This is a genomic window from Microcoleus sp. Pol14D4 (assembly GCF_036701245.1).
In the GTDB taxonomy this organism is placed as follows: domain Bacteria; phylum Cyanobacteriota; class Cyanobacteriia; order Cyanobacteriales; family Microcoleaceae; genus Microcoleus.
On sequence record NZ_JAUBQM010000024.1, the window covers coordinates 1 to 57671 of the forward strand.

Below are 57671 nucleotides of genomic sequence, written 5' to 3' on the forward strand. Positions count from 1 at the left end.
GGCTTAACTGCTTATCAAGCTATTCAAAAAGCCCTCTCTCTTCATGGCTCCCTTTTTTCCCCTAGTTGAGCAATTACTAACAACTAACTTCCTTTAATACCGAATTCGCGGGTCAACGTAAGCGTTCAAAATATCAATTACAATGCTGGCAATTACGACAATTGCCGCAAAAAACACCACAATACCTTGAACAGTTGGATAATCCCGCAAGCTAATCGCTTCGTAAAGGCGATTTGCCAGCCCCGGCCAAGAAAAAGTAACCTCTGTTAAAATAGCACCGCCCAACAGTGCAGCAAAAGTCAATCCTAAGACAGTAATCACCGGAATTAGTGCATTTTTCAGAGCGTGAGCCCATAAAATCTGGAATTCGGGAATGCCTCTAGCTCTAGCTGCTTCGACATAATCTGCTTGCAAAGTTTGCTTGAGATTCACCCTGACAATGCGCTCGAAAATGCCGCTCAAAAGAATCCCCAACGTCAAACTTGGAAGTGCCAAATAATGCAAAGATGTGAGAAACTGACCAGGGTTAGCACTGAGAAGACTGTCAATCGTGTATAGTCCTGTGTACCCTTCGGGGGCGGGGAATGTGACGGGAAAGCGAGTTCCCAAGGGAAACCATCCCAACTGCACTGCGAAAATTAATTGCAAAACCATGCCGGCCCAAAAAGCGGGCAGCGAGTAAGTGATAATGCCAAACAAACGGCCTGCAGCATCGAAAATAGTGTTGGGGCGGGATGCTGCCAGAGAACCGATACTGATGCCGACAATTAAAGCTATGGCCATGCTACAAACTGCTAATTCCACTGTAGCGGGGAAATAATCTCCGATAATTTGCCACACGGTTTGTCCGCGAGTGGTGATTGAGGTTCCCAAGTCGAAGCTCAACAAGTCTTTCATGTATTTGAAATATTGCTGCCACAGGGGTGCGTCGAGGCCGAGTTGGGTTCGCATGGCTTCTTTGGCGGCTGCGGGAGCTCGTGAGCCGAGAATGGCATCTATAGGGTCGCCCGGAGTGGCCCGCAACAATAAAAATACTGCTGTGGTGATTGTCCACAACATTAGCGGTGCGAGGAGCAAGCGGAGAAAAATATAAGATTGCAGGGCTTTGGAACGAGACATAATATTTGGGAATTGCCAATTGCGAAGTCATTAGTCATTAATCAGATGTTGAAGGCATCAGGCAGATGGAAGGCAGAAGATGGAAGAAACAGATATTTTATATCTGCGACTTCCGTGCCGCGAATCAGGGAAATTGAGCATTGCTAATAGACAGTTGAGTTGATTTTTGCGAAAAAGTCGATCGACTTTTTCGCAATTGGTGATTTTCCTATTCGCCCAGCAGCGATTCAAATGCAGCTTGCAAAGACTTGATATCGCCTACTCTGGCTACTAACAAGTTTTCGCTGCCGGCATCCTCCAGCCTGTGCCTCCAATACTGGATGCTATCGGAGTTGTTCATCCAGAAACTAATCACGGTGTCTACAACTCGATCGACATCCCAGCCCCGGTAAGGAGAAACTGTCTCCACGGATGCCACAAACGCATCGAGAGTACACTTCCAGTTTCCCAAGTATTCTACACCCGACGGCTGCTGTTGTTTCAGCAATTCCTGCTGCTGGTTAAAAAATGTTAAAGTTGGAGATACGCCCAGGATTTCAAATGTATAGTTCATGTCATCCTCCAGAAGTATTATTTTGCCCAAAGATTGAGCATCCAAAAAAGCCAAAAACGCTTTAATTTGCTGCTTTTGATGGAATGCAGATGCTTCAATTATCCTTTTGGTACTCGATGGCTTACGCCCCGCTACGCCCCGCTACGCTCCGCTACGCTAAGGGATTTTGGCGGCTTATCTTATTAATAGCAAATTTTTTAACAGCCGATTGTCACAGAATTTACATTTGTCCTGGCACGGTAGAAAAAAATAAAATCAATTTTTTATTAACTAGGCGTAAGGAAGACAATCCCTACCCGGAGAAAGTGAGACCTTTTAGATTTAAAAGTTTAGATTAAAAAATTGAATAATTGGCAAAGACTGATGACAGCCAGAGTGTGGAGCACAGGCCTAAAGTAGCTTTTTTTTATGGTGTGTGACTTTTTGACCGGGAGTCCCTAGAGCGATCGCCACATTCAGGCAAGTAGTGCCATGATTAATGTTACAAGTTTTTACACTAGCGGTGGAAACCTCAGCCCCGTTTTGAGTTGCCGATCACTGCACTTCACTATTTGTGTACAACACTGTAACTTATATCGAGGATCTCTTTTAAGCGACAAACGATACGCAAACCTGGTAGGTGTCAGAATATTGATGTTATTGAAAAGTCTGAGCAGTTGTGTGATGAAAAGCTCGCCCAAGATGTCACTAAGCCTAGTTTTGTTGATACCGCTGGTGGTGCAAATCTCCGTAGCAGTCGGCGTGACTGGATGGCTTTCGTTTCGCAACGGCCAGAAAGCTGTCAATGACCTTGCTACGAGGTTAAGCTTGGAAGTTGCAGCGAGGACGAAAGAAAATTTCCGCAGTTTTGGGGATGTGTCTCACCTGTTCCTACAAATGAATACTGCTGCGATCGCCTCTGGAAACTTAGACCCGGAAGACCTCCCCAACTTAGAGCGCTATTTGTGGAACCAGACCAAGCTGAGCGATCGAAATACAACCATCTACTACGGCGACGAACAGGGCAGATTCGTCTTGCTCAAGCGAGAAGCAGAACACTTAGTATACATCAGAGACGAATCAACCGCTCCAAACCGCCAAATTTATCGCCTGGATAGCCAAGGAAATCGCACTGAGCTAATCAAAACCGTCCCCTATGACCCCCGTACTAGACCGTGGTACAAAGCTGCCAAACAGTCAGGCAAAGCCACTTGGTCTCCTATCTACACCTTCGCAGCACCGCCCGTGCTGGGGATTACGCCGGTGATGCCCATCTACAACCAAACGGGTAGCCTGCAGGGGGTACTGGCAATTGACCTGACTCTTTCTCAAATCAGCGATTTTCTCAAAAGCATCAAAATTAGCCCGTCGGGACAAGTCTTTGCGATCGAACGCAGCGGGGAAATAGTCGCCAGTTCCACAGACGAATTGCCCTTTGTCACCGACAAAGACGGACAAAAACGGCTGTTGGCGACACAGAGCAAAAATTTGCTAATTCGATCGACCTCCACATACTTGCAAAAACGATTTGGTAGTTTTGAACAAATTGACAACCCAGGACAGTTTACCTTCGAGATAGACGGCAAACGTCAATTCATTACCGTTGCTCCCCTGCAAGACGGCCGTGGCCTCGATTGGCTGATTGTAGTCGCAATCCCGGAAGCAGACTTTATGGAGCAAATTAATGCCAACACTCGCACAACTATCTTATTATGCTTTTTTGCCTTCGTACTGGCGATCGCACTCGGAATTTTCACCTCTCGCTGGGTTGTCAAACCGATTACCCGATTGTTGCAGGCTTCCAAAGCTTTAACAAAAATGTCCGAATCCTCCGACTTCACCTCCGCAGAATTAGACGGCGAAGTCGAAGTTCAAGGAGTCAAAGAACTCGGTCTCCTAGCTCAGTCTTTCAATCAAATGGCGCGACAATTGCGAGCGTCTTTTTTTACCCTAGAACAAACCAACTCTAGTTTAGAACAGCGAGTAGCAGAGCGGACGGCCGAACTCGAAGCCGCCGAAGCAGAATTGCGGGCTTTGTTTGCAGCCATGAACGAATTAATTATAGTTGTGGACTCCACTGGTCGCTACTTAAAAATCGCGCCTACAAATATTTCTCTGCTCTACAAACCAGCCGAAGAATTAGTTGGCAAAACACTCAAAGATGTGTTTCCGCAAGCTACAGCCGACAATTTTATCAACCACATCCGAGCAGCTTTAGATACTCAGCAAACTGTCAGCATCGAGTACGATTTAACCATTGACAACCGCGAAGTTTGTTTTGCCGCCAGCATTTCACCGCTTTCAGAAGAATCCGTAATTTGGGTGGCCCGCGACATTACCGAACAGAAGCGAGCCGAATCGGCGCGACGCCAAAGGCAAAAACAATTGCTCAAACAAAATACGGTTTTGGTAGAACTGGCAAGAAATAAAGCGCTGTATCGAGGCGATTTGCAAGTAGCTTTGAGGCAAATCACCGAAGCTGCCGCTCATACCCTAGATGTAGAACGAGCCGGTGCTTGGTTGTACGATGAAAGCCGATCGAAACTGCAATGTATCGACCAATTTCACCGCAGCAACCCGCAGCATTCCCAAGGTAATGAAGTCGCAGCAGCAGACTATCCAGGTTATTTTCAAGCTTTGGAAGAACACCGGACGATCGCAGCCGAGGACGCTCTCTCAGATATTAGAACCAGAGAATTTGCCGAATCTTACTTTGCACAAATGGGTACTACATCAACCTTAGATGCGCCGGTGCGGCTGGGAGGACAAACAGTGGGAGTCATCTGTATCGAACAAGTGGGAACTACTCGCAACTGGACATTAGAAGAACAAAATTTTGCTGCTTCCCTGGCAGATTTGGTATCATTGGCGATCGAAGCTAGCGAGCGCGATCGTACACAAATCGCTTTGCGTCAAGCAGAACAAAAATATCGCAGCATCTTTGAAAATGCCGTCGAAGGCATTTTTCAAAGAACCCCCGAAGGCCAATTCTTGAGCGTAAATCCAGCTTTAGCGCGCATCTACGGCTACGCCACTCCCGAAGAATTGACATCAAATCTCACAAACATCAGGCAGCAAGCTTACGTCAATCCTCAGCAGGGCGATAAGTTTATGCGGGTGATGGAAGAATTCGGAGAAGTTTCGGGGTTTGAGTCAGAAGTTTACCGCGTTGACGGCAGTGTAATTTGGATTTCCGAAAGCGCGCGTGCAGTGTGCGACGCCGACGGCAAGGTACTCTACTATGAAGGCAGCGTCGAGGATATTAGCGATCGCAAAGTCTTTGAATCCGCCTTGCAACTCGCCCTAGAAGCAGCCGAAGCCGCTTCCACCGCAAAAAGCGCCTTTTTAGCCAACATGAGCCACGAACTGCGAACACCTCTGAATGCCATCATCGGCTACAGCGAAATGCTCCAAGAAGAAACCGCAGAATTGGGTTACGATGAACTCACCCCAGATTTAGACAAAATCCGCTCTTCCGGCAGACACTTGCTATCGCTAATTAACGACATTCTCGACATTTCTAAAATCGAAGCAGGCCGCATGGATCTTTACTTAGAAACCTTCGACATCGCCGCCTTGATTGAAGATGTCGCATCTACCGCCGAGCCGCTAATTGAGAAAAACGGCAACACTCTAAACTTGCACCAAATTAGCAATATCGGCACTATGCACGGTGACATTACGAAATTGCAGCAGATTTTATTAAATTTGCTGAGCAATGCCGCCAAATTCACTCAAAACGGTACAATTACCCTCACCGCTAGCCGAGAACAGATTGGGGGCGACAGCAGCGAAGCAAAACAAGAAAACACTTATGAAACTGTAGCAAGCTCTCAATCTTCAAAGGCTAGTAAAGAATTTTTAGTTGTAAATTGTATAGATACAGGAATTGGGATGACTCCCGACCAGTTGCAGCACATTTTCCAACCCTTTACCCAAGCAGACGCTTCCACCACCCGCAAGTACGGCGGCACCGGTTTGGGACTAGCAATCAGCCAGCGTTTTTGCCTAATGATGGGTGGCAATATTTCCGTAAAAAGTCAGGAGGGTGTTGGTTCTACTTTTACCATTCGCTTGCCTGTTCATCTGCAAAATTAGGGATCGTAACTGTTACACCGGAGCGGCATGGAAAGTAAAAATTACTAACTCCCAATTACCGTTGAATGCTTCTCGGATCGAGAGCATCCCGCAGACCATCCCCCAATAAATTAAACGCCAACACAGTCAAAATAATCAGTATGGCCGGAGGCCAAACCAACCAAGGCTGCAACACTAAAATTGAAGCATTAGTAGACAGGGATAATAAATTTCCCCAAGAAGGATCGGGCTGTTGAATTCCCAAGCCAATTAAACTCAAAACCGACTCCGCCACAATAAAACCCGGAACCGACAAAGTAGCAGAAATAATTACATAAGTAGCAGTTTGTGGCAAAACGTGGCGGACAATAATATAAATTGGATTGGCACCCATTGCCCGCGCCGCTTGCACGAATTCTAGCTGTTTAATTGACAGTACCTGACCGCGAATCACCCGGGCTAAACTCGCCCAACTGATAAATGAAGTAATCAGCACAATCAATATAAATCGTTGAGCACTTGTCAATCCCGGTGGCAATACTGCTGCTAGCGCTACTAATAAATAAAGACCGGGAATCGTCATCAATACTTCGGCGAAACGCATTAAAATACTATCAATCCAACTGCCGAAATAACCAGATATGCCTCCGATTAACAATCCCAAGGGAAAAGAAATTGCTATTCCTACTAAACCGATGCTGAGGCTAATTCTGCTGCCGTGTACTAAGCGGCTGAATTGATCGCGAGCTTGTTCGTCCGTGCCTAAAAGATTAATTTGGCCTTCTCCGGTAGTGCCAAAAAGATGCCTGTCAAAAGGCAAAATTCCTAAAAACTTATAGGGAGAAGCTTTGACAAATAAACCGACAGCAGAGGGTTTTTGCCAGTCTACAATTACCTCGCGAGCGCCGGTATTCGCATCCACCGGGCCCTGAGTAGTCGGATAAACGTGGGGCCCGATAAATCGCCCGTCTTGGGTAGTTAAATGAATCTGAGTCGGTGGCAGCAATGAACCGTTTAATTGAGAGTCGTAGGGGTCGTAAGGTGCCACAAATTCGGCGAAAAGTGCGACTGTATAAAAAATTAACAGTAGCATGGCTCCCAACCGAGCTAGAGGATTGTTTCTAAGATTTTGCCACCAGTTCATAAGTTTTTAGGTTGAAGATTTTAAGTGGGTTAGTAATAAAGACTAAAGTTCTTAAAGTTCTTTGTATAGACTTTAGTCTTTTCTTAATGGACTCAGCAGCAAAAAGTTAATTCCTGACTTATAAAAGTTTTCATAATTGAATTGCTTACTACAAAAATTAGACTACTTGTGTTCATCTCCGACCATAATTATTCTAGTTTCATCTTCTGCTATTTTTCCCAATTGCTCCCCGCTAAAAGGATTGTAGAAAAACGAGCCTGTTTGGGGTGGCAATTTGGGATTGAGTACAATTTCTACTATACTTTTTACAACCCCAGTGAGCGGGATTGCTAAGATAACTCCCAACAATCCTCCGACTCTTCCTCCTAAGAGCAAAGCTGTGAAAATAATTACCGGACTTAATCCGGTGAGATTGCCCATAATTCGGGGAGCTACTAAATTATCCTTGATTTGCTGGAGACCGATCGCCACTACCAACACTTGCAGCGCCAGCCACCAATCAATAAAGGCTACAATTATACTAACAGTCCCAATTCCCAAAGTTGCTCCAATAAACGGAATTATTTCCGTCAACCCTATAAACACGGCAAACAACAGAAAAAACGGCACTTGCAGCCACCAAAAAGCCAGAGTCAACGAGATGGCCATAAATAGTCCCAGCAATAACTGTCCCGATACAAATCGCTGGAGGTTTCTCTCCAAAGTCTCTGTTAAAACATAGCGAATGTCTGGGGAAAAAATGCTGGTCAAACCCTGCCACACTCTTTTCCCGTCTAGGAGCATATAAAAGGAAATTACCAAAATAAAAATTAAGTCCAAAAACCAGTTAACAGTACCTACAACTAAGCCTAAACCCGTACCGGCGATCGCCTGGACTTGTCCCTGGACTCTAGCTGACAGTTGCTGCTCGAATATTTGCACGTCAAACGGTAAATTGCGCTCGGCACTCCACGCTTGAAATTCACCTAGCTGCAGCCGCCCCGACTCCAGCAATTCCGGCAACCTCACCCCCAACTGGCTCGCTTGGCTGAATACGGGCGGCACAATAGTTAAACCGATTACTACTACTATCACACCTGCAGTTAAATAAACCAGCCCCGCAGCTACTCCCCGCGGCAAAAATACTTGCAGTCTTTTTACTGCATAATTTAATAAAAATGCAATGAGTCCCGCTGTTACTAAAATGCTCACCAGTTCCCCAACATAACTGACAGCAGTTAGGGTAAACCATCCCGTCACTAGCACTAGCAGCCAAGTAATTAGAAACTGTTGGAGGGGAGAAAAGAGACTATTCATTTTGATTTTTTTTAAATAAATTGGCACAAGTTTTTTAGCAGATGTGCCGTATTATACAATAAACACAGGAGAGTATAGATTAGGAATAATCAGTTCAAGATTAGACTGACTTTTCTGTGGATTGATAGATAGGTGACGGCTCAGCCAGTTGGGGAGACACAAATGCCAGCCCGATCGACCCCACGATCCGAAATCACTCTAATATTCAGTATGCCCCACAGACCGATCAAATTAAATGTCGATCGTACAAACTCGGATCAATTCGCCATTGTAATGTGAAAGGGCACCACACTCACCCAAAAGGGGGACGCGGGACTGCTGAGGCCATCCGCTAAAATGAATCAAATATAAAAACCGCAATCTTTCTTTACAATCAAAAAATCACAGGCTAATAACGGCGAGAGGAACTACCGTGACCAATCAAATTTTTTCAGAAGCGGAAGAAAAGCAACCCCTTCCCCCCGTGCAGAGCGGACGCGACAAGAACTCAGCAGTGGATGTACCTGAAAGTGGGGTCTCAGAACACTCTCGCTGGTCGTTATCCGGTGAGGAAGATGAACGAGAAGTTGCCCTAGAAGCTCCAGAAATGGAGGGGGAACAATCAGAAGAGTGGGAACCAGAAGCAACTGAAGTTGGGCCCCGTAAAGAAATCAGGTGGCCGGCCTTGTTGGCGGGCGCGGGGGTTGGGGTGGCTGCAACGCTGCTAGCAGTAAACTTGACTGGGGGCAAGCAGAGTTCACCTCCGGCAGCTCCAATTCCATCGGCAACTCAGCAGGCGACGGCTGCGACGGTGACAGTGGCGCCTGTGGAATCTGCCCAGGTGGGTGAAACTTTGGAAGCGACAGGCACGGTGGCAGCCTATGACTTGCTGCCGGTACTGCCACAAGCCAACGGTTTGCAAATCAAGCAGGTGTTGGTGAATGAAGGGGATGTGGTAGAAAAAGGTCAGACGATGGCGGTTTTGGACGATTCGGTGTTACGATCGCAAATTGCCGAAGCGCTTGCGGGAGTACAATCGGCCAATTCTACCGTAGAACAAGCCGAAGCTCAGGTAGAGCAAGCTCAGTCAGCCCAACAAGAAGCCCGAGCCGGGGTCGCTCAAGCCCAAGCTGGCGTAGAAAAAGCCATCGCTGACGCAGCGCAAGCCAGAACAGGCGTCGGGCAGGCAAGGGCAGGTGTGGAACAAGCTAAAGCCGGTGTCACTCAAGCTAAAGCAGGTATTGCCTCGGCTCAGGCTAAATTAGATCAAGCTCAAAGAGAAGTAAATCGCACCCAAGATTTGGCGACCCAGGGAGTAATTAGTAAGCAAGATTTAGAAAGACGCAAGACAGAACGGCAGACTGCTGTTCAAGACTTGAACAAAGCTAAAGCTGACTTGAATACAGCTTTGGAAGAACAGAATAAAGCAGCGGAAGAAGTGCAATCTTCTCTCGCTAAAGTAGCTACTGCTGAAGCTAATATCAGTACGGCTAGAGCCGCTCTCGCCAGCGCTCGTGCAAAAGTGAATACGGCCGGAGCGAGTGTCAGCAGTGCCAGAGCAAATGTCGGAAATAACGCAGCAAGTGTCCGCAGCAATGATGCCCAAGTCAAACAGTTACAAACTCAACTAGAACAAACAATTGTTCGAGCGCCGGATAGTGGCACTGTGGCTGAAAGAATTGGTCGAGTTGGCGATGTTTCTTCGGGCAGTCAAAAACTTTTTTCGATTATTCGCGGCAACAAGCTGGAACTGCAATTAAAAGTACCGGAAACTCAGGTTTCGCAAGTCCGACCTGGAACAGCAGTCCAAATTACTTCTGACTCTGACAAGCGCATTAAGTTGTCAGGAACTGTGCGAGAGATTTCGCCGCTAGTTGACCCGCAAAATCGACAAGCTACGGTGAAGATTGATTTGCCGGCAAGCGAGTTTTTGCGATCGGGAATGTTTTTGCGCGCATCTATTTCGACGGCAACGGCTCAAGGTTTAAAAGTGCCGGCTAAAGCTATTGTGCCGCAAGCTGACGGCAGTTCTATTGTTTATAAACTTGTGGGCGAGGACAAGGTACAGGCTCAAACGGTGGAAATTGGGGAAATTTCCGGGGGTGCTGTGGGCGATTTGACTGCTGCTAAGGTGGTGGTTAAAAAAGGTTTGAAGGCGGGCGATCGGGTAGTTGTTACTGGGGCTGGTTTTCTTAAGGATGGCGCTGAGGTTAAGGTTGCTAAATAGTTATTGGTTAGGGCTATTTGGAGTTATGGTTATTTAGAGATTATTGCTTTTTTTTGCCGCAGATGCAGGCGGATCGACGCCGATGAACGCAGATAACCACTGCCAACATTTCGATGGCGCACGTCTACGGAAATTGCAGAATTAAAGCACAGTTAACATTCAACAATCACGGACGGTACAACCAGAATTGATATCAATTCTGTCTTTGGTAAATATTAGTGTTTAACTTTCTCGGATATCTGTTCGTAGCGGCAACCTCACGGTAAAGGTTGCCCCTTGTCCCTCACCCGGACTTTCTGCACTAACAGTACCGCCGTGGAGTTCTACTAAATGACGGACGATCGAGAGTCCTAGCCCCAATCCAGCTTCTCTGCGAGAGCAACTACTATCGGCCTGACGGAAGCGATCGAACACATAGGGGATAAAATCAGGCTGAATGCCTTGACCAGTATCGCTAACTTGGATTTGAGCCATGCCATCAATGTAGTCTAATGCGACTTCAATTCTTCCTCCGGCTGGGGTGAATTTAATCGCGTTTGAAAGTAGATTCCACACTACCTGTTGTAAACGGTTTGGATCGCCCAATACGTTTAGTGTTAAAGGAGTTAGCCTGGATTCAATTTGAAGATTTTTGGCTTCTGCTGCCAAACGAACCACCTCCATCGCATTTGCAACCAGTGGATTCAGCTCAATTTCAGAAGCAGTGAGCCGAAATTGGCCTGTGGTAATCCGCGAAACGTCTAAGATGTCATCGATGAGCTGGTTTTGTGCTTTGGCGGCGCGCTCGATCGTTTTTAGCGCCTCCTCTGTTTTAGCCTCGTCAAATTTTTTCAGGCGCAGCAACTGTGCCCAGCCAATCATCGCATTGAGCGGCGTCCGCAGTTCGTGAGAGAGGACGGACAAAAACTCATCTTTGATGCGGTTGGCATCCTCAGCAGCGGCACGAGCCGATTGTTCTTGAATCCGAAGGCTGCGTTCTGTCTCCAACTGTTTTTGTTCGGTGATGTCCTCGATCGCCAACAGAACCATCTGTGTATCGCCTATCGGAGGCATTTTGCGGCCATTGAGCAGCATTATTTTATGCCCGATCTGCTCAAAGTCATGCTCTACTTCAAAATCTTGAAACTCGGGGTTGCCTGCCAGAATTTCTTCTAGGAGCGATCGCAACTCGGGAATATTCCACTGTCCATTACCCATATCGAACAGTGAGCGCTGCTCAGTTTGGCTCGGCATCACCTGAAACGTCTCGTAGAAAGAACGGTTGGCGGTGATCGCCCGCAGTTCGAGATCTAGCACTAGCAATGGTTCCCGCACGGTTTCCACGATCGTTTCGGCGTAATTTTTCGCTTCCATCAACTGCTGGGCGCTCACTTTTAGCTCGTTGATATCCACCAACATCAGCACAGCGCCATCAATCTTGTTGTCGATCGTCCGGTAGGGTCGAATGTGAAAATCGTACCAACGACCGTCTCGATCTTGAATCTCCTGAACTTTCAAATTGAGCGTGCGGATCACCTCTAAAATCCATTGCTCTAAGTCGGGTACTATCAACTTGTGAGTAATGTCGCTCAAAGACCGCCCGACATCGGTAGAAATTAAGTTGAAGATACCTTCGATTGCGGGAGTAAACCGGCGGATTCGCAGGTCGCTTCCCAGCATCAGGATCGGGATATTGATGCTGGCCAGCAGATTCTCTAAATCGTTGCTCACCTGAGTCGATTCAACATTGCGCCGCTGCAATTCGTCATTAATCGTGTTGAGTTCTTCATTGGTTGCCTGAATCTCTTCTTTCGCCGTTTCGAGTTCCTCATTCATGCTTTGCAACTCTTCGTTGCTCGACAAAATCTCTTCGTTGGCGGCTCTCAAATCTTGATTAGCGGCTTGATGTTCTTGGACGATCGCTCCGAGATGTTCTTTAGTGGTTTTCAGTTCCTCTAGCAGCCTTGCAATCTCCTGACTTTCAGCCTGTAAAGGATCGGAATTGACTTTAGCATCGTCAGCAGCAGGCTTTGCAGAGATCGTCGGGGACTCCTCTTGAAACAACACTAAAAAATAGTCTTTTGCCACAGCGTCGGCTTGGAATGGAATCACATTAATTCCGACCTGCCGGACGATCTCGCCCTCTTTAACTTGCAAGCCTGCCCGTGCGATCGGTTGCTTCTGCCGTGAGGCTTCTTGAATTGCAGTTCCCAGTTCCACGCGCAATCCTTCTTTTGCCATTCTCAGCAAGTTAAAGCTCGCCCTACCGGGAGCGACTTCTAGGTAGGGATTCGTCTGTCCTCGAAATTGCAGAATCTCGCTGGCTGAGTTAATCACGACCCCGACAGGGGCATAGTGATTCAAAACAATGCGATCGGCTTCTTTCTCCATTTCGATTTCCTCCCATCTTTCGGTCTGCTGCGGTGGATGGTTGGAGGCTGTCAGAGGATAATTGCTAGCATTTAAATCCATGCTGAGCCAATGCGATCGCTGTTTTTTAGTATAAATTTTATTCTTTTTGTCGAATACTGCAAAGAATTCTGAAAACTCACCAACCGTTTCCGAAGTGCCTAACAGCAAAAAGCCCGCGGGCCGGAGCCCGTAGTGGAACAGCGGCAGCAGTTTTTTCTGCAACTCTGGTCCCAGATAGATCAGCACGTTCCGACAGGCAATCAAATCCATCCGGGAAAATGGCGGATCGGCGATCAGGTTTTGTCTGGCAAAGACGCAGAGTTCCCGCACGGGCTTAGCGATTTGGTATCCGCCCTCGACTTCGACAAAGAACCGATGCAGGCGTTCGGCTGAAACATTCGCGACTTGGGCCCGGGTATAAAAGCCAGTGCGGGCGCTCACGATCGCATTTTCGCTGATGTCTGTGGCATAAATCTGAATCGACAGGTTAGTAGATCGAGCTGCTAAAAACTCTAGCAAGCAGATGGCCATCGAGTAAGCTTCTTCGCCGGTTGAACAGCCGGCAATCCAAATTCGGATCGGTGTTTTCGGCGATTTATCTTTGACGATTGCGGGAAAAACATTGCTGCTTAAGGCTTCAAAGCTTTCGGGGTCGCGAAAAAAGCTGGTGACATGAATTAAGACATCGTGATACAGCGCCGTTACTTCTGTCGGGGCGTTTTGGAGATATTCGGCATAATCTTCGATCCGTTCCAGCTTGTAGAGCAACATCCGCCGATTTATCCGCCGCTTCAAGGTGGTTTGCTTGTAGTTAGTAAAGTCAACTCCTGTAGCAGCCCGCAGCAAACTGTAGATAATGGCGATCGCATCTTTATTTGCGATCGTCTCTTCGCTGGTTGTCGATTCTGTCGCAGGTTGAGCGGCAATGTAGGGATGACGGCCGATCTCTGCTATTTTCTGGGCAATTTTTTCCGGTGTCAAGATAAAGTCTACCTGACCCGTAGCCACCGCAGTATTCGGCATACAGCTAACTTGTGCCGAATTTTCACATTGGGCAAAAGTAATACCGCCGGCAGCCTTAATCGCTTTTAACCCTTGGGCACCATCGCCGTCGCCCCCGGACAAAATGACGCCAATGGATTTGTTCCCCCGTTCTTCGGCGAGGGATAACAGAAAAGTATCGACGGACATAAATACCCCGGTTCGTCTGCCGCGAGGCTTTAGCTTCAGCAGTGAGCCCTCAATGGTCATGCTGAAATTCGCGGGGATAACGTACACCTGATTCGGTGCTATGAGCATCCCATCTGTCACCTCATGCACGCGCATCTGGGTCGATCGAGCCAGAATCACACTCAACACACTTCCCTGACTCGGCAACATATGCTGAATTATTACAAACGCCATGCCGGTATCGATCGGCAAATGGCTCAGTAATTTCATAAAGGCTTCCAATCCACCTGCAGAAGCTCCTATTCCGACTACAGGAAATAAGTCGTTTTGATTGTTTTGTTGCTTGCGATGGACTTGGATACCAACTTTACGTTGAGATTTCTTGGAATTATTTTTTCTAGTCATTTTTTATACCCTGTTTATTCTTTTTTTGACTCAGTATTATTTTAGAGTTTATATTTATTATAATGGTTGATAATCCTAAAATAAATGATTAACCATCTACCTGCAGATATATTGAGGGGCAGTCTGCGCGTGCGTTTGAGCGATTTTCAAATTATTATTATTATTATTATTATTGTTGATATTATAGAGAGCCATACTGCCTGCATCAAGGGGGACAATCGTGAGGGTTGAGATTTATCAAAAATTCTACTAATTGTACTCTTGAAAGTTGATAAGGAGTAAATTTTTCACCTTCTGCGATCGTAGCAATTCTATGAATGTTTGCCAGAGAGTCGAGTTCCCCTCAGTTCCCCTACTTATCGAGGAACTTCCAACCGGAATCTTGTCCACTCTTCTCAAGCAGTGGGGCTAGGGATAATAGGCGGCGAAAGAAAACAGTACAATTAAGTAGATAAACCTAAAAAAACAGAAGACCATACAGAACCGTAATTAATCTTGTTTTTAGGCAGCTTGTGGCGCTCCCAAATTCGCTAGCGCCGCGTCGATATAAACTATCTCTGGATTATGTTGTTAACTGCTTCATCACTTTTGGCTGGGGCATTTTTACCTTTTGAGTCATTTCCAGAGTATCGTCGATTAGCGGTTGCCAATATCGATCGAATTCACCAATTACTTTCTGAACTTCTTCTCGTGTTTAAGTTTGAGGCTGTTAATTTGCCGGCACAATCTAATAACTGAGTTGATTACTTTCCCACAATCAGGCACTTTTTGCTAATATCTTAAATAAAAGTAACAAAAATATATTTTAATGGGGCGAGGGAAATTAGGGAAATCCAAGCAGCGCTGCAAAATTCGGATTCTCAAGACAGGCTGCCGGGGGTAACTGCTGTGAGAAAGGGCGCTTCTGCGGTGGCGCTACCGATGTTGGTGAGGAAAGTGAACGATGGGGAGTTTACTGTGCGGTTCGTGGTGATGGGATGGCGGCAGACTCAAACTGCGGAAGCTTTGGCGGCGCTGTTAAAAATGATGCAGTTCGATCGCGATCCGAACGTGCGCGCAGAAGCCGCTAACTCTTTGTCAATTTTCGGGGCAGCTTTTCGTGGCGATGACAATTTGCTCGTCCGCGGCAGTTGATGGCTCCAGTGTACGATCGCTGCCACCCCAAATTGATTGTCAAAATGCTATACTCAAAATCAGAAAATAGTTGTACAATGTTTTTCTAGTGGTTTTTTAGCGCTGGGCCTCCAAAGTGAAAGAAGGTGAACGCAAGTAAAAAACACTAAGCGCGGGCGTAATTCAGTGGTAGAATGTCAGCTTCCCATGCTGAACGTCGTGGGTTCGAGTCCCACCGTCCGCTTGGGGGAACAGTCTTTAAAACTCTTGAGGAATCAAGGGTTTTGGCGTTTCTAGGGCTTGATATCTGTGGTTGCACAGGATGTTTTTGGAGATAAACATCGGGTTTTGGATAGCTACTTGGAGACAATTTGGAGACAATTTTGACTGTCTCCAAATACAGATCGGGTCGATCGCCTAGCTATGCGAGTACGTCGAGCACCGCCACTATATAGCAGTCCTAAATCAGTCGCAAAATTAATCGAGATCGGAATCCTTGTAGTGCAAGCATCTTGCTCGCGTATGGCGCAAGCAAATCATTTAGGATTGCTAAATCCGCCAATTCCGCCCTCGACTTTTTATGCTTGAGCGCAACAGGTTCAACCTTTGATAAACTTTTTCGGCTGGTGGCTTAGGTGTCGGGCCTTTGTCTGGGTCTTTGTCCGCCTTCGAGCTACTAGCTAAATCTTCCTCAAATGACCCTAGAATCAACCTATTAACAGCATCAAAGCGGGCGTAAATGCTCCAAAATCTTGCCATCCAAATACACAGAATTAATCACTTTCTCCGACGTATCACACCACTTAGCCACAACTGCACTCGGTACGCCTTTACCAACTTGTTCGCTAATAAAAGTATCCCGACAAGAATAAGGGGTGGTGGTTTTGCGGTCTTCTTCAAACTCGCGAGTTTTCTGAGTAATTGGGTCAACCAACTTATGCCACGTTCGTATAGTGAAATTGCTGTAATTAATCGCCCCGCCTTTCTTAGGTGAGGGAAAAACCAGACTGTTTTTGTCCGCCAAATTTTCCGGCTCAAGGTTTCTTAAAAACTCGCTTAATTCCTGATTGCAAGGGAACCTACGGCGCTTGTTGTTTTTACTACCATCAACCCTAGTCTCTATCCCGCCCGGATGCTGCACACTGCCGTTGAACACAATGTGAGAAAAGTCGGAGGCAATATCGCGCCACCTCAAGCCAACAGCCTCGGAGGGACGGCATCCAGTCATGAACCAAAACTGCACCAAAGGGTAGTAGTAACAAAGCTTCTGCCCTCCATAACCCCGGCCATTCCAATTCCCCTTGTGGTTTTTGAAAGCTTCTAATACCAAGGCCTTTTCTTCTGGACTAAAAGCGTTAGGTTCGGGGTCGCTTTGCCAGTTGTGTTTTGGCAAGTCGGCTGCCATTCCGTTAAAAGGGGAAGCAGACAACCTGGTGATAATTTTAAATTTAATCCCCCATTCAACCGCTGCATTCACGTAAGTCAAAACTCGCTTAGTCATGCTGTTAGTAGTATCGCCTAGCAGCCACGCGCGTATTTGCAAAGCATCATCCTCGGACAAACTTTGGTAGGGACAGCGGTTAATATAAGCCTGAATGCTCGTTACTAAATAGTGAAAAGTTGTGGGCTTGACAGCAGGTTTTTTGAACTCTAAATATCTCTCAAACAATTTAGTTAGAGTCAGTTCGGGCTTGGACTTGATAGTCTCAACGACGGTCAAGTGAGTTTGCGACTTGTACTTTTTGAGGGTGGGGTCAAAACGCTCAAACCTGATGTCCGATTCAATCAGTTGGGCTTTAGCTTGTGCCAGTTCCCAGTTTTCAGGGGTGTCAGACAGGTTCAGGTACAGGTATTTGCGATCGCCCCCGTAAATCTGCCTGGGCAACTGCAAGCGCAACCTGCCACTGCGAGTCTGGACAACTACCGATCCTTTCTTGGCTCTACTAGACGTATCGGTCATGGTAAAATGCAAAAAGCAACAGGACAAGGCTAGCACTTTGGAGACAATTTGGAGACAAAATTCAGCTTTGAGCCTACAATCCTCTGCCAGCAGGCGGTTGCCTGACCGATACTTACTGCTAAAGCTGAACGTCCTGGGTTCGAGTCCCACCGTCCGGTTTAAATTAATTTTCAAAATTCTAATTAGTCTTATCCAGTCGATATATGGCTTCTTTCTTAACCGCTGCTTTATATAAGTTCGTTGAACTACCTGATTTTGCTGAGCTGAAAGCACCGCTAATCGATTGTTGCAACAACAACAACGTTAAAGGCACTATCTTGCTGGCCGAAGAAGGCATCAATGGCACGATTGCCGGCTCGTCCGAGGGCGTACACGCAGTGCTGGCATTCTTGCGTAGTGACCCGCGTTTTGCGGATCTGGTACACAAGGAATCTTTCTCGGAAAAAGCACCTTTTTATCGCCTGAAAATACGCTTGAAGCGCGAAATCGTCACGATGGGGGTACCGGACATTAATCCCCGCCTCATGGCTGGCAAATATGTTAAGCCTGATGAGTGGAATAAGCTGCTTGACGATCCCGATGTTGTCGTGGTTGATGTGCGTAACGACTTCGAGGTATCTATGGGTACTTTTGAAGGCGCTATTAATCCAAAAACAAAAAGCTTTTCTGAGTTACCGGAATGGGTGCTGCGGGAAACTGCTTTACGCAATAAACCTAAAGTGGCAATGTTTTGTACGGGTGGTATTCGCTGCGAAAAATCTACTGCTTTTTTGCGTACTCAAGGTTTTGAGGAAGTGTATCATCTCGAAGGCGGAATTTTAAAATATTTGGAAACGGTGCCGGAAGCAGAAAGTCGTTGGGAAGGTGAATGTTTTGTCTTTGATGAACGGGTTTCTGTTGGTCAGGGGTTAAAGCCGGGTAACTATGAACTTTGTCGCGGCTGTCGTCACCCGATTAGTCAGGAAGATAAGGCTTCTGAATTATTTGTACTTGGTGTGAGTTGTCCTCATTGTCATGACTCCAAAACTGAAACCAAAAAACAAGCTTTATCTGAACGTCAACGTCAGATTGAGCTTGCTAAGCGTCGCAACCAAGTACATATAGGCGCGCGCTACGATGCGAAGGAAAAAGTAGATGACGCCTCCTGCGACCAATAGTATTAAAACTAAGCTCAAAGAAACCCGGTTTCTCCGAAAAATCTTGTTTGGTGGCGATAAATCTACTAAGAAACCGGGTTTCTGATCCGAAAAACCCGATCGCGCGATCGACTAATTATATCCTTTCCTGTTGCATCGAAATAATAAAATTGAGTCAACAGTTAACACTCAACCATTCAGTTTTTCGACCCCCAGTCAACAGTCAACAGTCAACAGTCAACAATAATTCGGGTGCAACCGGAATTGATATAATATGTCAGCAACATACCCGATTTTGTATTCCTTCCGCCGCTGTCCCTATGCTATGCGGGCGCGCTTGGCCTTGATGGTTAGCAATCGGGTGTGTGAGTTGCGGGAAGTTGTTTTGCGAGACAAACCACAAGAGATGTTGGAAGTATCTCCCAAAGGTACAGTACCAATATTGATTGATGTTGACGGGCGTGTACTCGATCAAAGTATAGATATCATGTTGTGGGCATTAAGACAACACGATCCTGAAAAATGGTTGATGCCCCAGCAAGGTTCTGTTACAGAAATGCTGGAACTAATCGCTCTATTTGATGATAGGTTTAAATATCATCTTGACCGTTATAAGTACCCAGATCGTTATCCCGGTGTTGATGCCCAAGTAGATCGTTATGAAGGTTCTTTATTCCTGGAAAAACTCAACTCACAGTTAAGCACCACTAAATATTTATTTGGTAACAATGTAGCATTGGCTGATATGGCGATCGCACCTTTTGTTCGTCAATTCGCTCATACGGATCGAGCTTGGTTCAACGAACAGCCTTGGCCACAACTACAAGCTTGGTTAGCAGGGTTTACAGACTCGGAAATTTATAGCAGTGTTATGCAGAAATATCCGAAATGGGAATCCGGTAATCCAGGGGTTATTTTTCCTCCCTCGTAATTACTTATTCTTATTCGCTGCCCGCATATTTATTAACTTCCCAAAATGTTATTTACCATGCTAAACTTATTGTTTTGAGAATACTAGATTTACTGTCATTTGACTAGAAAAGTGACGCAGGCAAAAATCGCCTTTTGCTAATTTTATTAACGTGAAAGGATTTGCTGTATTCTAGTAAATGTTATCAGGCTAAAACTATGATTGATGTTGGTTCGTTAGTTCGATCGCCCAGAAACGATTTGGGAGTCGGAAAAGTTGTTGAGGTATCGCGTACTGATGCCGTAGTTGAATATTTTTGCTCAGTTAAAAACCGCATCCGCAAAACTGTGCCATTAAGTCTACTGCAAGAAGCTAGACTTCAGCGCCAAACCCGCTGCTACCTCTGGAGTACCACTCAGGAAAGATGGATAATTGGGCGAGTTTATGACTGGGATGAAGATAAATTAGAGTACGAAATTGATCTGCCCGACAGCCAAAGTTTGCAAGCAGTCGAAAGCGAACTTTACGTTCGCTGCAATATCCCGATCGCCGATCCGATCGACATTTTAGCAGTCAAAGGCCAAGAAACGCCGTATTTTCACGATCGCCGATTGGCATTTGTTCAATCTGCGATCGAACAGCGGGCAGTCAGCCGCGGCATGACCGGTTTAATTTCTGCTAACATAGACCTCTATCCGCACCAAGTTGAAGTCGTCCGGCGCGTCCTAGAAGACCCAATCGTGCGCTATTTATTGGCAGACGAACCAGGATTGGGAAAAACAGTAGAAGCAGGGACAATTCTCCGCCAATTCCTGCTAGATGAACCCAACGGACGCGCTGTGGTACTGGTCCCGAAATATTTGCTCGAACAGTGGCGGCAGGAGTTAGAAAATAAATTCTATTTGTCTCATTTTGCTGACCGAGTGCAGCTTGTGGCTGTTAGCGACATCAATCAAATTAGCCGCAACGCTAACCTAGATTTTCTGATTGTGGATGAAGCGCATGATGTGGCGGCAATGGCAAATTCGAGCGATCGCGCTCAGCAGCAGTCCTTTGAACTCTGTCAAAAACTAGCTCAGAAAAGCAAAAATGTATTGTTATTATCTGCAACGCCAGTTCTAGGCCGCGAGCAAGATTTTCTAACGATGCTGCACTTGCTAGATCCCACAACTTACCGTCTTGATGACCTGGAAAGCTTCAAAGAACAGGTGCAAAACCGTCAGGAAATCGGCCGCGCTTTGCTAGATTTCCGAGAAAATGCCAAGCCTGCTGTTTTGCAAACAAAACTCGCTCAACTTCGCACTATTTTTGCCAAAGATGATTATTTAATCGGATTAGCAACAGAGTTAGAAAGTTGTTTGAAAACTAAAGAAACAGCAGAACAGGCTCGCCTTGTCCGAACTATTCGCACTCACGTTAGCGATACCTACCGTTTGCACCGCCGCATCCTTCGCAACCGCCGGGATGCGGTTGAAGATGTGATTTTCGATCGAGATGCTGTCCCCAAAACCGAGTACGATCTGAATGACGAACAGTGGGCGGAAATTCAAACCGTACTCGATAAATGGCGCACAGTCGCTCCCAAGTCTAGCGAATATCAGAGAATTTTTCTGCTATTTTTCCGCGCTTCCGGTACTTGGCTGAGTGTTTTAGAACGGGTTGTCAAAGCTCGCTTGCAGAAAAAATCGACTCCAGAACTCGATCGCGAATTTGGACAAAATGACACGGCAATTTTGACCAAAACTGCGTTGTTTCCCGAAGAAAGGGAAATGCTGGAAACCTTGCTCAACACCCTGGAAAAGCCCCAGGAAGGACTCGATCGACTGAGTTTGTTACGAATCGCGATTCTCCGATTTCTGGCAGTGGCTTTGAAGGTTCCGCGCGAGTATCACAGCAAACCTCGCGATTTGTTGTCGCGAATTCAACAGCAAATAAAACGCCCGATTCCGGGCGAGCGTTTCCCGAAAATTGTGATTTTTACCAGTTTTACGGCAACTTGTAAAGAGATTGCGGAAAATTTAGCGAAAATCTTTGGTAAAAATGCGATCGCCAGCCATGACACGACCAAATCGGCTGATGATGTGGAGGCTAGTCTCAAGCGGTTTAAGACTGAACCGCATTGTTTTATCTTAGTGTGCGATCGATCCGCGGAAGTAGGGGTAAATCTACAAGTGACAGATTGGTTAGTTCACTTCGATTTGCCGTGGTTTCCCAACCAGTTAGAACAAAGACTCGGCAGAGTCGATCGCATCGGCAGCAAAATGGGAGTGCAATTTTGTTTGTTTGCAGGCCCGGATTTGCCAGAGAGTCCCCACGAAGCTTGGTTTCAAGTTTTAAAAGATGGGTTTGATATTTTCAACAAATCTATTGCCAGCCTTCAGTTTTATGCTGAAGAAAAACTTCTCAAACTTGAAGAAAAGTTGTTTGCTGAGGGAGGCAAGGGCTTATCAAGCGAAATTGAAGCGATTAAAACTGAAATCGAACAAGAGAAAATCAACATAGACGAACAATACGTTCTCGATGAAATTGATACTCTTGATGACAGCGCATCTCAGTATTTTGAATCTCTCGATAACTGCGATGCTAAGCATAAAGAAATGCAGCGGGCCACTGAAGGCTGGTTGTGTCAAGCTCTTCACTTCAAACAAATCGAACATCCGAGTGTATCCGGGCTGTTGCGCTATCAACCTACTCAAAAAACGTTGATTCCCTCCAACGATTTGAGAACCAGATTGATTCCTTATTGCCAGCAATATGGCAGTTACAATCGCCGCATTGCTCATCAGAATGCGGATGTCGCTCTTTACCGAATTGGTGAGGGATTGATCGATGCACTTGGCTCTTATATTCGCTGGGACGATCGCGGTCAAGCTTTTGCCATGTGGCGGCATGATGAAAGTTGGGATGCGGAGCCTGGGAAGGAGTGGTTTGGCTTTCAGTTTAATTATTCAATCCAGACTGATGTGCAGCCGGCCGAGCAAGTTTTGCAAGCACAAAATATCGAAAATTACAACTTGAAAGCTTTGCAGCGCCGCGCTGATGCTCTGTTTCTGCCAATTTTTGAAACTGTGTTTGTAGATGCTCGCAGCGAAGAAATGTCTCTGGTGGAAGATGCGGAACTTCTAGCGATTTTGCAGCGGCCTTATAAGGGGAAAGGCGGGCCGAATCGGGATTACAATTTGTCTAAAAATCGCACGTCGCTGATTGACAGTTTTGTCGATCCGCTAGAATGGGATGATTTTTGCCAAAAGGGACGGGTGGTATCGGAGGAATTGCTGCGCGGGCGATCGGCTTTTGTGGAAATGTGCAATAGTTTCGCTGTCACTGCTGCTATCCAACTCGAAAACCGGGTGAATCAATTGCAATTGCGCTTGCATCAACTTTCTACATCGGAACAAGTTTTAGCATCGGTTTTAGCTGATGAAATCAATACGGAAAGTTTGTTGAGTGAAGCGGTTTTAGCTGGTATTCGCCGCCCGCACATGACTCTTGAGTCTGTGGGATTTATTGTGATTTCTGGGCGTCCTCCTGTAAAGTCGGAGGATGAAGGATAATTTGTTTGGGAGGGCGATCGCTCTTTTTGAGGGCGATTCCCTACCCTTTGGGAACCCATGCGGGAAGATAGCTTCGCTTCAAGCTCTTTTTCAACCGCAGATGCAGGCGGATAAACGGGGATGAACGCAGATAGATGGATGGGGAATCAGTCTTATCTAAACTGCGGAAGTGACAGCTATTTTTAAATTATGGCCCTGCAAAAATGGTAAGATCAAAGCAGTAGTAATGAGTAGCAGTGATTTAGTTAAAAGCCACGGTTCGGCCTGACATCAAAGTGCGTCGATCGCATGGAAATTGAACCGCACAGCCAAAATGAAGAAGTCTCCCATAAAAATTCTGCTAGTAGAGGACGATGGAGGGCTGAGTTCAACACTCGCCAAGGTTTTGGAAGCAAATCATTACGGGTTCGATCGGGCAAATGATGGACAAGTGGGCATAGACTTGGCAGCAGCAATTGAGTATGACCTGATTTTGTTAGACGTGCAGGTTCCCAAACTAGATGGAATTAGTCTATGTCGGCAACTGCGATCGCAAGGCTACTGCAAACCGATCCTGTTAATGACGGTAAAGGATTCAGATGCGGAGGTGGTGGCTCTTTTCGATGCGGGAGCCGATGATTACATCAGCAAGCCTTTTGCTACGGAAGTATTACTGGCAAGAATCCGAACTTTATTGCGACGCAGTAAAGCACTTTCCCCAGCAGGTTCTACTCAGAATTCAGCGGCTAATACATTGACTTGGGGAGATCTTTGTTTAGATTTGGATGCTGGTAGAGTGACATTTTGCGAACAAATAATTTCACTGACAGCGACAGAATATAATCTGCTGGAATTATTACTCCGAAATCCCGATCGCATCTTTAGCCGCAGTGCTATTTTGGATCGTCTCTGGGGATTTGACGACGCACCAACCGATCGCGCTATTATCACTCATATTAAGGATGTTAGAAAGAAACTGAAGGCCGGCGGCTTAACTGAAGAAATCATCGAAACAGTTTATGGCATGGGCTATCGACTGAAACCGTACCCCCAATCTGCGTCATCTAGTTCAACTAATCCTGGGATTGAGCGCACCCAAAAACCTCAATCTCGCCGGATAGATAAGTCTGAGAGCGACAAAGTGTTAGAGCGGTTTCGGGGAGTATTCAACCAACAAATTACTGTATTGGAACAGGCAAAAACTGATCTATTAGCCGGAAATTTAGAAACAGAATTACAGCGAGCTGCCAAACATGAAGCTCATAAATTAGCAGGATCTCTGGGATCTTTGGGTTATCCCGAAGGCTCGAAATTGGCACGTTCTGCAGAGCATTTGCTAATAAAAGATCGCTCTTTCACTGCTGAGGAAATTACCGACTTCTCGGAATTGGTGACAGGATTACAGCAGGAATTAGACAAAACACCGATTACATCAACGGCTGTACCAGTTTCTACTATTTCAACTTTCAACTATCGGGTTTTGGTAGTTGATGATGATGCTGCATTAACGGAGCGATTGAAAGTAGAATCCGAAGCTTGGGGATTTCGCATAAAAATTGCGCGGAATATTACTGATGCCCGATCGCATCTTGCCTTGTCAATGCCCGATGTGATGTTACTAGATTTAAGCTTTGCAGAGACAGAGGAAGATGGATTGACGCTACTGCGAGAACTCACCGAGCGATCGCCTACTCTTCCTATAATTGTTTTTACCGGACGAGATAGTCTTGCCGATCGCTTGGCAGTATCGCGCTTAGGTGCTAAGCAATTTCTCCACAAACCTGCAACCACCGAGCAAATTTTTCGAGCCATCGCGCGAGTTTTACCCAGTCCCAAAACTTCAGAAGCCAAAGTCTTAATCGTAGATGATGACCCTGTGATGCTGGTTAAATTATCCGCGTTACTGACTCCTTGGGGAATTGAGGTGACAACTCTCAAAGAACCACAGAAATTTTGGGAGGTGTTAATTAGCACTGAGCCCGATTTAGTAGTGCTGGATCTAGAAATGCCGATCGTCAGCGGCTTAGAATTGTGTCAGGTCGTCCGACAGGATATCCAATGGGAAAATTTACCGATTTTGGTGGTGACAGCCCATACCGATCCAGAATCTCTCCAACAAGCCTTTGCAGCGGGAGCCGATGATTTTATTACCAAGCCGGTACTAGGGCCTGAATTAGTCACGCGGGTACTCAGCCGAATCAAGCGCACTCGTCCTTTACTTAAGCCTGCGAATAGTTAAATAGAACTTACGCACGAGGGCTAAAAACCCGGTTTCCGCCTCAATCTAAAAAATGTAATTAATTAAGTAGATTAATGATAGAACATACTGATGAAGATTATGGGAAATGGCAACAACAGCCACACCCAATCCTGGCTAAAACAGCAGTTTCTCTCTCCGCATCCCTCAAACTAGAAGATATTCTCAACTCTACGGTCACGGAGCTCAGAAACATTCTGCAATGCGATCGCGTAATTATCTTCCAATTTGCTCCAGACTGGAACGGAAAGGTGGTGGTAGAGTCAGTTGGTTCAGAATGGACAGCAATATTATCCACTCAGATACACGATCCTTGCTTGGGTCAAAGCTATATCGAACCCTTCAAACAAGGCTTATTCACCTCTAAATCAGATATTTATACTGCCGGAATTGATACTTGTCACCGGGAATTCCTGGCAACTTTTCAAGTGAGAGCTAACCTGGTTATTCCTATCCTTGAGGGAGAAGAACTTTGGGGATTATTGATTGCCCATCAGTGTGCAGCACCTCGCGAATGGCAACCCTCAGAAATTGAGCTCATGCGACAGCTAGCAACTCAAGCTGGAATTGCCATTCAGCAAGCTGATTTATTTGAGCAAGTACAAACGGAACTGAGGGAGCCAAAACAAGCAGAAATTGCCCTACAACAACTCAATACTGAACTCGAACAACGAGGCATAGAACGGACAGCAGAACTCAGTGAAGTCAACCATAGTTTGCAACACGAGCTCAGTCAAGTTGAAGACCTCTATAATAATGCTCCCTGTGGCTATCATTCCCTAGATGCAGCAGGAACAATAATTATGATTAATGATACGGAACTGAAGTGGTTAGGCTATACCCGCGATGAAATTGTAAACCAAAAGAAATTTGTTGATTTAATGACACTTGAAAGTAAAAAAAAATTTTATCAAAACTTTCCCTTATTTAAAAAACAAGGCTGGATCGAGAATTTAGAGTTTGAGGTGTTGAATAAAAGCGGAAAACCCATTTGGATAAACTTAAATGCTACAGCAATTTATGATGAAGCAGGTAACTTCATGATGAGTCGTTCTAGCGTATTTGATATCACCGATCGCAAACGTACTGAAGAAGCCTTCCGCCAATATGAACGCATCCTATTCAATACAAGAGATGGGATTGCGCTGATGGATCGCAACTATATTTATCAAATAGCCAATCCAGGTTATTTGACTTGGTGCAACAAATCTGAAAGCGAAGTTATCGGAAATTGTGTTAGGAACATCCTGGGTGCAGAGTTGTTTGATAACTTCATTCAACCTCGATTAGATAGATGTTTGGCGGGAGAAACAATTCAGTATGAAAAGTGGTTTGACTCTCCCAATTTAGTACCGCAATTTTTGAGCGTTACTTATACGCCTTTACGTGATATAGGCGAAAATATTGTAGGGGTAATCGTCAGTCTGCGCGATCTGACTAAACTTAAACAAGCCGAACAAATGCTGGAGCTTCAGGCTGTCATTACCCGCAACATGGCGGAAGGAATTTGCTTAGTAAGAGCAGATAATGCAGTTATTGTCTATGCCAATCCTAAATTTGAGCAGATGTTTGGCTATGACTTTGGCGAACTCAACGGTCAGCACGTTTCGATTCTCAACTATGGCAACGAATCGGTCAGTCCTGAAGATGTAAATCAAGCCATTCGGTCTGCTGTTTTACAAAGGGGTGAATTTAGCTATGAAGTCCACAATGTCAAGAAAGATGGGACTCCATTTTGGTGTAGTGCAACTTGCTCTGTATTCAATCATTCCGACTATGGCGATGTTCTGGTGGCCGTTCATCAAGATATCACAGTAGCGAAGCACCTCGAAGAAGTTCGACAAGAGGCGGAAGCAGCCTTACTACAGAAATCCCGAAAGGAACATTTGCTATGGAGGATTACTCAAGGGATTCGCCAATCTTTGGATCTGAATGCGGTTCTAAATACTGCTGTTACTGAAATCAGGCAGACATTACAAACAGATCGCACTGCCATTTACCGCTTTAATCCTGATTGGAGTGGTGATTTTGTCGTGGAGTCAGTTGGTGAGGGTTGGGTAAAACTGATAGGGAGCGATATTCAAAAAAATTGTGCAGATACCTATCTGCAAGAAACTCACGGCGGTCGATTCCGAAATCATGAATTTTTTATTATTGATAATATTTACCGGGCTGAAATTCAACCCTGTCATATCGATCTACTGGAACAATTTCAAGCAAAAAGTTATGCAGTTTTCCCGATATTTTTGAGAGAAAATCTCTGGGGTTTGTTAGCTATCTACCAAAATACGGCACCTCGTCAATGGCAATCGTGGGAAATAGAATTACTTGAACAGATTGCCAGCCAATTGTCGATCGCCATTCAGCAATCTAAACTCTACCGACAACTTCAGCTAGAACTGCAAGAACGCCAGCAAGCCGAAGCCACGATCCGAGAAGCCGAACGGCGCTGGCGATCGCTCTTGGATAACGTGCAGTTGATTGTTGTCGGACTTGATATAGAGGGAAATGTCAATTACGTTAATCCTTTCTTCTTAAAAATTACCGGATATACTCACCCAGAAGTTATTGGAAAAAATTGGTTTGAAAACTTCTTACCAGGTTCTCTTCAAGAATCAGTTAAAATTATTTTTTCAGAAGTTTTAGCCCATAATTTTCATCCCTATTATCAAAATTTTATCTTGACCAAATCGGGTGAAGAACGGTTCATTGCCTGGAACAATACCATGCTGCAAGATTCAGAGGGAAACATCATTGGAACTATCAGCATTGGGGAAGATATTACCGAACGACAAAAGCTCGAACACATTAAAAATGAGTTCATTGGCATTGTCAGCCATGAACTTCGCACTCCTTTGACAGGAATTCAAATGTCATTGGGGCTAATAAAAAGTGGGGTTTATGATAAAAAGCCCGAAAAATCTAGACGCATGATTGAAATTGCCATCCTCGATACCAATCGTTTAGTGAACCTGGTTAATGATATTTTAGATTTGGAGCGCATAGACTCCGGGCGGGCAATTGTGGAGAAAACCGTTTGCAAAGCTGCCGATTTGATGCAGCAAGCAGTAGATAGCACTCAAGCGCTGGCTACTCAACAGCAGATCTCATTAATCGTTACCCCCACGGATGCAGAAGTCTGGGCAACAAGAGATGCGATCGTCCAAACCTTAACAAATTTGCTCAGTAATGCGATTAAATTCTCACCTGCCGATTCCACAATTCATCTGAGTGCCGAAAACCAGGCAGACTTTGTGCTGTTCCAAGTTAGCGATCGCGGACGAGGCATTCCTGCCGATAAACTAGAACTCATTTTTGGTCGATTTCAGCAAGTCGATGCCTCCGACTCCCGCGAAAAAGGAGGCACCGGTTTAGGTTTAGCAATCTGTCGCAGTATTGTTGAGCGGCATGGCGGCAAAATCTGGGCGGAAAGTATCTTAGGTGAAGGCAGCACATTTTGCTTTACCCTACCCTTACGCACCATTGAATAACGCTTAGATTAATCTGTAGCATCAATCCCAAATCCAAAATCTCCAATCCAAAATCCCATGACAGACAGACAAATTCTAGTTGTTGACGATGAAGAACACCTTCGGGAACTTGTGCAAGCCTGCTTAGAAGATTTAGGCGGATGGAAAACAGTGGGGGCAGGATCGGGAGAGGAATGTTTACAAATACTGCAAATACAACAACCCAACGCTATTTTGCTGGATGTATCTATGCCGGGAATGGATGGGTTTGCTGTGTACGAGATCCTCCAGTCCGATCCGATTACCCGATCGATTCCAGTGATTCTGCTGACAGCGAAAGTTTTGCCCAGCGATCGGGCAAAATTTGCCCACATGGCGGTAGCTGGGGTAATTGCCAAACCGATCCAACCCATCACCTTGACGGAAGAAGTAGCAGAGATTTTGGGATGGAATGAATAACTTTCACCATTTTTGTCAAGTTTTGTAACAATAACGGAATCTTTACCAATTCCTTACCGTTGCTATTTAGTCTCCTGTTATGCAGCTAACAGTTCTTTGCATTAGAAGGAGACTCAATGAATGCTTTTCAGGCTTTGAAGGATGTAAATCAGGATCTCGCAGGTTCATTTTCCGGTTTGCCTACTGGTTGTCAGCAATCCACACTTTGGATTGCTCATACAGAGGAAACACCGATCGCAGGCATTAAAATTCAAGAAAAGGATTTGACACTTATCCTTAAAGTTCACATTTCTGACATTCATCTTGTCAAGTTGAATCTCCAAATCACTCCAGAAACTGTTTTAATTCAAGGTCAACCTACCAAAGTGGCTGGAGTAGAAGGTTATTACCTTCCTAGGGGATTTCAAAGTCTCATCCCGTTGCCCCACCGCGTACATCCTGAAATCTATGTGGCTAAAATACACCAGGATCGTTTAACAATTCGCTTGCTAAAGAATTGAGAGTTGAGCAATCCGAAGTTCGGATTCAACTCTCAAATACACATCTTTGAGCGGTTGCTTAAAGATGTGTATTTGAGACCCAATTGGCAACCCAAAAATTAATTTATAATCAAAAAAAATGAACGCTTTGCAAGTAGCTAATTACGATGGCAGGCTCCTGCCCGAAAACAAGATGATAGGGAAACAAATTCTCATCGTTGATGACCAAGAACACCTCCGCGAACTCGTACAGTTGTGCCTGGAAGACCTCGCGGGATGGAACACCCTGGTGGCCGAATCCGGACAAGAATGTTTACAAATCCTAGAAACAGAACGACCTAATGCTATTTTGCTGGATTTATCAATGCCGGGAATGGATGGGTTTGCTGTGTACGAGATCCTCCAATCCGATCCCATAACTCGATCGATTCCAGTGATTCTGCTGACAGCAAGAGTTATGTCAAGCGATATGGCTGAATTTGCCAAAATGGGTGTTGCTGGGGTAATTCGCAAACCATTTGAACCCACAACCCTGCCGGGAAAAGTGGCAGAAATATTGGGATGGAATGATTGACACTCCCTGGTATGGCAGACGCAGGATTCTTAAGAGTTTACCTCTACATTCATAGAGTTGCTGCTTCCACCCAGCTTACAGCACTTGGCAACAAAAGAAAAATACACTTTCGTCGACAAAAAAGAGGTTTTTATGACAAGCTGTCCTTGCTGCACGAATCAAATGCTGCGTCACCTTCGCCAAAGTCAAGTATACTGGTTTTGTCGTCAGTGTTGGCAAGAAATGCCTGTTTACCCTCTTAACAGCTACGGTTCATCCCTCTCTATAAATGTAGTTAGAGAGTTAAGGATAACTAAGAAGCAACTTTTTTCAGAGGCGGTAGTTTTAAGGTGAAATTCCATCACACAGGCGTCACGCCCGCGCCACAATGGAGGCGGATGAATAAAAGGGAGCTCGCACTTACCGATTAAACCTCCTCAAAAATTGCGCCTCGCTGCTGTAGATTCACCTGCATCTCCTCATCCATTCCTGAATTGTTCCCGAATCTGGCTGACTCGACATTCGCACCGCTGAAATTTGTATTTGTTAAGTTCACTTCCAGCAGATTTGCGCCGCTCAAATTGGCACCGCTGAGGTTAGCTAAAGCTAGACTGGCTTTGTGCAAATCTGCACCGCTTAAATCAGCATTTCCTAAGAAAGCACCACTCAAATCTGCACCGCCGAATTTGGCATTTTGCAGGTTGGCGTCGCTGAAATCGGCATCGCTTAAATTTGCACCCCGGAAATTTACCCGATCGAGATTTGCGCTGCTAAAATCCACTGCACTTAAAGTCGTTCCGCGCAAGCTGCTACCCGCGAAATCCAGTGCTGGATTGAGATTGGCGATTTGGGCCAGCTCTACAAAATTGTCGGTTTCAGCGGAGATAATGCGATCGACCATTTCCTGCAATTCGGATTCAGCTTCCGGGACAATTTTCAGTTCGCGCGGTTCAACCGGAGGCAAATTGTAGGATAATAGCGCCCAACTGAGAGCAGGTTTGAGTTTATTTTCTTGCAGGTATACAGTCAGGATTCTTTCTAAAACTGAATGTTGATTTGGCGTAATTTCGTGCGGCCACAAACCCTCAGCATCTGTGAGATAAATATCTTCTTTAGCCACTTCAAAAGCTGCCGCCACCCGAAATTCTTTGGCAGCAATTTCTCCCAGCTTAGCACTTTTTAGCAAACCTTTTAATACTGATTTGCCTTGTTCTACTGCAAAAATCCAAGCTGGCGTTGTATCATCGCTGATTGTGGAAACGTGACAAAATATGCTCTCTGTCTCCTTAATTTTTTCTAAATTCTCGCGGCCCTGAACTCCCCGCTGAATTTCGGTTACTAAATTTTCTGCACTGCTTTGAATTGCCAGGATTTCTTCTATTGGCAAAAGCTTGAAAGAACCGACTAACTGACGTGAGGCTACGGGTATTTCGCAGTTTTCTAGATAGAGTTTGAGCGTCCCGCCTTGCAGACCGAATTTGACGCGACCACCTAGCAGGGGTTCCCAATGCTCGTTAAAATTCAGGCTCAAGTGAATGTCGAGCTGCTGGGTTTGGGGTGCAACCGATGGAACTGGAATTGCTTCTAATTGCATCCACAAGCAATCTGGGTATTTGTTGTGAGACTCTAGCGATCGCATATCGGGTAGAATTGCTGGCACTACCAGCCTGTAATTGATATTTAAATTAGTTTATCATCTCTATTTTATCACAATACAGCTTTTTTTTGTGGGTTGAAATTGTAAATTTTGTTTAATCCGGTCCGCAACTCATTGGTCTTGCTGAATTTGGCTTTTTACCCAATTCCGAAATGCTTTTACTAATTCCAAATAATCCATTGTTTCTGCTTGTTCCAAAAATCTGACAATCTCTAATATCGGTAAGCTGGGAAATGCTAAACTGAGCTCGCCCTCAACGTATTCTCCATTTTCTAATCTGTTGATTCTGAGCCGCAGTCCATTATAAATCCAAACTTCCGGCACTCCCAGATCCGCATAAACCTGCAAGGTATTTTCCGAACGGCTGGTAATATCAATTTCCACCACTAAATCCGGCGGCGGATCTTGAGTCAGATCGATTCTTTTTTTGCCTTTAACTGCACTAAGATTTTGGATGTAAAAACATTCATCCGGTTCTGCACCGCTAAGTTCATGACGCTTGAAAGTTGTGGAACCAAGAGGCTCAATTCTCACCTCTAATTCTTCCGCTAAGGTTTCAACAAATCGACCCAATACTTGTTTGAAGCGTTCGTGTTCTGGAGAAGGTACCATAATTTCCAGATTGCCACGATTATATGTCAGTCGAATTTGCCGATCGCCGATTTCGGCCAGCAAAGTTTCGTAGGTTTGCCAACTGATACCCGATAGGGTGACGATTTGTTCGGGCGGGGAGAGAGTTTGAGCAGTCATCTGATTTTAGATTTTAGATTTTAGATTTCTACCGCAAATAAATGCCGCCGGGTCAGAAACCTTATTGTTTTGGATGATAGTGCTATTTTTATGCTTCGTTCGACCGCAATTTTACATTATATCATCGAAAAAAGCTCGATCGCTCTTTAATTAGGGAGTTAAAATATGTGCGGTCGAGGCACAATGTTTAGTCACCAATCTGCGCCGGAAATACCGCAGATAAATCGAGAGACAAATCTGGGAAACCTGGAATTACCACAACCTCATTCCGCAAAACCACTCGTTTGACTCGATAATCGAAACCACCTCTTTGTTTTTGATAAGGTTCGCTGTGCATTTCCAGTTGAATATCTACCAAATTAAATATCCAATAATCCGAAATTCCCGATTCAGCATAGAGAGATAACTTGGTTCTCCTGTCGTATTTCAAAGTAGAATCCGAAACCTCAATTACCAGCAAAATATCAGCGGGTCGAGGGTGAGGAGATAAATAATTGTCAGAACGGCGGGCAATAACTAGATCGGGTTCGGGTTCGCTCTCATCAGACAAAATAATCGGTTTCTGTACACGCAGGCGAGCGCGTCTTGCCAGTAAAATGATTAACTCCTCAACTAAAAGAGTATTGCAATCCGAGTGAAACCTACCTTTGGCAGCCATTTTGATAATTTCTCCGCGAATCAATTCAACTCTGTCATCCGGTTCAAAAAAACCCAGTTCTCCCAAACGGTGATATTCGGCGATCGAGAATCGTTTTGCAGTTACGGCAGTCATAGCTTTTCTTACCCTCTACAATTACCAACCTTTCCAATTAATTCTACTCAAAAATCCCGCCCCGTGCCATCAATTCAACCTTCAGGGCTTCCGAAATTCCGACACAACCCAAAAACTTCGCATTTTTAACCACTGTATTTTTCAAATCAGCGCGGCTCAAATCAGCACCGTTTAAATTCGCACCACTCAAATTAACACCGCTTAAATCAGCATTCTTGAAATCAGTATTTGTCAAATTTGCATTTACTAAAATCGCATTCGGTAAATAAGCACTGCTCAAATTTGCACCAGTTAAATTTGCACCGCTCAAATTCGCCCTGGGCAGCTTTGTCCGCAAATCAGCACCGCTCAAATTGGCGCTGCTGAGTTCAGCATCCCGCAAATTAGCATTGCACAAATTAGCATCAATTAAAATAGCAGCGCTCAGCAAAGCACCGCTGAGATCGGCCAAAGTCAAGTCTGCGCCTCGGAGGTTGGTTTCGCGCAAATCCGCACCGTTAAAATCAGTGTAATGCAAGTCAAAACCGCTTAAATTAGCTCCAGCAAAATCCTCAATCGGATTCAAACCAACTGTTTCTGCAAGTTGTAAAAAACTCTTATTTTTATCAATTAAAAACAGTTCCCGGACGATCGCCAATTGCTGCTGTCGGTACTCGTCGGCCTTCTCGTAATCTGCTAAATACTTGTAACCGAGCTTCAAATTCTTGAGAGCATTGCGCTCAATGCGATCGTCCTTGCTGGCGCGCGCGATCGACAACTGCTCCTGATAACATTCGATCGCACCAGGCAAATCTCCCTTAGCATCGTAAGCTAGCGCCAAATTGCCCAAAGTTTCCAATTCAGAGCGCCCGTCGCCAGTGTCCCGCGCGATCGCCAAACGCTGCTGCTGGTAATCAATAGCACTAGAAAAATCCTCCAGAGCACAGCAAGCATTCCCCAAATTTCCCAAAGCATTTGCCTCGCCCCGGCGATCCCCAATTTCCCGCGCTAACACCAAATGCTGCTGGTAGCAGTCGATCGCCTGAACATAATTTCCCAGCGCTTCGTAAGCTACGCCCATATTACCCAGCGCCGCACCCGATCGGCGCTTATCGTCCATTGAGCGATACAGCCCCAGCGCTTCCTGCCAAGAACCCAGCGCCGCCTCAAATTGACGCGCCTGATATTGCGAAATCCCCTGCTTGATTAGCTCGCTAGCTTGTTCGCTCATAATGTCAAAATTAGTTAATAACTAAAGTTGATATTAATCGACTCAAAGCGGTAATTGCTAATCGGTAATCAGTAATCGGGGATCGGTATGGTCAATCCCCCTCTCCCATCCGTATTTTCACGTCCGTGCAAAAAAAAAGACAAAAAAAAGAGAGAGCTACCTAAGTAACTCTCTCTGCCATCAGGGTGCATCTACATAACACAATATAACACTATTAGGATGAGGGGTGTCACCCCCAAACGTGAAGATGTTGTAAAGAAATGTAGATTAATTATAAAGTTACGATCTCGCGAGAAGGGCGAGCTCAGGAAAAACCGATCGCCCGCCGCTGTATCCGCTACACGACCCCCTTAACAACTGCTTAGGCTGGGCCGTTAAGCTTCGCCGCCAGCAGCTCATTGGTCAGTTTGGGATCGGCCCGGCCGCCCGTTTCCTTCATCACCTTGCCGACAAAAAAGCCCAGCAGCTTAGTTTTACCGGCTCGGTACTGTTCGAGCTCCTTGGGATTGGCGGCCAACACCGCATCGATCGCTCGCTCGATCGCCCCAGTATCCGAAATTTGAATCAAACCCTTGCTCTCAACGAACTTCTGAGGCGAACCACCGTTTGCCAGCAACTCCGGCAAAATATCCTTAGCGATTTTGCCGCTGATCGTACCGGCATCCATTAGCCCCAGCAGTTCGGCTAAATCCTGCGGTTGGAAAGGAATTTCTGCGATTGCCAGTTTTTCATTTTTCAGATAAGCAGTAATATCGCCCATCACCCAATTCGCAGCTTGTTTAGCCACAGCACCGGCGGCGATCGATTTTTCAAAATACTCCGCCACCGCTTTGTCGTCAGTCAACACCCGCGCGTCGTAGGGAGAAAGACCGAGCTCAGTTTCGTAGCGATTGCGCTTCATTGCCGGCAATTCTGGCAGTTGAGCTTGCCAATCCTGCAATTGCTCGGCCGAAACTTTGATCGGAGGCAAATCCGGTTCCGGGAAATACCGATAATCGCTTGCACCTTCCTTAACCCGCATACTGAAAGTACACTGCTTGTTTTCATCCCACAGCCGGGTTTCTTGGACGATGGTTTCGCCATTTTCCACAGCTTGAATTTGCCGCTCGATCTCATAATCGATCGCCCGTTCGATCGCATTAAAAGAGTTCATATTTTTAATTTCCACCTTGGTGCCGAACTCTTTTCTGCCCACCGGGCGCACCGAAATATTCACGTCGCACCGCAGCGAACCTTCCTGCATATTCCCGTCGCCAACACCGATGTAGCGCACGATCCGGCGCAATTCTTGACCGTATTCAGCAGCTTCGGCGCCCGATCGCAAATCCGGTTCCGAAACAATTTCGATTAGAGGCACACCGGCACGGTTGTAATCCACCATGGAATAAGTAGAACCGCTGAGCCTATCGCTGCCACCGTGAACCAATTTTCCGGCATCTTCCTCCATGTGCAAGCGAGTGATCCCAATTTTTTTTCTAGTAGAATTTCCAGTCTCATCCACCAGTTCAATTTCTAGCCAGCCGTTAGTAGCGATCGGCAAATCGAACTGAGAAATTTGATAATTTTTCGGCAAATCGGGATAGAAATATTGCTTACGGTCAAACTTACTGTAAGGTGCGATTTCGCAGTTGAGAGCCAGCCCTGCTTTCACCGCATACTCCAGAACTTTTTGATTTAATACTGGCAATACTCCAGGCATTCCCATACAAATTGGGTCAATATTAGTATTTGGAGTATTGCCAAATTCTGTAGAAGAACTGGAGAAAATTTTAGTATTCGTACTCAATTGACAATGAGTTTCGAGACCAATAATGGCTTCGTACTGAGTTTGGGTTTTTATCGAAGAGGGTACAGCAGCAGTCATAAGCAATTTAAAAGACTGAATAACTTTAGATTTTATTTTAGCTTTTTATTGGCCAAAGTGATTGGAGATTATTTGTAGGTAGGGGCGGTTTCATTGGTGTCAGCAAGCGCGTCAAACCCTTAGTTCGGGAGGTTTAAACCCCTGCCAGACTTTGAGAAAGCGTGTTTAGTTGAGACAAATGGGGATCTGCATAGGCAACGCCCTGCTACAGATTGGCGATCGACCCACGCCCCAACCCACGCCGATATCCTTTCGATCGCCTCCAAACAACAACTCTGTGCAAAAATATACTTAGGGCCAGCTCCTCCCCGTACCCTTCCCTTACCCAAGAGAGTTTTAGACCGATCGACCACAATTGCCGATCGATCTGCACGCCAGACCCTTTTAGTGACTGTCTTTAATAGCACCGCCCGCCGACAGCGATCGGCTCCGCGCACAAATTAAAAATTAAAAATGTATAATTTGGCATAACAATTACATATTTTTAATTTTTAAACTTTAATTTTGAATTGTAAAAGTAACACTTGCCTAAGTGTCAAAAATATGCCTGAAATTCCTGAAAGTGCCACACTGTTTCAGAACAGCATCACTGAGCTAGAGCAGGCGGAATCAGCTCTCGAACTAGCTTGGAACGAACTCGAAAAACAAACAGCAGAAACCATTGCTCGCATTGCCAACGCTGGCTCAGCAAACACACAGGAAATCACCGATCGCTTTGCCGAGGCTAAGCAACTCCGCCAGCAACTTCAAAGTCAGATAAAACAAACCAACTCGCGGCTGGAATTGCACCTACAAAACTCGCCAATGGCAGTTATAGAGTGGGACAGGGAATTTCGGATAGTGCGGTGGTCGCCAATGGCAGAACAAATATTTGGCTGGAGTGCAGCAGAAGTAATCGGCAATGACTGGCAGGAATGGTCAATAGTTCATCAAGAAGACTTCGAGCAAGTGTGCGCTGTCACAAATCAACTTTTACAGGGCAGGGAACCCCGCAACATTAGCCACAACCGCAACCATACCAAAGATGGCTCGGTAATTTACTGCGAATGGTACAATTCTGCACTAATTGATGAATCGGGAACAGTAGTTTCAATTCTCTCTTTTGCCAGAGACGTAACCGAATACCACCGCACTCAAGAAGAACTGCACCAGCGCGAACAAGCTTTCAGCGCCCTAGCCGAAAATGCGCCTGATATCATCGCCCGGTTCGATCGAGAATTCCGCCACCTTTACATCAACCACGCAGTAGAATCAGCAACCGGAAAAACCCCCGCAGAATTGATTGGCAAAAGCAACAGACAATCAGGAATGCCACCCCACTTGTGCGACCTGTGGGACGAGACTTTGCTGAAAGTTTTTGGCACCGGCCAACAAGAAACCATAGAATTTGAGTTTCCCACATCCGAGGGCATAAAACATTACCACTGTCGAGTCATTCCCGAGTTTGCTGAAGACAATTCAGTAAAAACTGTTTTATCCATCGCCCGCGACATCACAGAGCTAAAACAAGTCGAATCCCAGTTGCGGCAAAGCGAATCCAAATTTAGAGTTCTAGTTGATTCTAACATGATCGGCCTAATTTTTTGGAACCTTAACGGCAGCATTACAGATGCGAATGCCGCGTTTTTAAACTCGGTAAACTATACGCGGGACGATCTGCTTTCAGGAAGAATTAACTGGCAAGAAATGACACCGCCAGAATACGTGCGTTTAGATACAGAAAAAGTTGCCGAACTGAAGGCTAGAAATACGGTTGTTCCCTTTGAAAAAGAATTTATACGCTCCGATGGTAGTCGCGTTCCTGTGCTGCTCGGTAGCACCTTTTTAGAAGGAACGAAGCAGTTAGGCGTCAGTTTTGTGCTGGACTTAAGCGAGCGCAAGCATGCAGAATTGGAACTGCAAAAACATCAGCAACTTTTAGAGAGTATTGTTACAACAATACCTAACTTTCTCTACATTTACGATGCAGTAGAAAACAAAAATATTTATGCAAATGAATCGCTCACAGCCATGCTGGGATACACTCCCCAAGAATTGCAAAATTTGGGTACAGACGCTCTCGCTGACTTAGTTCATCCCGAAGATGTGTTAAAGCTAATTACAGGCATAGAGCGACTAAAACACAGCAGGAATCCCTATGAAACGGATGACAGAGACTACAGAATCAAACACAAAAATGGGGAATGGCGCTGGGTACACACTCGGTCTACAATCTTCAATAGAACCCCAGACGGACAAATGAGGCAAATTATCGGTTCCGTACTCGACATTAGCGATCGCAAACAAGCCGAAGAATCATTAAAACAGCAAAAAGAACTGCTGCAAACTATCTTCGATAACGTGCCGATCATGCTGGGATTATTAGACGAAAACGGTAAAATAAACTGGGTAAACCGCCACTGGGAACAAGTGCTCGGCTGGAGTTTGGCAGAAATCAAAGGCCGCGATATCTTGGCCGAATTTTATCCGCAGCCAGAATACCGTCAATACGTTTTCGATAAAATCCAAGCAGCCAATGAGAACTGGAGCGACTTCAAAACAAAAGTTAGAGACGGGCGAATTATCGACACTTCTTGGGCTAATGTTCGCCTTTCCGACGGCAGTTGTATCGGTATTGGTCAAGATATTACCGAACGCAAACGAGTAGAAGCTGAACTCAAAGAACTCAACGAAACTTTAGAAGCTCAAGTCGCCCAGCGTACCGCAGAATTAGAGACATTTTTTGATACTTTACCGGACTGCATTTATGTTGTAGAACGGGACAATATGCGCTTGTCTTTTGTCAACCATCCCCTTGCCCAATTTTCCGGATTCGACAGCAGGCAGCAGATGCAGGGCAAAACTATTTTTGAGTGCTATCCCAGCGAGATCGCAGAACGATTTTGCCGGGAAAATTTGCAGGTATTTGAATCCGGCAAAACTCTGCACTTCCAGGAAAAATTTGTGGTGATACCGAGTGGCAATGCTTACTTCGACACGTTTAAAATTCCGCTGAGAAATCTCAACGGTGAAGTTTATGCTTTAATTGGCACTGCTCGCGATATCACTGAGTTGGTAGAGACAAAACAAGCTTTGTCAGAACGTACAGAGCAATTAGAAGCTGCAAATCAAGAATTAGAATCTTTTTCTTACTCAGTCTCCCACGATTTGCGCGCACCTTTGCGACACATTTCAGGTTTTATAGAAGCGTTGAAGCAGCGGCTAGAATTAACTGAGGCTTTGAGCGATCGCAAAATAGTTCACTATATGGAAGTAATTGAAGACAGCAGCCAAAAAATGAGCCTGTTGATTGACGGTTTGCTCGCCCTGTCGCGGGTGACTCGCACCGAGTTGAGACAAATTCCGATCGATCTGAGCCGTTTGGTACAAAATGCGATTAAATTGACTAAACCCCCAACCGTCGCCGATCCGAACCAAACTCCCCACAGCGTTGAATTTGCCGTCGGAGAGTTGCCGACGGTAATGGGAGATCCAACCTTGCTGCAACAGGTGTTCAGCAACTTGATTAGCAACGCCGTCAAGTTCAGCCGCAGACGCACTCCGGCTAAAATAGTTATTGAGGGCTTACCTGATGGGACGATTTTTATCAAGGATAACGGCGTGGGTTTTCCGATGGAATATGCCGATCGCCTGTTTGGAGCCTTTCAGAGGCTGCACTCCCAGAGAGAATTTGAAGGTACGGGCATAGGTTTGGCGATCGTCCAGCGGATCATTCACCGCCACGGCGGCACGGTTTGGGCCGAAAGCCTACCTAGTCAAGGAGCCACGTTTTACTTTAAACTAGGGCAAACAATCTCAAACCGTAATATAGATTCGTAAGTTAAGTGTATAAGAGTTTTAAATTTAGAATTTAAAACTCTTATACACTTAAATAAGTCACAATCGATGAGAGCGTGAGAATTTTAGATTGACACGAGTGTTACCTGTGAGGGATGGAAGCGAAAGATATAGGCTTTGCTGTGCAAGATGCTTGCACTCCTAAAAAAACCTTTTTACAGAATAGGGACGCTCCCCCATAGGTTCAGTCAGCCCTAGACTCCCTGTGGTAAATAAAGGTCTTGAGAGTAGAGAATATAATTGATTGTGCTAAAAACAAAAAATATTGAGATAAAATTAACAAAACTCAGTCGGAAAAATTACATTTAGCAACGACACGAATAACCAATTTAAAACCTCCCCCATAGCTTATGTTAGATATAACTCAGACTAATTATCTACTAAAACTGGTAGCGGAATCAACATTAAAGTTGTTGATTATCGAAGACATGGCCGAAGATATGGAATTAATAGTGCTCGCCTTAGAAGCGGGGGGAGTAAATTTTACTTACGACACTGCAGAAACAGCAACAGAGTGCAGAAAACTGCTCCAAAATTGCAAGTACGATGCTGTACTATCCGATTACCGCCTCCCGGGCTTCAACGGTTTAGAAGTGTTGAAATTAATGCAGGAATTGAACCACGACATACCATTGATTTTAATAACGGGAAGTTTGGGAGAAGAAGCTGCAGTAGAGTGCATCAAAGCCGGAATGACTGATTACGTATTAAAAGGGCGGCTGTTTAGGTTGCCAACAGTCTTAGAACGATCGCTCCAAGAATACAAAATGCGGCGCCAGCAACAAGAAGCGATCGCTCAAATTCAGCGGCAAGCTCAGCGAGAAGCGATAGTCAACCGCATCCTCCAAGCCATGCGCTTCACCCTTGTACTCGACGAAGTGCTGCAAACCACCGCAGATCAACTGCACGAAGCTCTAGACATCAGCGCCTGCGCCATCTTGCAGCCAGATGCTGAAGGCGGCATCAGAGTTCGCTACATCAGTAAAGCATCCGGCCGAGAAGGGTTTGTCGGGCTAAATTGCAAAGTAGCCGAGCACTACAGATCGGGACTCGCGGCCGGGGAAACCCTGATTATCGACGAGTTATCGACACTGTGCCCGTCCCTGCAAGAATCAGCAGGGTTGGTAGGGTTTCGCTCCGTCGCGATCGCGCCACTGCTCTACCAGCAGTCATTTTTGGGGGGAATTAGCCTCTATCAGTGCGATCGGGCGCGCTCTTGGAGCGTGGAAGAACTGTCGCTACTCAAAGCCATAGCCGATCAGTGCGCGATCGCGATCCACCAAGCCGAACTCTACCAACAAGCCCAAACCGAGCTTGCAGAACGCAAGCGCGCCGAAGCAGCAGTCTGCGGCATCCAGCAGCAGCTAGCCACAATGGCAGCCAACATTCCCGGCTCAGTCTACCGCACCGTGCTGCATCCAGATGGCACAATGTCCATGCCCTACATCAGTCCGGGCGTGCGCGAAGTTACTGGGTTCGGGGCCGAAGAAGTGATTTCGCACCCGGAACTCTTGACCGAAATCATCCATCCAGAGGACAAAAGTTCGTGTGACAGCAGGGTAGCAGCATCGAGAGCGAGTCTTTTGCCGTGCGATCGCCAGTACCGCATCGTTCTGAGATCGGGGGAGGTCAAGTGGGTGCAAGACAGCGCTAAATTTTCCAAAAACGAAAACGGCGACGTAATTATAGACGGAGTAGCCCTAGACATCAGCGATCGCAAACAAGCAGAATCAGCCCTGCGCCAAAGCGAACAGCGATTTCGCTCGCTGATTGAAAATGCCACAGACATCACCATCATTCTCGACGCCGAAGGAATCTTCCGCTACATCAGCCCTTCCGTCAAGCGAATTTTAGGATACGCGCCCCACCAGGCGATCGGCCGCAGCGCCTTAGAAATAGTTCACCCCGACGACTGCGCCGCGATCGCCGAATCCCTCCACAAAGCTATAAAAAACCCCAAAAGAAGCCAGTGTCCAGTTGAGTACCGAGTCCGCCACCGCAACGGTTCCTGGTGTTATGTAGAAGCTGTAGCCACCAACTTGCTGTACGATCCCGCAGTCGAGGGAATCGTGATTAACTGTCACGACATCACTCAGCGCAAACTCGCCGAGGAACAACTGCTGCACGATGCTTTCCACGACGCCCTCACCGGATTGCCGAACCGATCGCTATTTACCGATCGGCTGGAACACGCTCTGAGGCTGGCAAAACGGCGCAAAGACTACTTGTTTGCCGTACTGTTTCTCGATTTAGATAGATTTAAAGTAGTCAACGATTCCCTCGGCCACGCCATCGGCGATCAATTGCTAGTATCGATCGCGCGGCGTCTGGAAGCTTGTCTGAGGCCCGGAGATACTGTAGCCCGCCTCGGAGGAGACGAGTTTGTGCTGTTGCTAGAAGACATCGAGGGCATCAATGAAGCTACCACCATTGTCAACCGCCTGCAAAAGAAAATCACCTCCCCTCTCCTTCTAGACGGACACGAAGTATTTATCACCGCCAGCATCGGCATAGCTTTGAGTTCTGGCGAATACCTGGAACCGACAACCCTGTTGCGCGACGCCGACACAGCAATGTACCGCGCCAAAGAACTCGGCAGAGCCCGACACGAAGTTTTCAACAGTTCCATGCACGCCCACGCTTTGCGCCTGTTGCAGCTAGAAAACGACCTGCGGCGGGCGATCGAATCAATTAGAGAGCCCGTCAGAGAAGAAGACTTTCCCTCCTCCCCCGAATCAGCCTTACCTCCCTTATCCCCAGCGCCCCAGTTTATTATTCACTACCAGCCGATCGTGTCGATCGCCACTAACACAATTACCAGTTTTGAGGCCCTAGTGCGCTGGCAGCATCCAGAACGCGGTTTAGTTTCCCCCGCCGAATTCATCACCATCGCCGAAGAAACCGGCTTGATCGTACCCCTGGGCCGCTGGGTACTTCGCACAGCTTGCCACCAAATCCGCCAGTGGCAGCAGGTATTTCCCAGCAACCCCCCCTTGAGCGTTAGCGTCAACATTTCTGTCAAACAGTTTTCTCAACCAGATTTAATCGAATACATCGACCAAGTTCTCGCAGAAACTCACCTCGACGGCAGCAGTTTAAAACTAGAAATTACCGAAAGCGTACTCATAGAAAATTCCGAATCAGTAACAGCAATGCTGGTGCAGCTCAGAACGCGAAACATACACTTGTGCATTGACGACTTTGGCACCGGCTATTCATCGCTTTCCTACCTGCACCGCTTCCCCACCAATACCTTAAAAATAGACCGCTCTTTTGTTAGCAGGATGGGAGGTGAGTTCGATTTCAGTAAAGGAGGGATTGACCCCACAGAAATTGTGCGGTCGATCGTTACTTTGTCCCACAATTTAGGCATGGATGTAGTAGCAGAAGGAGTCGAAGAAGCCTCGCAACTATCTATACTCAAAGGGTTAAAATGCGAGTACGCCCAGGGATTCTTTTTCTCAAAGGCAGTAGACTCTCAAACAGCAGCAGCCCTCATCCGACAGCAAGCAGAAAATCAGAATTTGCTGACATTTAGTTTGTTAGAGAAAGGTCATTAAAAAAACACGGCATTTTCTGAGTCCCGTTTCAGCATAAAATCTTAAAATATTTTAAAGCTGTGCCTAACTGGCGTCAGTTAATAACTACGGCATCCAAATCACTGTCAACGACCCAGATCTCAAGACACTCTTGCTTCGGGCCTAAGACTTAAACCATAGTTGACCAGAGGCGTACCTGCGTACTACGTTAACGGTAAGAGTTAAAGACCTACCAGGGAATGCTCTCGCTAGTTCCTTGCCAAGCGAAATTTAGGATTAAACAGACTTATTGGGTTAGCGCGACCTGAAATGGTCGTTTAGTACGGGAAGCCGACTTCCTGGAGGATTCACACCCTCCACCTCCACGTAAAAAACTCTCAAAGAAGAGTTTGGTCACGACCTAGTAGGTAACGAAACAGTCGGAGTGCAGACCACGAAAGTAGCCGAAGCTAGCAGCCTAAGCTGGTTAGGAGCAAGGGGGAAAATCTCCAATGGTGAAAACAAGTTAACTATCGATTAAACTGCGTCATTAAGTAAAGAGCCAAATAAGGCTGATAGGCTCTAACCAAAAGGTACGTGGAAGGATTCAAGATTTAACCCCTCTCTGAATCGTGTGAACAAAACCCACCGCAGAATAGATAGCACCTAAAGGAAGATAGAAAAAACTAAATGACACAACAGGGTAAACCCCACAGAGTCTAAAAGAGGTCGATAACTGTTAGTAGGTCTGAGGCAACAAGGACGGAACTCTCTGGAGGGTAAAGGATGGAGGAAAAAGCGAATGCTGGCTTGTAATGAGTCAGATAGGGGTTGAAACATTACTTCTGACCGAAAGGAACAGCAGACTTCCTCTGGGTCTTATGCGGAAGAAACCAGATAAAGGAATCCAATCTAAGGAAAAGTTAGATGATGTCTACTGAGACAACAAACGGACTGAAGAGACGACTTGAAGACTGGAACCAAATCAATTGGTATAAGGTTAACAAGCTCGTTAGAAACCTACGTCAAAGAATCTTTCGTGCGAGAAAACTTGGTGACTTCCGTAAGATACGAAGCTTGCAGAAGTTAATGTTACGAAGCTACGCCAACTTATTGCTGTCAGTTCGACGTATCACCCAGACCAATCAAGGTAAAGCAACGGCAGGAATTGACAAAGAAGTAGTCAATACCCCAAAGCAAAGGGTGATTCTGGTAAATAATTGGGATGGGGGCAACCTCCAACCAACTCGTAGGGTGGAGATACCAAAACCTAACAGAAAGAAACGACCGCTCGGCATCCCGACCGTGCGCGACAGAATCGAACAGGCAATAGTAAAGAACGCACTAGAACCCGAATGGGAAGCCGTATTCGAGGAACACTCGTATGGTTTCCGACCGGGAAGAAGCTGTCATGATGCTATAGCCCAATGCTTCAACAGGATAAGAATTGGATATAGAGGCGGTGACACTTGGATTCTAGAGGCTGACATCAAGGGATTCTTCGACAACATCGCCCATGAATCCATCCTGACTATGGTGAGCAATTTTCCAAAGATAGAACTCATCAAAGGATGGTTAAAAGCGGGTTTTGTGTTCCAAGGTAAAATTAACCCGACAGAACTAGGCACACCACAGGGCGGCGTTATTTCGCCGTTACTTGCCAACATCGGTTTGCATGGCTTAGAAAGTTTTATAAAAGCCACCAATCCGAAGCTTGGAGTGGTACGATACGCCGATGACTTCATCGTTACGGCTAGAGACAAATACAGTCTCGAAACTGCCCAGAACCTAATTCAAGCATGGATGTCTGAACGAGGTCTTGAACTCAGTGCAGAGAAGACGGTCATTACGTCAATGGAAGATGGCTTCGACTTCCTGGGGTTCAACTCCCGGCACTACGATGGAAAACTCCTAATCAAACCGTCCAAAAGGAAGGTGTTAGCCTTCTGTAAACGAATTGGTGAGGAAATCAAAAACCTGAATGGTGTAGAACAGGAAGTTCTAATTAAAAAGCTCAATCCAATTCTCAGGGGTTTTGCGAACTACTATAAAGGTGTAGTAAGCAAAGAAACCTTCTGCTATATCTCATACCGAGTATGGCAATACCTTTGGCGTTGGGCAAAGCGTAGACACCCCAACAAAGGCACTAAATGGGTAAGAAAGCGCTACTTCAAAACCATTAAAGGCAATAAATGGATGTTCGCCTGCACAACAAGCGACCGCCGAGGGAAGGATAAAGAACTTGTCCTTTACCAGATAGCATATACAGCCATTGAACGCCATATAAAGGTCAAAGGTGACGCAAGTCCCGATGACCCCTCACTAAAAGGATACTGGGAAAAGCGCCACCAGAAGTATGGTAAATCTCGCTTTGAAAAAGGCTCCAAGCTATATAAGATAGCAGAAAACCAGAACTGGAAATGTCCAGAATGTGGCGAACTCTTATTCAACGGAGAGGAAATCGAAACCCATCACATAGTATCTGTGGCAGAAGGTGGAACTGACGACATGGAAAATCTTCTGCACCTGCACTCTTCGTGTCATAAGCAGATACACAAAACCCAAGTCAAATCTCGCTTGAAGTAAGGCTTGAGCCGTATGAGTGCGAAAGTCTCATGTACGGTTCTTAGGGGAGGGGAGAGTGGCAACGCTCGAACCTTACCCGACAATCAGTTTCCTAGATATAGTACCGGCTGTTAACGAAGGCGCAAGCTAACATTACCCCTCTCATAGAGGCTCATAAAGGAGCGAACATTATGCGATCGCCGGTTGCGACTTTGGATGTGGTAATTGTCCCACTGAAAGTACATTACAAAAGTACACTCCCATCTAGCAATCCCCGTGTAATGGAAAGATTCACGGCGGTTAAAACCGCCTAGCCGTTTCCGTCTCAGGTCTAAAGACACGCTCGTTTCCCACTTACCGAATTTTTTTATGACTATTGGCTACCTCGCACTCGTTCTCCACGCCCACTTGCCTTTTGTCCGCCACCCCGAAAGCGACTACGTTTTAGAAGAAGAATGGCTGTTTGAGGCGATCGCGGAAACCTACATTCCCCTGCTGCAAGTCTTTGAAGGGCTCAAGCGGGACGGCATCGACTTTAAAATTACCATGAGCATGACACCGCCCTTGGTGGCAATGCTGCGCGACCCCTTGCTGCAAGACCGTTTCGACGACCACTTGGCTAAACTCGAAGAGTTAGCGGATCTCGAAATCGAACACAATAGTGGCAACGGTCACCTCCGCTATTTGGCAGAACATTACGCCGCCCATTTCTCTCAAGTCCGCAACTTTTGGGAAAAGTACGATCGAGATTTAGTCAAAGCCTTCAAAGAACACCAAGATACCAACAACCTCGAAATCATCACCTGCGGCGCCACCCACGGCTACCTACCGCTGATGAAAATGTACCCCGAAGCAGTTTGGGCACAAATTCAAGTAGCTTGCGACAACTACGAAGCAAACTTCGGCCGCCGACCAAAAGGCATTTGGCTGCCCGAATGCGCCTACTATGAAGGCTTAGAACGGATGTTAGCCGACGCAGGCCTCCGCTACTTTCTCACAGACGGTCACGGCATCCTCTACGCCCGCCCGCGTCCCCGCTACGGCAGCTACGCCCCAATTTTCACCGAATGCGGAGTCGCAGCCTTCGGCCGAGATCACGAATCCTCGCAGCAGGTTTGGTCTTCCGAAGTCGGCTATCCAGGCGCGGCCGAATACCGCGAATTCTACAAAGATTTGGGCTGGGAAGCTGACTACGATTACATTAAGCCCTACATCATGCCCAACGGCCAGCGGAAAAATACCGGGATTAAATATCACAAAATCACCGGTCGCGGATTGGGTTTAGGCGATAAACAGTTGTACGATCCTTACTGGGCAAGGGAAAAAGCAGCCGAACACGCCAGCAACTTTGCTTTCAACCGGGAACGCCAAGTCGAACACCTCAACGGCATTATGCAGCGTCCGCCGATTATTGTTTCGCCTTACGACGCCGAACTTTTCGGTCACTGGTGGTACGAAGGGCCTTGGTTCTTAGATTACCTGTTCCGCAAGAGTTGGTACGACCAAAATACCTACGATATGACGCACTTAGCCGATTATTTGCGGGGAAATCCGACTCAGCAAGTGTGCCGCCCGTCTCAGTCTAGCTGGGGTTTCCGGGGTTTCCACGAATATTGGCTCAACGATACCAATGCTTGGATTTACCCGCACTTGCACAAAGCTGCGGAACGGATGATTGAGTTGGGAAGCATGGAACCTGCGGATGAGTTGCAGTGGCGGGCTTTGAACCAAGCCGCGCGGGAAGTGCTGCTAGCTCAATCTTCTGACTGGGCATTTATCATGCGTACAGGAACGATGGTGCCCTATGCAGTGCGGCGGACTCGATCGCACTTAATGCGCTTTCACAAGCTTTACGATGAAGTGAAAGAAGGGAAAGTTGATTCGGGTTGGTTGGAGAAGGTTGAGGAGATTGATAATATTTTCCCTGAAATTAACTATCGCGTTTATCGATCGCTTTAAGCCTCGTTTCCCCTTTCATCCTGTCTCCCCAGCCCTGCTTAAGGGAGGGACAGGATGTTAATTAAAATTATAGGTGATGGGGCGATCGCCCTGAGTGGAATGAGAGGGGCGATATTTGGTTTAGAGTGTGAGTGCGATCGCCTTTTTGGTCTGGAAAGGTCGAGCGCACTTTATGTCTTTTTCTCAACGCGCAGGCGAGCCCCTTTTTGGTATGGAAAGGTCGATCGCCGAGACCAGCAAATAGCCAGCTAATTAGAAAGAAAGCTGCCATAATTCACTCAAATATAAGCGGAACCAAATCGAGAAACTTAACTCGCGAAGTTAAAGCGATTGTTAGTTGAAATCCGAAGCCAAGTATTTGATTGTGCTAAAGAATTGCCGTAGTTGCGAGGATACAGCAATACTGTTGATATTAATGCGGAAAATTATTATATCGAAAGTTATCCTAAAATCCAAAGTTTTTCCATTGAAGGCGGCAACTTGTGTTTTTGCCGAAGTTCCTGAGTTTGCGATCGCGGAAATATCAAATCTAAGTTAAAAATACTTAAACTACCTGCTTGCCCATCAAGATTTGTTCTAGCAGACAATATCCACAATTCGTGGGAGGGGTGAAATAGAATAGGTGGAATTGAAACGGGAACAGGAAGAGAAGGAACGTCAGCGCGATGCGAACAAATAGAATTATACAAGCAAAAGGAACAAGAGCAGGAAGAGTGCGCTCAAGAACAAATGGAAATCTGCAGGAAGAACAAAAACAAAGAGAAAAAGCGATCTAGCCAACTTGAGAATATCATCTTTTTTTGTCGGAACTGCGATCGGAGGCGGACAAATCTTTTAGACCAGCTATCCCCTAATCAAAGATACACCCCTTAAATGGCAACCCGATTTTTCCCTCCCCCTTCATCCCTTCACGGCGACGATTATATGGAATTTGTTTTGCGGTTTAATATTCGGCCTGCTGATACGGGGTATCCTGCCACTGGCGATAAAAATATCCCCCAGAATCCTGCCACTGGTAAGAAAAATATTGCCCAGGTAAAGCGGTGCGTGACTGTCAATAGTAAATGGCTGCCGTGCAATCATTTTTCACCTTCGCCTACCCTAGGACTTACAAAACAGTGTATTCGTAAGGAAACGGCATTGCCCTGTCCCGCAGCAAAACCGAACGGCAATACAGTTCATCAAACAAAAAACCGGGTTTCTGCTCAAACCCGGTCACCATTAAGACAAGCAATATTAACACTGCTCAAACCTCAATTTTTCAATAATTTCATCCCCATTTTCACCTTATCCAAAATCGTTTTTTGCGAGACACAAGTAATCAGACAAAGCTTGCCGCAATTCAAAGTATCGCGGCGAACTGCCTGAGCTTTTTCGCCGTACCAAATCTCGCGGGCGCTGGCGTTTTTCACATTACCAATTACGGGAAACTCATCGCACAATTTCACATCGCCGCGGGTATCAATCCAGTAATTCCGCAGTCCAACGCGGCAAGGACGAGTTGAATCAGGAGCTTTTTCTTCCGCAAAGTGAGGAATCATCAATCGCAACACTTCATCGCTGTTCATAATCGGAGCACCGTTATGCTTCATTTGAATTAGGCGCTCGATTACCTGTGAAAATTCCTGAATGTCTTCTTTTTCAATCCACAATTCCTCGTATGTTTCTGGCGTCCAGCGGTTGACTGGTTGGAAGTTCACCGTCGTCGCCCCAATTCCCTGAGCCCAAGTGACTATTTCCGGGAGGTGGCGGAAATTGAGTCGGTTCATTGTCGGTTTGATGTTGATCGGAAACAGGACGTTCTGTTTTTCTTGTTCTTCGCGCAGATAACCGATTCCTTTAGAAAGTCTGTCAAACAATCCCGGTTGACCGCGCAAATAATCGTGCAGTTCTGCATTCGGCCCGTCAACGGAGATATTCACATTAAAAGGACGAGCAGCTACAGTTTTGGCTGCATTTTCCCGGGTCATGCAATAGCCGTTGGTGGTGACGCCGGCGTGAATGCCATTTTTATTCGCAAAGGCCAGCAAGTCTAGAAAACCTTTTTTAATATAAGGTTCGCCGCCACTAAAGTTGATTGAAAATTCGCCCACAAATTCTTTGACGCTCAAGAGGGCATTTTGCCATTCTTCAATCGTCATTTCGTCTTTATATTCTTTAAGCCGCCAATATTCGCACTGGCGGCATTTAACATTGCAACGCTCATTGACGATTCCGTAAAAAGTTACTGGGCTCGTCACGTCGTATCCTGTATTGATCCGCAGCGATTCGGCCACTGCACTCTTGGTGTGCTTGACGCCCAGTCTCGATAATGTTAAAGCATCCATGTCTTTTTTCCTTACGTGTTGTTAGTTAAGTCAATTTCTCGCACCCTTTTTTGTACGTATAATTACGCATTGATGATTACGTATTGCTTTTAAGTACGTATGCCCCATCCTAAGTGTTCCCTTTGAGTATGGCTAGATGTTTTTGAAATATTTATAATTTTAAGAGTTGTAACATATTAGTATTTCCAATCAATCAAGCGCTTCTTTGTGTTAAAACATGAATCATGCTTAATAATTGCCAAAATTTTTGGGTTTAATCTTGACTTAAATTAATATTTGTAATTTTTGTTTAAATTTTGTTAAATAACTTAATAATTTTTGGGATTAAAACTCCTTAAATAAGCGGTATTAATAATTTAAAATTATAGTTAAATAAGCAGCCCATACAGCAGTTAACTTCACACAACCTTTAAAATATGGGAATTTAAGTATTTAGAGGGCAAAAAATGGCGACAAACATGGGACGATATTTGCACGTACTGAAATTGTTCTGGGGTGCGGCGATCGCAGCGGAACTAGAATACCGAATCAACTTTGTCCTCGCGACCCTCAGCAGCCTCGGAAATCTTGCGGGCAGCTTGTTTGGGCTGTTTTTGTTTTACCGTACCGACTACACGTTTGCCGGCTATTCATGGGAAGAGGCTTTAGTTGTACTCGGTATTTTCACGATTTTGCAGGGGTTTTCGTCAACCTTTCTAGCACCTAATCTCAGCCGCATTGTCGATCGAGTCCAGCAAGGTACTCTCGATTTCGTACTCCTCAAACCCATCAGTTCCCAATTTTGGCTATCTGTAAACACAGTTTCGCCTTGGGGAATCCCAGATTTAATCTTCGGCACGGTATTGCTGCTGTATGCTGCTAACAAGTTGGGACTAGAAATCGGCAACTATTTTTTAACAGCAATACCGCTGTTATTCGGAACTATTACTCTTTACAGTATATGGTTTATGTTAGGGGCCACCAGCATTTGGTTTGTCAAAATTTACAATGTTACCGAAGTCCTCAGAGGATTGTTAGAAGCGGGTAGATTTCCAATGGCAGCTTATCCCGCTGCTTATCGATTTTTCTTCACTTTCGTAGTTCCCGTTGCCTTCTTGACGACTGTGCCAGCAGAAGCCATGCTGGGGAGAGGTGAAATCGTTTGGATCGCAGGGGCGGGAATATTGGCGATCGGGCTGTTATTTTTCTCCCGCTACTTCTGGCAATTTGCACTCCGCTTTTACACCAGCGCTTCCAGCTAGTTAAGTAGGTAGGTAAGCTGCTGCACATCTAGATTGTCTATTATGTTTGAGAAGGAGAAGATTTGACACGTGGGTAAGAGGGAATTGAAATATACATTTTAAAAGCCCAACAGCGTATCTAAATTTGTTTTTCTACTTACTTAGATAGTTAAATAGATTTAAGACTTCAACTTATCCTTGAAAGGTAAACTGGAAATAAACCACGCAAACGAAGGCAAACCAATGAAAAGAAAAAAACTGGGTAACAGTAATTTTACTATCAGCGCGATCGGTCTTGGAGGTATGCCAATGTCCTTAAGCGGCCGGCCGCCCGAATCGCAATCAATTTCGGTAATTCACCGCGCCCTCGATTTGGGTGTCACCCTAATTGACACCGCAGATTCCTACTGCCAAGATGAATCCGACAAACACCACAACGAACAACTCATTGCCAAAGCTTTGGAACAGTACACCGGAGATACTCGGGCGGTTACTGTCGCCACTAAAGGCGGCTTAATGCGGCCTCAAGGTGCATGGACGCGCAACGGCAATCCCCATCATTTGCGCCAGACAATTCGCGAAAGCTTTGAAGCGTTGGGCGGCGAGAAACCGATCGACCTTTGGCAATATCACTCGCCCGATCCCGCTTATACCATCGAAGCAGCCCTAGCACCCGCAAAAGAAGCAGTAGAAGCAGGAATGATTCGATTTATTGGAGTGTCCAACTTTTCTGTAGAGCAGATCAAACGCGCCCGCGATACAGTAGAAATTGTCTCGGTGCAGAATCAGTACAATCCGTGGCACAGACAGCCGGAATCAGACGGCGTTCTGGAATATTGCGAAACCGAAAAACTGACATTTTTTCCCTGGAGTCCTTTGGGAGGAAGCCGCCGCGTCACCAGCTTGCAAGATATACCCGCGATCGCCAAATTAGCCGCAGAAAAAAACGTTTCAGTTTACTGTATAGTATTAGCTTGGTTAATGGCTCAATCGCCCTGCATCGTTCCGATTCCCGGTGCGACCAAAGTATCGAGTATTGAGGACTCTGTGGGGGCGCTCGAAGTTAAATTGACTGACGAGGAATTGCAACAAATTGCCGCAAGTTAAGTATATAAGGGCAAAAAAAACAATAGAACAGGCTTTTCGGCCTGTTCCACAAACAGAACTTTATTGTGGGGTGGGCCGGAAAGCCCGCCCCTGAAAGTGGGATTGAATGAGTAAATTTGACATTTTTTGAGGAATTGGGTTTTATGGAAGCTAATCAAGTGAATGCCGATCGAGACGTAGCAATTGAACATCAAAACGTACCTGTTGCCCATGAAGGACTGCACAACTTTTTATACAGTTCCGACTCAGAACATAGCGCCGTTGCTGCAACTCCGGCATTAGAAAATGACGGCACGCAAGTAATGTCGATCGATACATGGCGCGATTTGGCAACTAACGCGAAAGTCGCCGGCGTTTACGCTGTAATGGACACTTCCCGCAACACTCAGTTTATCGGTTATTCGCGAAATATCCTGCTTTCAATCAACGGTCACATCGCCCAAAATGGCGCAGAAAATTGTGCTTTCCTGCGCGTGCAAACTTTCAAATTCCCGAAGCGGGAAGAAATGGAAAGTTTGCGGGATGCTTGGATAGCAGAAATTGGCAGTATTCCGCCTGGAAACGGTGCGGAAAGCGAAATGTGGGCGAGTACAGTAGGTCAAGCGGCGCGATCGGCAATGTCTGCGGAGGAACAAAAAGCTTATGAGGAAAAGAAGCTGAAATTGCGGAAAGCAATGGCAGATTCCAGTCTTACCAAAGAGTTAGAAACCGCAGTCCAAAGTGACGGCGAACGCGCTAAGGATTTGGAAGCGGCTGTTAATAATGATGACTGGAGTGCGGTGATTCAATCGCAAACCCAGGAAACAAAATCCGGCGAATAAAATGCGCTGCTACATAAACTTTCGTCCACTATAAATGGGGGCGGGTTTATGTAGATTTTTGGTTTAAATTAAAGAGGATTGGTGAACCAGGCCATACTAATTAATGACTAATTTTGCGTTCAGTCACTAAAGTCAAACTTACCCATTCACCCCGCTCATTGTAACTGCGAATCATCCGAAACCGCAAGTCAGGTTCTACCAACCAACCAGCCTCGAAAAATATAGGTTTTCTGGATTCAATCTTGACAGGTAAAGTGCAAGAACCGCCGTCAGGAAGCAGAATAACTTGCACGGGCGAAGTACCTTCGTTAAAGTGCAGAACTGAACCGTCAATGCTGGCGCTAGAAGTGATAACACTAGCATTACTGCCAAAAGTGATTTTGTGCACTAGGCGATCGGCTCCATCCAAATGCAATTGTAAATTGGTAGAATAGGTATCAGGAGAACGCGAATCAGGATACATTGTCACGGCCTCGCCCTGCCACTCTCCCAGCAACTCGTCAACAGTTAAAGGCGGACGTTCGGGGACATTTTTATCAAGCTGCTTTTCCCGAATTAAGATAAGTTTTGATAAATTGCCGTCGGTATTGTATGTCAGAGGGAAGCGCAACCGACGATAATTGTAGATAAAACCAAACTCGGCACCGCACTCAGAATAAGGCGCTAATTGAATAGTACCTTGACAAAAAGCTCCATTCTCAAAAAATAGGATATCTCGTCCCAAACTTTGATATTCTCGAACAAGTTCGCTGACTTCCGGTTCGCCGACACCGCTAGGATTTGGGGAAAACCGACGCAGTTTCAATCGCACTGTTTTGTTGTCATTGAAACCTTCGAGAGAAATAATGCTAGGAGTATCTTGAAGTACCTCTCCTCGCGGCGATAACTGGGTAAAAGAACCGTGCCATTCTCCCAAGTTTTGCAAAAAGTTTTCCCACTGCGCTACCATATTCTTACCTGTGGATATATGTCTAAAAATAGAATTATAACTCTGCTGACGGATTTTGGATTAAGCGATGTTTATGTGGGAGTGATGAAGGGTGCGATCGCCCAAATTAACCAGCAGTTAAAAGTCATTGACATTACGCACCAAATACCCTCTCAAAATATTGCGGCGGCGAGGTTTTGTTTGATGACTGCTTTTGCTTATTTTCCGCCGGAAACCGTACACGTTGCTGTCGTCGATCCGGGGGTGGGAAGCAAGAGACGCGGGGTTGCGATTAAATGTGCTAATTGCTTTCTTGTCGGGCCGGATAACGGGTTGTTTAGCGGGGTGTTGAGTCGGGAAAGTGCGAGATCCGCTGTCGAACTCACCAACCCCAAATACTGGCGCACACCTCAACCCAGCAGCACTTTCCACGGTCGCGATATTTTCGCTGCAGCGGGCGCTCACTTGGCGAACGGGGTGGCTTTGGAAGAGTTGGGGGAGTGCATCGACCCTGCAAGTTTAGTGCAGTTAGAGATACCAAATTGTGCCGTTACAGCCACAGGTGCAGCAGGCTGCATTCAATATGTCGATCGCTTCGGCAATCTAATTACTAATATCCCCAATGATTGCATTATAGGTAACAATTGGTCATTGACAATTAGCAAGAGTTCTGATGCAATTCGCATCCCCACCGGTAAAACCTACAGCGACAGCGAACCGGGCGATTTAATTGCCATAACTGGTTCTGACGGTTGGGTAGAAATTGCCGTTAATGGCGGCAGCGCTCAATCTGTCTTAAAATTGGAATGCGGAGCGATCGTGCAATTGCTTTTTGAAACTAACAATTAAAATCATCTCTTGCAGTCCGCAGCGGCGGATGTTTTGCTTATAAAAGCGATTTCAAGATCCGTTTCATATGTCTACAAGTATAAAAAACCCGGTTTCTTCAAGAAACCGGGTTTCTCATCTTTATCCAGCTACCACGAAATTAACCAACTTTCCAGGCACCACAATTACCTTTTTAATCTCCTTACCTTCCAAGTGACGCTTGGCTAATTCCGACTCGCGAGCAAACTTTTCCAAAGCAGCTTTATCAGCACCAGAAGGCACTTGAATTGTGCCGCGAGTCTTGCCCATAACTTGAATTACCAGCGTAATTTCATCGGTAACTAATGCAGATGGATCGACAGCCGGCCAAGTTTGCGTATGCACAGATTCACTGTTACCAGTATTGTGCCACAACTCATCAGCTATATGCGGTGCAAAAGGCGCTAACAAGCGAATCAAAGTGTTAATTCCTTCTGCATAAATTGGCGAATCTTTACACTTAGCATCATTCAAAGCATTGCTGAGTTTCATCATTTCAGAAACAGCAGTATTGAACTGATAATCGCCCTCTAAATCTTCGCTAACTTCCTTAATTGCAGTGTGAATCGCCCGCCGTAAATCCTTCTCAATTTTGCTTAATTCAGCATTCTCTCCTGCTTGATCGGGGGTGGCAGGGACTCGTCCAGCAAACTCTGTAACCACCCGCCAAACGCGATTTAAAAAGCGAAATTGCCCTTCCACATCAGCGTCGTCCCACTCCAAATCCTTCTCTGGCGGCGCTTTGAATAAAATAAACATCCGCGCCGTATCTACCCCATATTTTCCCATAACTTGCAAGGGGTCAACGCCGTTATATTTTGATTTTGACATCTTCTCGTAGAAGACTTCTAAAGCTTCACCAGTTTCAGGATCTTTTGGATTTGCGGGGTCTATATCTGCTGGGGGAACGTATTTGCCAGTAACGGGGTTTTTGTATGCCATTGCTTGCACCATGCCTTGAGTTAACAGGCGTTTAAATGGTTCGTCACAATCGATCAAACCCCGATCGCGCAAAACTTTGGTAAAGAACCGCGAATACAGTAAGTGCAAGATTGCGTGTTCGATGCCGCCGACATATTGATCGACAGGCATCCAATCGTTTGTCTTCGCCGTATCGAAGACTTGCTCTTGATTTTGAGCATCGGGATAGCGCAAGAAATACCACGAAGAATCGATAAAAGTATCCATCGTATCTGTTTCCCGCTTCGCCGGAGTGCCGCAACTCGGACACGGAACGTTTACCCATTCTTCCATCTTTGCCAAGGGCGAACCTTTGCCTGTAAATTCTACATTTTCCGGCAACAATACGGGCAAATCCGATGCGGGGACGGGGACTGTTCCGCAGGTGGGACAGTGAATTACGGGAATCGGAGCGCCCCAGTAACGCTGTCTAGAAATCAACCAATCTCTCAAGCGGTATTGGATTCGGGCTTTGCCATAACCGGAATTTTCGGCATGGTGAATAATCGCTGCTTTGCCTTTAATTGAATCCATGCCGTTGAAGCTTTCGGAATTAATCATAATTCCTGGTTCTGTGTAAGCTTCGGTCAGCGGAACTTCATCATCATCCACAATTACAACTTTAATTGGCAGTTGATATTGATTGGCAAATTTGAAATCTCGCGTGTCGTGGGCGGGTACTCCCATGACTGCGCCGGTGCCGTATTCGTACAGCACATAATCGGCAATCCAAATCGGAATTTCTTCGCCGTTGAAAGGGTTGATTGCTTTGCCGCCTGTGGGGATGCCGCGCTTTGGTTTGTCTTCGGCTGTGCGATCGATCTCGCTTTGGGTGGCGACTTCTTTGATGAAGGTTTCTACGGCCGCTTTTCTATCTTCGGTTGTTACGCGCTGAGTTAGTGGATGTTCCGGTGCTAAAACAACGTAACTGACACCGTAAACTGTATCGGGACGTGTGGTGAAAACGGCGATTTTTTCATCCATGCCGACAATCGGAAATTCTAAGTAAGCGCCGACTGATTTGCCTATCCAGTTGGCTTGCATTAATTTGACTCTTTCTGGCCAATCTGGCAATTTGTCTAAGTCGTTTAATAACTGT

General features: G+C 45.9%; 35 protein-coding genes and 1 tRNA gene (1 of these 36 running past the window's edge). 21 read left to right on the forward strand and 15 right to left on the reverse strand.

Translation table 11 applies throughout. From position 1 onward, the window contains the following. Window positions 1–93 precede the first annotated feature (93 nt). Entirely contained in the window at window positions 94–1119 is a 1026-nt protein-coding gene (locus QUA33_RS11320) for an ABC transporter permease (protein ID WP_333101055.1), read from the reverse strand. Between the two features lie 208 nt (window positions 1120–1327). Then, the gene (locus QUA33_RS11325) at window positions 1328–1672 is read right to left on the reverse strand and encodes a hypothetical protein (protein ID WP_333070902.1); all 345 of its coding nucleotides are present in this window, start codon (window positions 1670–1672) and stop codon (window positions 1328–1330) included. Window positions 1673–2335: 663 nt separating this feature from the next. On the opposite strand from QUA33_RS11325, the gene QUA33_RS11330 reads away from it, so the two are divergent. Next, window positions 2336–5749 carry a PAS domain S-box protein gene (locus QUA33_RS11330; RefSeq protein ID WP_333148683.1) on the forward strand — a complete coding sequence of 1138 codons (3414 nt, stop codon included), beginning with the start codon at window positions 2336–2338 and terminating at the stop codon, window positions 5747–5749. Window positions 5750–5804: 55 nt separating this feature from the next. Here the strand turns inward: QUA33_RS11330 and QUA33_RS11335 are convergent, their stop codons facing one another. After that, window positions 5805–6872 carry an ABC transporter permease gene (locus QUA33_RS11335; protein ID WP_333148684.1) on the reverse strand — a complete coding sequence of 356 codons (1068 nt, stop codon included), beginning with the start codon at window positions 6870–6872 and terminating at the stop codon, window positions 5805–5807. Window positions 6873–7034: 162 nt separating this feature from the next. Then, entirely contained in the window at window positions 7035–8168 is a 1134-nt protein-coding gene (locus QUA33_RS11340; RefSeq protein WP_333148685.1) for an AI-2E family transporter, read from the reverse strand. A gap of 412 nt (window positions 8169–8580) precedes the next feature. On the opposite strand from QUA33_RS11340, the gene QUA33_RS11345 reads away from it, so the two are divergent. Continuing rightward, on the forward strand, window positions 8581–10374 hold the full coding sequence (locus tag QUA33_RS11345) for an efflux RND transporter periplasmic adaptor subunit (RefSeq protein ID WP_333148686.1): 1794 nt from the start codon (window positions 8581–8583) through the stop codon (window positions 10372–10374). Between the two features lie 222 nt (window positions 10375–10596). On the opposite strand, the gene QUA33_RS11350 is transcribed toward QUA33_RS11345, so the two are convergent. After that, a complete protein-coding gene (locus tag QUA33_RS11350; protein WP_333148687.1) occupies window positions 10597–14340 on the reverse strand; it encodes a chemotaxis protein CheB in 3744 nt (1247 codons plus the stop codon). Window positions 14341–15228: 888 nt separating this feature from the next. On the opposite strand from QUA33_RS11350, the gene QUA33_RS11355 reads away from it, so the two are divergent. Together QUA33_RS11355 and QUA33_RS11360 are read left to right on the forward strand one after the other, a co-directional pair. Further along, window positions 15229–15474: a HEAT repeat domain-containing protein gene (locus QUA33_RS11355; RefSeq protein WP_333148688.1), complete on the forward strand. Its 246-nt coding sequence runs from the start codon at window positions 15229–15231 to the stop codon at window positions 15472–15474. A 151-nt stretch (window positions 15475–15625) separates the two neighbouring features. Then, window positions 15626–15697: transfer RNA gene (locus QUA33_RS11360), tRNA-Gly, on the forward strand. 480 nt (window positions 15698–16177) lie between these two features. Here the strand turns inward: QUA33_RS11360 and QUA33_RS11365 are convergent. Continuing rightward, window positions 16178–17413, reverse strand: coding sequence for a tyrosine-type recombinase/integrase (locus tag QUA33_RS11365; RefSeq protein ID WP_333148689.1), 1236 nt, complete (start codon window positions 17411–17413; stop codon window positions 16178–16180). A 203-nt stretch (window positions 17414–17616) separates the two neighbouring features. Here QUA33_RS11365 and trhO point away from each other — a divergent pair, with 203 nt between their 5' ends. The 8 genes from trhO (at window position 17617) to QUA33_RS11405 (ending at window position 30231) form a co-directional block, all read left to right on the forward strand. Next, window positions 17617–18570, forward strand: coding sequence for an oxygen-dependent tRNA uridine(34) hydroxylase TrhO (gene trhO, locus QUA33_RS11370; protein ID WP_333148690.1), 954 nt, complete (start codon window positions 17617–17619; stop codon window positions 18568–18570). 253 nt (window positions 18571–18823) lie between these two features. Next, window positions 18824–19480 (forward strand): glutathione S-transferase, encoded by a 657-nt coding sequence (locus tag QUA33_RS11375; protein WP_333148691.1) that lies wholly within the window; start codon window positions 18824–18826, stop codon window positions 19478–19480. A 197-nt stretch (window positions 19481–19677) separates the two neighbouring features. Further along, window positions 19678–23013: a protein DpdE gene (dpdE, locus tag QUA33_RS11380; protein ID WP_333148692.1), complete on the forward strand. Its 3336-nt coding sequence runs from the start codon at window positions 19678–19680 to the stop codon at window positions 23011–23013. Window positions 23014–23326: 313 nt separating this feature from the next. After that, window positions 23327–25231 carry a response regulator gene (locus QUA33_RS11385; RefSeq protein WP_333148693.1) on the forward strand — a complete coding sequence of 635 codons (1905 nt, stop codon included), beginning with the start codon at window positions 23327–23329 and terminating at the stop codon, window positions 25229–25231. Window positions 25232–25305: 74 nt separating this feature from the next. Then, complete coding sequence (locus QUA33_RS11390) at window positions 25306–28740, forward strand: PAS domain S-box protein (RefSeq protein ID WP_333148694.1); 3435 nt, start codon at window positions 25306–25308, stop codon at window positions 28738–28740. Window positions 28741–28797: 57 nt separating this feature from the next. Further along, window positions 28798–29178 carry a response regulator gene (locus QUA33_RS11395; protein ID WP_333148695.1) on the forward strand — a complete coding sequence of 127 codons (381 nt, stop codon included), beginning with the start codon at window positions 28798–28800 and terminating at the stop codon, window positions 29176–29178. Window positions 29179–29294: 116 nt separating this feature from the next. Beyond that, window positions 29295–29678 (forward strand): Hsp20/alpha crystallin family protein, encoded by a 384-nt coding sequence (locus QUA33_RS11400; protein ID WP_333148696.1) that lies wholly within the window; start codon window positions 29295–29297, stop codon window positions 29676–29678. Window positions 29679–29850: 172 nt separating this feature from the next. Further along, window positions 29851–30231 carry a response regulator gene (locus QUA33_RS11405; RefSeq protein ID WP_333148721.1) on the forward strand — a complete coding sequence of 127 codons (381 nt, stop codon included), beginning with the start codon at window positions 29851–29853 and terminating at the stop codon, window positions 30229–30231. A gap of 406 nt (window positions 30232–30637) precedes the next feature. On the opposite strand, the gene QUA33_RS11410 is transcribed toward QUA33_RS11405, so the two are convergent. The 5 genes from QUA33_RS11410 to gatB form a co-directional block, all read right to left on the reverse strand. Continuing rightward, the gene (locus QUA33_RS11410) at window positions 30638–31870 is read right to left on the reverse strand and encodes a pentapeptide repeat-containing protein (RefSeq protein WP_333148697.1); all 1233 of its coding nucleotides are present in this window, start codon (window positions 31868–31870) and stop codon (window positions 30638–30640) included. Between the two features lie 108 nt (window positions 31871–31978). Beyond that, complete coding sequence (locus QUA33_RS11415) at window positions 31979–32617, reverse strand: Uma2 family endonuclease (RefSeq protein WP_333148698.1); 639 nt, start codon at window positions 32615–32617, stop codon at window positions 31979–31981. Between the two features lie 187 nt (window positions 32618–32804). Further along, a complete protein-coding gene (locus QUA33_RS11420) occupies window positions 32805–33389 on the reverse strand; it encodes a Uma2 family endonuclease (protein ID WP_333148699.1) in 585 nt (194 codons plus the stop codon). A gap of 43 nt (window positions 33390–33432) precedes the next feature. Then, window positions 33433–34599 carry a pentapeptide repeat-containing protein gene (locus QUA33_RS11425; protein WP_333148700.1) on the reverse strand — a complete coding sequence of 389 codons (1167 nt, stop codon included), beginning with the start codon at window positions 34597–34599 and terminating at the stop codon, window positions 33433–33435. Between the two features lie 361 nt (window positions 34600–34960). Further along, a complete protein-coding gene (gatB, locus tag QUA33_RS11430) occupies window positions 34961–36463 on the reverse strand; it encodes an Asp-tRNA(Asn)/Glu-tRNA(Gln) amidotransferase subunit GatB (RefSeq protein ID WP_333148701.1) in 1503 nt (500 codons plus the stop codon). A 543-nt stretch (window positions 36464–37006) separates the two neighbouring features. Here gatB and QUA33_RS11435 point away from each other — a divergent pair. The 5 genes from QUA33_RS11435 to QUA33_RS11455 all read left to right on the forward strand — a co-directional run bounded on the left by QUA33_RS11435 (window position 37007) and on the right by QUA33_RS11455 (window position 48594). Continuing rightward, entirely contained in the window at window positions 37007–40282 is a 3276-nt protein-coding gene (locus QUA33_RS11435; protein WP_333148702.1) for a PAS domain S-box protein, read from the forward strand. Window positions 40283–40650: 368 nt separating this feature from the next. Continuing rightward, window positions 40651–43860, forward strand: coding sequence for an EAL domain-containing protein (locus tag QUA33_RS11440; protein ID WP_333148703.1), 3210 nt, complete (start codon window positions 40651–40653; stop codon window positions 43858–43860). 888 nt (window positions 43861–44748) lie between these two features. Further along, window positions 44749–46404, forward strand: coding sequence for a group II intron reverse transcriptase/maturase (ltrA, locus tag QUA33_RS11445; protein WP_333148722.1), 1656 nt, complete (start codon window positions 44749–44751; stop codon window positions 46402–46404). Between the two features lie 348 nt (window positions 46405–46752). Then, on the forward strand, window positions 46753–48342 hold the full coding sequence (locus QUA33_RS11450; RefSeq protein WP_015175045.1) for a glycoside hydrolase family 57 protein: 1590 nt from the start codon (window positions 46753–46755) through the stop codon (window positions 48340–48342). 54 nt (window positions 48343–48396) lie between these two features. Continuing rightward, window positions 48397–48594: a hypothetical protein gene (locus QUA33_RS11455; protein ID WP_333148704.1), complete on the forward strand. Its 198-nt coding sequence runs from the start codon at window positions 48397–48399 to the stop codon at window positions 48592–48594. A 188-nt stretch (window positions 48595–48782) separates the two neighbouring features. Here QUA33_RS11455 and QUA33_RS11460 read toward each other — a convergent pair whose 3' ends face one another. Further along, window positions 48783–48929 (reverse strand): hypothetical protein, encoded by a 147-nt coding sequence (locus QUA33_RS11460; protein ID WP_333096410.1) that lies wholly within the window; start codon window positions 48927–48929, stop codon window positions 48783–48785. A gap of 666 nt (window positions 48930–49595) precedes the next feature. Then, entirely contained in the window at window positions 49596–50669 is a 1074-nt protein-coding gene (locus QUA33_RS11465; protein ID WP_333148705.1) for a radical SAM protein, read from the reverse strand. 446 nt (window positions 50670–51115) lie between these two features. Between QUA33_RS11465 and QUA33_RS11470 the strand changes: the two genes are divergently transcribed. The 3 genes from QUA33_RS11470 (at window position 51116) to QUA33_RS11480 (ending at window position 53817) form a co-directional block, all read left to right on the forward strand. Continuing rightward, window positions 51116–51910: an ABC transporter permease gene (locus QUA33_RS11470; protein WP_445243238.1), complete on the forward strand. Its 795-nt coding sequence runs from the start codon at window positions 51116–51118 to the stop codon at window positions 51908–51910. Between the two features lie 222 nt (window positions 51911–52132). Then, window positions 52133–52996, forward strand: coding sequence for an aldo/keto reductase (locus QUA33_RS11475; protein WP_333148706.1), 864 nt, complete (start codon window positions 52133–52135; stop codon window positions 52994–52996). A 143-nt stretch (window positions 52997–53139) separates the two neighbouring features. Then, window positions 53140–53817 carry a GIY-YIG nuclease family protein gene (locus QUA33_RS11480; RefSeq protein WP_333148707.1) on the forward strand — a complete coding sequence of 226 codons (678 nt, stop codon included), beginning with the start codon at window positions 53140–53142 and terminating at the stop codon, window positions 53815–53817. Window positions 53818–53917: 100 nt separating this feature from the next. Here QUA33_RS11480 and QUA33_RS11485 read toward each other — a convergent pair whose 3' ends face one another. Then, a complete protein-coding gene (locus tag QUA33_RS11485; RefSeq protein ID WP_333148708.1) occupies window positions 53918–54766 on the reverse strand; it encodes a DUF3598 family protein in 849 nt (282 codons plus the stop codon). An 18-nt stretch (window positions 54767–54784) separates the two neighbouring features. On the opposite strand from QUA33_RS11485, the gene QUA33_RS11490 reads away from it, so the two are divergent. After that, window positions 54785–55594: an SAM-dependent chlorinase/fluorinase gene (locus tag QUA33_RS11490; protein WP_333148709.1), complete on the forward strand. Its 810-nt coding sequence runs from the start codon at window positions 54785–54787 to the stop codon at window positions 55592–55594. 120 nt (window positions 55595–55714) lie between these two features. Here QUA33_RS11490 and leuS read toward each other — a convergent pair whose 3' ends face one another. Then, window positions 55715–57671 carry the 3' portion of a leucine--tRNA ligase gene (gene leuS, locus QUA33_RS11495; RefSeq protein WP_333148710.1) on the reverse strand. The gene runs 602 nt beyond the window's last position, so the window shows 1957 of its 2559 coding nt (coding positions 603–2559); its start codon lies beyond the right edge, outside the window; the stop codon is at window positions 55715–55717.

Coding starts and splice junctions, on each gene's coding strand:
- QUA33_RS11375 (WP_333148691.1), top strand. CDS start 18,824: ATGTCAGCAACATACCCGATTTTGTATTCCTTCCGCCGCTGTCCCTAT.
- QUA33_RS11340 (WP_333148685.1), bottom strand. CDS start 8,168: ATGAATAGTCTCTTTTCTCCCCTCCAACAGTTTCTAATTACTTGGCTG.
- gatB (WP_333148701.1), bottom strand. CDS start 36,463: ATGACTGCTGCTGTACCCTCTTCGATAAAAACCCAAACTCAGTACGAA.
- QUA33_RS11365 (WP_333148689.1), bottom strand. CDS start 17,413: ATGACCGATACGTCTAGTAGAGCCAAGAAAGGATCGGTAGTTGTCCAG.
- QUA33_RS11400 (WP_333148696.1), top strand. CDS start 29,295: ATGAATGCTTTTCAGGCTTTGAAGGATGTAAATCAGGATCTCGCAGGT.
- QUA33_RS11405 (WP_333148721.1), top strand. CDS start 29,851: ATGATAGGGAAACAAATTCTCATCGTTGATGACCAAGAACACCTCCGC.
- QUA33_RS11455 (WP_333148704.1), top strand. CDS start 48,397: ATGTTAATTAAAATTATAGGTGATGGGGCGATCGCCCTGAGTGGAATG.
- QUA33_RS11465 (WP_333148705.1), bottom strand. CDS start 50,669: ATGGATGCTTTAACATTATCGAGACTGGGCGTCAAGCACACCAAGAGT.
- QUA33_RS11330 (WP_333148683.1), top strand. CDS start 2,336: ATGAAAAGCTCGCCCAAGATGTCACTAAGCCTAGTTTTGTTGATACCG.
- QUA33_RS11415 (WP_333148698.1), bottom strand. CDS start 32,617: ATGACTGCTCAAACTCTCTCCCCGCCCGAACAAATCGTCACCCTATCG.
- QUA33_RS11425 (WP_333148700.1), bottom strand. CDS start 34,599: ATGAGCGAACAAGCTAGCGAGCTAATCAAGCAGGGGATTTCGCAATAT.
- QUA33_RS11480 (WP_333148707.1), top strand. CDS start 53,140: ATGGAAGCTAATCAAGTGAATGCCGATCGAGACGTAGCAATTGAACAT.
- QUA33_RS11385 (WP_333148693.1), top strand. CDS start 23,327: ATGAAGAAGTCTCCCATAAAAATTCTGCTAGTAGAGGACGATGGAGGG.
- QUA33_RS11470 (WP_445243238.1), top strand. CDS start 51,116: ATGGCGACAAACATGGGACGATATTTGCACGTACTGAAATTGTTCTGG.
- QUA33_RS11420 (WP_333148699.1), bottom strand. CDS start 33,389: ATGACTGCCGTAACTGCAAAACGATTCTCGATCGCCGAATATCACCGT.
- QUA33_RS11325 (WP_333070902.1), bottom strand. CDS start 1,672: ATGAACTATACATTTGAAATCCTGGGCGTATCTCCAACTTTAACATTT.
- QUA33_RS11320 (WP_333101055.1), bottom strand. CDS start 1,119: ATGTCTCGTTCCAAAGCCCTGCAATCTTATATTTTTCTCCGCTTGCTC.
- QUA33_RS11335 (WP_333148684.1), bottom strand. CDS start 6,872: ATGAACTGGTGGCAAAATCTTAGAAACAATCCTCTAGCTCGGTTGGGA.
- QUA33_RS11490 (WP_333148709.1), top strand. CDS start 54,785: ATGTCTAAAAATAGAATTATAACTCTGCTGACGGATTTTGGATTAAGC.
- QUA33_RS11395 (WP_333148695.1), top strand. CDS start 28,798: ATGACAGACAGACAAATTCTAGTTGTTGACGATGAAGAACACCTTCGG.
- QUA33_RS11435 (WP_333148702.1), top strand. CDS start 37,007: ATGCCTGAAATTCCTGAAAGTGCCACACTGTTTCAGAACAGCATCACT.
- ltrA (WP_333148722.1), top strand. CDS start 44,749: ATGTCTACTGAGACAACAAACGGACTGAAGAGACGACTTGAAGACTGG.
- QUA33_RS11390 (WP_333148694.1), top strand. CDS start 25,306: ATGATAGAACATACTGATGAAGATTATGGGAAATGGCAACAACAGCCA.
- dpdE (WP_333148692.1), top strand. CDS start 19,678: ATGATTGATGTTGGTTCGTTAGTTCGATCGCCCAGAAACGATTTGGGA.
- QUA33_RS11450 (WP_015175045.1), top strand. CDS start 46,753: ATGACTATTGGCTACCTCGCACTCGTTCTCCACGCCCACTTGCCTTTT.
- QUA33_RS11440 (WP_333148703.1), top strand. CDS start 40,651: ATGTTAGATATAACTCAGACTAATTATCTACTAAAACTGGTAGCGGAA.
- QUA33_RS11350 (WP_333148687.1), bottom strand. CDS start 14,340: ATGACTAGAAAAAATAATTCCAAGAAATCTCAACGTAAAGTTGGTATC.
- QUA33_RS11475 (WP_333148706.1), top strand. CDS start 52,133: ATGAAAAGAAAAAAACTGGGTAACAGTAATTTTACTATCAGCGCGATC.
- trhO (WP_333148690.1), top strand. CDS start 17,617: ATGGCTTCTTTCTTAACCGCTGCTTTATATAAGTTCGTTGAACTACCT.
- QUA33_RS11485 (WP_333148708.1), bottom strand. CDS start 54,766: ATGGTAGCGCAGTGGGAAAACTTTTTGCAAAACTTGGGAGAATGGCAC.